Annotated in this window: 59 protein-coding genes and 1 tRNA gene (2 of these 60 only partly in view); 28 read left to right on the forward strand and 32 right to left on the reverse strand. The window is 69.2% G+C overall.

The genetic code is table 11. The annotated features are described in order from the left end of the window. On the forward strand, positions 1 to 573 hold the 3' portion of the coding sequence (locus IPV10_RS05155; protein ID WP_207481124.1) for an isochorismatase family protein. It extends 9 nt beyond the left edge of the window; the window shows 573 of its 582 coding nt (coding positions 10–582); the start codon falls outside the window, past its left edge; it ends in the stop codon at positions 571 to 573. Between the two features lie 14 nt (positions 574 to 587). Further along, positions 588 to 1,121: a DUF1697 domain-containing protein gene (locus IPV10_RS05160; protein ID WP_207481278.1), complete on the forward strand. Its 534-nt coding sequence runs from the start codon at positions 588 to 590 to the stop codon at positions 1,119 to 1,121. Here IPV10_RS05160 and IPV10_RS05165 read toward each other — a convergent pair. Then, on the reverse strand, positions 1,118 to 1,315 hold the full coding sequence (locus IPV10_RS05165; RefSeq protein WP_207481126.1) for a hypothetical protein: 198 nt from the start codon (positions 1,313 to 1,315) through the stop codon (positions 1,118 to 1,120). The genes IPV10_RS05160 and IPV10_RS05165 overlap by 4 nt on opposite strands. Positions 1,316 to 1,340: 25 nt before the next feature. Here IPV10_RS05165 and IPV10_RS05170 point away from each other — a divergent pair, with 25 nt between their 5' ends. Next, positions 1,341 to 1,862 (forward strand): CGNR zinc finger domain-containing protein, encoded by a 522-nt coding sequence (locus IPV10_RS05170; protein ID WP_207481128.1) that lies wholly within the window; start codon positions 1,341 to 1,343, stop codon positions 1,860 to 1,862. Here the strand turns inward: IPV10_RS05170 and IPV10_RS05175 are convergent. Together IPV10_RS05175 and IPV10_RS05180 are read right to left on the reverse strand one after the other, a co-directional pair. Next, positions 1,859 to 2,320, reverse strand: coding sequence for a hypothetical protein (locus tag IPV10_RS05175; RefSeq protein WP_207481130.1), 462 nt, complete (start codon positions 2,318 to 2,320; stop codon positions 1,859 to 1,861). The two genes, IPV10_RS05170 and IPV10_RS05175, sit on opposite strands and share 4 nt — an antisense overlap. A 484-nt stretch (positions 2,321 to 2,804) precedes the next feature. After that, positions 2,805 to 3,461 carry a fasciclin domain-containing protein gene (locus IPV10_RS05180; protein WP_207481132.1) on the reverse strand — a complete coding sequence of 219 codons (657 nt, stop codon included), beginning with the start codon at positions 3,459 to 3,461 and terminating at the stop codon, positions 2,805 to 2,807. Positions 3,462 to 3,631: 170 nt separating this feature from the next. Here IPV10_RS05180 and sigK point away from each other — a divergent pair, with 170 nt between their 5' ends. The 4 genes from sigK to IPV10_RS05200 all read left to right on the forward strand — a co-directional run bounded on the left by sigK (position 3,632) and on the right by IPV10_RS05200 (position 6,742). Further along, positions 3,632 to 4,231, forward strand: coding sequence for an ECF RNA polymerase sigma factor SigK (sigK, locus tag IPV10_RS05185; RefSeq protein WP_207481134.1), 600 nt, complete (start codon positions 3,632 to 3,634; stop codon positions 4,229 to 4,231). After that, a complete protein-coding gene (locus IPV10_RS05190) occupies positions 4,228 to 5,019 on the forward strand; it encodes an anti-sigma factor (RefSeq protein ID WP_207481136.1) in 792 nt (263 codons plus the stop codon). Before sigK ends, IPV10_RS05190 begins: the two co-directional genes overlap by 4 nt. Before the next feature lie 27 nt (positions 5,020 to 5,046). Then, complete coding sequence (locus IPV10_RS05195; protein ID WP_207481137.1) at positions 5,047 to 5,676, forward strand: DNA-directed RNA polymerase subunit beta; 630 nt, start codon at positions 5,047 to 5,049, stop codon at positions 5,674 to 5,676. A gap of 181 nt (positions 5,677 to 5,857) precedes the next feature. Continuing rightward, on the forward strand, positions 5,858 to 6,742 hold the full coding sequence (locus IPV10_RS05200) for an aminodeoxychorismate lyase (RefSeq protein WP_207481139.1): 885 nt from the start codon (positions 5,858 to 5,860) through the stop codon (positions 6,740 to 6,742). Between the two features lie 130 nt (positions 6,743 to 6,872). On the opposite strand, the gene IPV10_RS05205 is transcribed toward IPV10_RS05200, so the two are convergent. The 8 genes from IPV10_RS05205 to IPV10_RS05240 all read right to left on the reverse strand — a co-directional run bounded on the left by IPV10_RS05205 (position 6,873) and on the right by IPV10_RS05240 (position 16,183). Beyond that, positions 6,873 to 7,679 carry a DUF559 domain-containing protein gene (locus IPV10_RS05205; protein ID WP_207481280.1) on the reverse strand — a complete coding sequence of 269 codons (807 nt, stop codon included), beginning with the start codon at positions 7,677 to 7,679 and terminating at the stop codon, positions 6,873 to 6,875. A 268-nt stretch (positions 7,680 to 7,947) separates the two neighbouring features. After that, positions 7,948 to 8,727, reverse strand: a complete 780-nt coding sequence (gene pstB / locus IPV10_RS05210; RefSeq protein WP_207481141.1) for a phosphate ABC transporter ATP-binding protein PstB — start codon at positions 8,725 to 8,727, stop codon at positions 7,948 to 7,950. A 35-nt stretch (positions 8,728 to 8,762) separates the two neighbouring features. After that, positions 8,763 to 9,863 carry a phosphate ABC transporter permease PstA gene (gene pstA / locus IPV10_RS05215; protein WP_207481143.1) on the reverse strand — a complete coding sequence of 367 codons (1,101 nt, stop codon included), beginning with the start codon at positions 9,861 to 9,863 and terminating at the stop codon, positions 8,763 to 8,765. 1 nt (position 9,864) lies between these two features. Continuing rightward, positions 9,865 to 10,833 (reverse strand): phosphate ABC transporter permease subunit PstC, encoded by a 969-nt coding sequence (gene pstC / locus IPV10_RS05220; RefSeq protein ID WP_207481145.1) that lies wholly within the window; start codon positions 10,831 to 10,833, stop codon positions 9,865 to 9,867. A 152-nt stretch (positions 10,834 to 10,985) separates the two neighbouring features. Beyond that, positions 10,986 to 12,086: a phosphate ABC transporter substrate-binding protein PstS gene (gene pstS / locus IPV10_RS05225; RefSeq protein WP_207481147.1), complete on the reverse strand. Its 1,101-nt coding sequence runs from the start codon at positions 12,084 to 12,086 to the stop codon at positions 10,986 to 10,988. Between the two features lie 200 nt (positions 12,087 to 12,286). Next, positions 12,287 to 13,288: an NUDIX domain-containing protein gene (locus tag IPV10_RS05230; RefSeq protein WP_207481149.1), complete on the reverse strand. Its 1,002-nt coding sequence runs from the start codon at positions 13,286 to 13,288 to the stop codon at positions 12,287 to 12,289. Continuing rightward, positions 13,285 to 15,450 (reverse strand): RNA degradosome polyphosphate kinase, encoded by a 2,166-nt coding sequence (locus IPV10_RS05235; RefSeq protein ID WP_207481151.1) that lies wholly within the window; start codon positions 15,448 to 15,450, stop codon positions 13,285 to 13,287. Before IPV10_RS05235 ends, IPV10_RS05230 begins: the two co-directional genes overlap by 4 nt. A gap of 49 nt (positions 15,451 to 15,499) precedes the next feature. Beyond that, positions 15,500 to 16,183 (reverse strand): response regulator transcription factor, encoded by a 684-nt coding sequence (locus IPV10_RS05240; protein WP_207481153.1) that lies wholly within the window; start codon positions 16,181 to 16,183, stop codon positions 15,500 to 15,502. 72 nt (positions 16,184 to 16,255) lie between these two features. On the opposite strand from IPV10_RS05240, the gene IPV10_RS05245 reads away from it, so the two are divergent. The 3 genes from IPV10_RS05245 to IPV10_RS05255 all read left to right on the forward strand — a co-directional run bounded on the left by IPV10_RS05245 (position 16,256) and on the right by IPV10_RS05255 (position 18,432). Further along, positions 16,256 to 16,546: a hypothetical protein gene (locus IPV10_RS05245; protein WP_207481155.1), complete on the forward strand. Its 291-nt coding sequence runs from the start codon at positions 16,256 to 16,258 to the stop codon at positions 16,544 to 16,546. A gap of 148 nt (positions 16,547 to 16,694) precedes the next feature. Further along, the gene (locus tag IPV10_RS05250) at positions 16,695 to 17,294 is read left to right on the forward strand and encodes an FABP family protein (RefSeq protein WP_207481157.1); all 600 of its coding nucleotides are present in this window, start codon (positions 16,695 to 16,697) and stop codon (positions 17,292 to 17,294) included. A gap of 16 nt (positions 17,295 to 17,310) precedes the next feature. Next, on the forward strand, positions 17,311 to 18,432 hold the full coding sequence (locus IPV10_RS05255) for a folate-binding protein YgfZ (RefSeq protein ID WP_207481159.1): 1,122 nt from the start codon (positions 17,311 to 17,313) through the stop codon (positions 18,430 to 18,432). On the opposite strand, the gene IPV10_RS05260 is transcribed toward IPV10_RS05255, so the two are convergent. Continuing rightward, on the reverse strand, positions 18,433 to 19,257 hold the full coding sequence (locus tag IPV10_RS05260; protein ID WP_207481161.1) for a class I SAM-dependent methyltransferase: 825 nt from the start codon (positions 19,255 to 19,257) through the stop codon (positions 18,433 to 18,435). A gap of 57 nt (positions 19,258 to 19,314) precedes the next feature. Here IPV10_RS05260 and IPV10_RS05265 point away from each other — a divergent pair, with 57 nt between their 5' ends. After that, positions 19,315 to 20,064 carry a phosphoglyceromutase gene (locus IPV10_RS05265; RefSeq protein ID WP_207481163.1) on the forward strand — a complete coding sequence of 250 codons (750 nt, stop codon included), beginning with the start codon at positions 19,315 to 19,317 and terminating at the stop codon, positions 20,062 to 20,064. Positions 20,065 to 20,125: 61 nt separating this feature from the next. On the opposite strand, the gene phoU is transcribed toward IPV10_RS05265, so the two are convergent. Then, on the reverse strand, positions 20,126 to 20,836 hold the full coding sequence (gene phoU, locus IPV10_RS05270; protein ID WP_207481165.1) for a phosphate signaling complex protein PhoU: 711 nt from the start codon (positions 20,834 to 20,836) through the stop codon (positions 20,126 to 20,128). A 221-nt stretch (positions 20,837 to 21,057) separates the two neighbouring features. Between phoU and IPV10_RS05275 the strand changes: the two genes are divergently transcribed. Beyond that, entirely contained in the window at positions 21,058 to 22,278 is a 1,221-nt protein-coding gene (locus IPV10_RS05275) for a cell wall metabolism sensor histidine kinase WalK (protein ID WP_207481167.1), read from the forward strand. Then, entirely contained in the window at positions 22,275 to 22,958 is a 684-nt protein-coding gene (locus tag IPV10_RS05280) for a response regulator transcription factor (RefSeq protein ID WP_207481169.1), read from the forward strand. Before IPV10_RS05275 ends, IPV10_RS05280 begins: the two co-directional genes overlap by 4 nt. A gap of 112 nt (positions 22,959 to 23,070) precedes the next feature. Here IPV10_RS05280 and IPV10_RS05285 read toward each other — a convergent pair whose 3' ends face one another. After that, on the reverse strand, positions 23,071 to 23,556 hold the full coding sequence (locus IPV10_RS05285; RefSeq protein ID WP_207481171.1) for a DNA modification methylase: 486 nt from the start codon (positions 23,554 to 23,556) through the stop codon (positions 23,071 to 23,073). A 135-nt stretch (positions 23,557 to 23,691) separates the two neighbouring features. Between IPV10_RS05285 and IPV10_RS05290 the strand changes: the two genes are divergently transcribed. The 5 genes from IPV10_RS05290 to IPV10_RS05310 all read left to right on the forward strand — a co-directional run bounded on the left by IPV10_RS05290 (position 23,692) and on the right by IPV10_RS05310 (position 28,537). Beyond that, positions 23,692 to 24,174, forward strand: coding sequence for a CarD family transcriptional regulator (locus IPV10_RS05290; protein ID WP_045255828.1), 483 nt, complete (start codon positions 23,692 to 23,694; stop codon positions 24,172 to 24,174). 72 nt (positions 24,175 to 24,246) lie between these two features. Continuing rightward, positions 24,247 to 25,434, forward strand: a complete 1,188-nt coding sequence (gene ispD, locus IPV10_RS05295; RefSeq protein WP_207481173.1) for a 2-C-methyl-D-erythritol 4-phosphate cytidylyltransferase — start codon at positions 24,247 to 24,249, stop codon at positions 25,432 to 25,434. A 37-nt stretch (positions 25,435 to 25,471) separates the two neighbouring features. Next, on the forward strand, positions 25,472 to 26,881 hold the full coding sequence (cysS, locus tag IPV10_RS05300; protein ID WP_207481175.1) for a cysteine--tRNA ligase: 1,410 nt from the start codon (positions 25,472 to 25,474) through the stop codon (positions 26,879 to 26,881). Then, complete coding sequence (rlmB, locus tag IPV10_RS05305) at positions 26,874 to 27,881, forward strand: 23S rRNA (guanosine(2251)-2'-O)-methyltransferase RlmB (protein WP_207481177.1); 1,008 nt, start codon at positions 26,874 to 26,876, stop codon at positions 27,879 to 27,881. The genes cysS and rlmB overlap by 8 nt, the downstream gene beginning before the upstream one ends. Positions 27,882 to 27,895: 14 nt before the next feature. Further along, a complete protein-coding gene (locus IPV10_RS05310; protein WP_207481179.1) occupies positions 27,896 to 28,537 on the forward strand; it encodes an NAD(P)-dependent oxidoreductase in 642 nt (213 codons plus the stop codon). 79 nt (positions 28,538 to 28,616) lie between these two features. On the opposite strand, the gene IPV10_RS05315 is transcribed toward IPV10_RS05310, so the two are convergent. Both IPV10_RS05315 and IPV10_RS05320 read right to left on the reverse strand, forming a co-directional pair. Next, positions 28,617 to 29,924, reverse strand: coding sequence for a DUF4032 domain-containing protein (locus tag IPV10_RS05315; protein ID WP_207481181.1), 1,308 nt, complete (start codon positions 29,922 to 29,924; stop codon positions 28,617 to 28,619). 83 nt (positions 29,925 to 30,007) lie between these two features. Beyond that, positions 30,008 to 31,111, reverse strand: a complete 1,104-nt coding sequence (locus IPV10_RS05320) for an ABC transporter ATP-binding protein (protein ID WP_207481190.1) — start codon at positions 31,109 to 31,111, stop codon at positions 30,008 to 30,010. A 207-nt stretch (positions 31,112 to 31,318) separates the two neighbouring features. Here IPV10_RS05320 and IPV10_RS05325 point away from each other — a divergent pair, with 207 nt between their 5' ends. Both IPV10_RS05325 and IPV10_RS05330 read left to right on the forward strand, forming a co-directional pair. Next, positions 31,319 to 32,287 (forward strand): thioredoxin domain-containing protein, encoded by a 969-nt coding sequence (locus IPV10_RS05325; RefSeq protein ID WP_307861064.1) that lies wholly within the window; start codon positions 31,319 to 31,321, stop codon positions 32,285 to 32,287. A 41-nt stretch (positions 32,288 to 32,328) separates the two neighbouring features. Beyond that, positions 32,329 to 32,401: transfer RNA gene (locus IPV10_RS05330), tRNA-Thr, on the forward strand. A 1-nt stretch (position 32,402) separates the two neighbouring features. Here IPV10_RS05330 and IPV10_RS05335 read toward each other — a convergent pair. The 5 genes from IPV10_RS05335 to IPV10_RS05355 all read right to left on the reverse strand — a co-directional run bounded on the left by IPV10_RS05335 (position 32,403) and on the right by IPV10_RS05355 (position 36,784). Next, positions 32,403 to 33,074 (reverse strand): response regulator transcription factor, encoded by a 672-nt coding sequence (locus IPV10_RS05335; RefSeq protein ID WP_207481192.1) that lies wholly within the window; start codon positions 33,072 to 33,074, stop codon positions 32,403 to 32,405. Continuing rightward, positions 33,071 to 33,856: a histidine kinase gene (locus tag IPV10_RS16935; RefSeq protein WP_307861065.1), complete on the reverse strand. Its 786-nt coding sequence runs from the start codon at positions 33,854 to 33,856 to the stop codon at positions 33,071 to 33,073. Before IPV10_RS16935 ends, IPV10_RS05335 begins: the two co-directional genes overlap by 4 nt. A gap of 494 nt (positions 33,857 to 34,350) precedes the next feature. Next, entirely contained in the window at positions 34,351 to 35,160 is an 810-nt protein-coding gene (locus IPV10_RS05345; RefSeq protein WP_207481194.1) for an ABC transporter permease, read from the reverse strand. Then, the gene (locus IPV10_RS05350; protein WP_207481196.1) at positions 35,157 to 36,068 is read right to left on the reverse strand and encodes an ABC transporter ATP-binding protein; all 912 of its coding nucleotides are present in this window, start codon (positions 36,066 to 36,068) and stop codon (positions 35,157 to 35,159) included. The genes IPV10_RS05345 and IPV10_RS05350 overlap by 4 nt, the downstream gene beginning before the upstream one ends. An 89-nt stretch (positions 36,069 to 36,157) precedes the next feature. Next, a complete protein-coding gene (locus tag IPV10_RS05355) occupies positions 36,158 to 36,784 on the reverse strand; it encodes an SOS response-associated peptidase family protein (RefSeq protein ID WP_207481198.1) in 627 nt (208 codons plus the stop codon). A gap of 67 nt (positions 36,785 to 36,851) precedes the next feature. Between IPV10_RS05355 and IPV10_RS05360 the strand changes: the two genes are divergently transcribed. Further along, positions 36,852 to 37,796, forward strand: coding sequence for a DMT family transporter (locus IPV10_RS05360; protein WP_307861066.1), 945 nt, complete (start codon positions 36,852 to 36,854; stop codon positions 37,794 to 37,796). A 3-nt stretch (positions 37,797 to 37,799) separates the two neighbouring features. On the opposite strand, the gene IPV10_RS05365 is transcribed toward IPV10_RS05360, so the two are convergent. Then, positions 37,800 to 38,342: a nitroreductase family protein gene (locus tag IPV10_RS05365; protein ID WP_207481200.1), complete on the reverse strand. Its 543-nt coding sequence runs from the start codon at positions 38,340 to 38,342 to the stop codon at positions 37,800 to 37,802. Further along, positions 38,339 to 38,743 carry a peptide-methionine (R)-S-oxide reductase MsrB gene (gene msrB, locus IPV10_RS05370; protein WP_207481202.1) on the reverse strand — a complete coding sequence of 135 codons (405 nt, stop codon included), beginning with the start codon at positions 38,741 to 38,743 and terminating at the stop codon, positions 38,339 to 38,341. Before msrB ends, IPV10_RS05365 begins: the two co-directional genes overlap by 4 nt. Positions 38,744 to 38,798: 55 nt before the next feature. Between msrB and IPV10_RS05375 the strand changes: the two genes are divergently transcribed. The 4 genes from IPV10_RS05375 to groL all read left to right on the forward strand — a co-directional run bounded on the left by IPV10_RS05375 (position 38,799) and on the right by groL (position 42,449). Then, positions 38,799 to 39,791, forward strand: coding sequence for a DUF2332 domain-containing protein (locus IPV10_RS05375; protein ID WP_207481204.1), 993 nt, complete (start codon positions 38,799 to 38,801; stop codon positions 39,789 to 39,791). A 9-nt stretch (positions 39,792 to 39,800) separates the two neighbouring features. Next, entirely contained in the window at positions 39,801 to 40,058 is a 258-nt protein-coding gene (locus IPV10_RS05380) for a DUF3263 domain-containing protein (RefSeq protein ID WP_207481206.1), read from the forward strand. A 71-nt stretch (positions 40,059 to 40,129) separates the two neighbouring features. Continuing rightward, positions 40,130 to 40,708 carry a LytR C-terminal domain-containing protein gene (locus IPV10_RS05385; protein ID WP_307861067.1) on the forward strand — a complete coding sequence of 193 codons (579 nt, stop codon included), beginning with the start codon at positions 40,130 to 40,132 and terminating at the stop codon, positions 40,706 to 40,708. A gap of 121 nt (positions 40,709 to 40,829) precedes the next feature. Then, positions 40,830 to 42,449, forward strand: a complete 1,620-nt coding sequence (gene groL, locus IPV10_RS05390) for a chaperonin GroEL (protein WP_207481207.1) — start codon at positions 40,830 to 40,832, stop codon at positions 42,447 to 42,449. An 81-nt stretch (positions 42,450 to 42,530) separates the two neighbouring features. Here groL and IPV10_RS05395 read toward each other — a convergent pair whose 3' ends face one another. The 4 genes from IPV10_RS05395 to IPV10_RS05410 form a co-directional block, all read right to left on the reverse strand. Beyond that, a complete protein-coding gene (locus IPV10_RS05395; RefSeq protein ID WP_207481209.1) occupies positions 42,531 to 42,818 on the reverse strand; it encodes a WXG100 family type VII secretion target in 288 nt (95 codons plus the stop codon). A 125-nt stretch (positions 42,819 to 42,943) separates the two neighbouring features. After that, positions 42,944 to 44,644 carry a cell wall metabolism sensor histidine kinase WalK gene (locus tag IPV10_RS05400; protein ID WP_207481211.1) on the reverse strand — a complete coding sequence of 567 codons (1,701 nt, stop codon included), beginning with the start codon at positions 44,642 to 44,644 and terminating at the stop codon, positions 42,944 to 42,946. A gap of 57 nt (positions 44,645 to 44,701) precedes the next feature. Further along, positions 44,702 to 45,388, reverse strand: coding sequence for a response regulator transcription factor (locus IPV10_RS05405; RefSeq protein ID WP_207481212.1), 687 nt, complete (start codon positions 45,386 to 45,388; stop codon positions 44,702 to 44,704). Between the two features lie 57 nt (positions 45,389 to 45,445). Then, a complete protein-coding gene (locus IPV10_RS05410; RefSeq protein WP_207481213.1) occupies positions 45,446 to 45,982 on the reverse strand; it encodes a TetR/AcrR family transcriptional regulator in 537 nt (178 codons plus the stop codon). A 108-nt stretch (positions 45,983 to 46,090) separates the two neighbouring features. On the opposite strand from IPV10_RS05410, the gene IPV10_RS05415 reads away from it, so the two are divergent. After that, positions 46,091 to 47,002: an alpha/beta fold hydrolase gene (locus IPV10_RS05415; protein WP_207481214.1), complete on the forward strand. Its 912-nt coding sequence runs from the start codon at positions 46,091 to 46,093 to the stop codon at positions 47,000 to 47,002. Positions 47,003 to 47,028: 26 nt separating this feature from the next. On the opposite strand, the gene IPV10_RS05420 is transcribed toward IPV10_RS05415, so the two are convergent. From IPV10_RS05420 to IPV10_RS05435, 4 genes are all read right to left on the reverse strand, one after another. Continuing rightward, complete coding sequence (locus IPV10_RS05420; protein WP_207481215.1) at positions 47,029 to 48,699, reverse strand: stealth family protein; 1,671 nt, start codon at positions 48,697 to 48,699, stop codon at positions 47,029 to 47,031. Positions 48,700 to 48,796: 97 nt separating this feature from the next. Then, the gene (locus IPV10_RS05425; protein ID WP_207481216.1) at positions 48,797 to 50,437 is read right to left on the reverse strand and encodes a DNA repair helicase XPB; all 1,641 of its coding nucleotides are present in this window, start codon (positions 50,435 to 50,437) and stop codon (positions 48,797 to 48,799) included. Positions 50,438 to 50,465: 28 nt separating this feature from the next. Then, on the reverse strand, positions 50,466 to 52,169 hold the full coding sequence (locus IPV10_RS05430; protein ID WP_207481217.1) for a helicase-associated domain-containing protein: 1,704 nt from the start codon (positions 52,167 to 52,169) through the stop codon (positions 50,466 to 50,468). 10 nt (positions 52,170 to 52,179) lie between these two features. Continuing rightward, on the reverse strand, positions 52,180 to 52,455 hold the full coding sequence (locus IPV10_RS05435) for a multidrug ABC transporter ATPase (protein ID WP_207481218.1): 276 nt from the start codon (positions 52,453 to 52,455) through the stop codon (positions 52,180 to 52,182). A gap of 95 nt (positions 52,456 to 52,550) precedes the next feature. Here IPV10_RS05435 and IPV10_RS05440 point away from each other — a divergent pair, with 95 nt between their 5' ends. Together IPV10_RS05440 and IPV10_RS05445 are read left to right on the forward strand one after the other, a co-directional pair. Further along, a complete protein-coding gene (locus IPV10_RS05440) occupies positions 52,551 to 52,931 on the forward strand; it encodes a cold-shock protein (RefSeq protein WP_207481219.1) in 381 nt (126 codons plus the stop codon). Next, complete coding sequence (locus tag IPV10_RS05445; RefSeq protein WP_207481220.1) at positions 52,915 to 53,577, forward strand: DUF3027 domain-containing protein; 663 nt, start codon at positions 52,915 to 52,917, stop codon at positions 53,575 to 53,577. Before IPV10_RS05440 ends, IPV10_RS05445 begins: the two co-directional genes overlap by 17 nt. A gap of 167 nt (positions 53,578 to 53,744) precedes the next feature. Here IPV10_RS05445 and serC read toward each other — a convergent pair whose 3' ends face one another. After that, on the reverse strand, positions 53,745 to 54,220 hold the 3' end of the coding sequence (serC, locus tag IPV10_RS05450; protein WP_207481221.1) for a phosphoserine transaminase. 637 nt of this gene lie beyond the right edge of the window; the window shows 476 of its 1,113 coding nt (coding positions 638–1,113); its start codon lies off the right edge, out of view; it ends in the stop codon at positions 53,745 to 53,747.

Below are 54,220 nucleotides of genomic sequence, written 5' to 3' on the forward strand. Positions count from 1 at the left end.
GCGCTTCTCATCGTCGATGTGCAGAACGATTTCACCGAAGGCGGTGCGCTGGCGGTCGAGGGTGGGGATGCGGTGGCGTCCGCGATCACGGCCCACCTCGCCGCGCACGCCGACGACTACCAGGTGATCGTGGCCTCCCGCGACTGGCACGATCCGTCGGGCGACAACGGCGGGCACTTCTCGGATGATCCGGACTACGTCGACACCTGGCCGGTGCACTGCGTCGCGGACAGCGAGGGTGCAGCGTACGATCCGCTGCTGGCGACGGATGCCGTGACCCATCACATCCGCAAGGGTCAGGGAAAACCCGCCTACTCGATGTTCGAGGGGACGACGGAGGACGGTCAGACAGTAGGTGCAGTGCTGACGGAGGCGGGTGTCCTCACCGCCGACATCGTCGGGATCGCGACGGACCACTGCGTCCGGGCCTCGGCGCTGGACGCGATCGCCCACGGCGTGCTGGTGAGGATCCTCACCGACCTCATCGCGGGCGTGGCGCCGGAGTCCAGCGATGCCGCGCTCGCGGAGCTGGCGCATGCCGGTGCTGAACTGGTCGAGAGCTCAGCGGGGTGAGCTCGACGCACTCGGTGCGGTGCGCCCTGCTCCTGCGGGCGGTGAACGTCGGCGGCCGCAACCGTGTGCCCATGGCGGAGCTGCGAAAGCTCCTCGGCGAGCGCACGGATCTCGTCGACATCTCGACCTATATCGCCAGCGGGAACATCGTCTGCACGGCGACGGCTCCCCTGGAGGAGGTGTGCACCCAGGTGCGGACGCTGATCGCCGAGGAGTTCGGCGTCGACAGCCCCGTGATCGCGCGCGCACACGAAGAGCTGCGCAGGGCACTGCGGGCGAATCCGTTCCCGGATGCCGCGCAGGACAGGATGCTGCACGTGATTTTCCTCGAGGGGCCAGCCGCGCCGGGAGCCGTCGACGCGCTGCGTGAGCGGCTCGTCGAGGGCGAGCGCATCGCGCTGTCCGGACGGGAGCTCTGGATCGACTACGACGGGGGCGGAGTGCAGGGCACCAAGCTCACCACGAGCGTGCTGGACAGGGCGCTGGGAGTCGCAGGGACCGCCCGGAACCTGCGCACGGTGCGCAAGCTCGTCGAGCTCACCGCCTAGTTCGTCTCCCTGCTGAGCGCCGCCGGCGGGACGTGCGGGTGGGTCTGCACGTCGACCCTTCGAGCGTCGCATTCGTCGCAGCGGACGTAGAGCACGATGCCGTCGCTCGACGGATGACGGGACTCGACGAGCCAGGCGTGCTCGTGGGCCGAAGCGGTCGGTCGTGTGAGGGGGCGAGTGTGCAGCGAGGTCATGCATTCAGCGTGATGTAATGGTCTTATGCATCTCAACCCTTACGGAGAATATGCGGTCCTGCTCGCGGCATCCCTCGCCAACGAGTGGCCGGAGGACCGGGACGGCATCGAGCAGCGCACCCTCGACCTGGGCATGACGATGGTCTTCCCGCCGGCGCCCGACGATCACGCTCGCGTCCGCGAAGTGATCGACGAGTGGCTGCGCATCGTCGACGAGGCTGACCCGTCCAGGCGGGCGGAGATGCTGAACGCGCAGATGGCCGAGGCGGCTGCGTATCCCCGGCTCACCGACCACGACGGCGAGGGATGGCACCTGCACTACCGCGATGATGTGCAGTCGATGCCGTTCGCGCTCAGGGCGATCCTCAACGTGGGCACGGCCCTGCATCTGGTGACCCGCGGCATGAACCGCCTCGGTCGCTGCGGGGCATCGCCGTGCACGAACGTCGTGGTCGACGTCACCCGCAACGGGAGGCAGCGCTTCTGCTCCGTGCGCTGCGCGAACCGGGCGGCCGTCCGGCGGCACAGGGCCAGAGGCGGGGCCTAAGCGGAGCCGGTGGCCCCAGAGACTCTCGAACGCCAGCTGCCGCCCATCCGCTCGTAGGTGACGATGGCATGGCAGTTGCGGCACCTCACGTCGCATTTCTCGATCTCGGCCGCGATCGTCGCCAGCGGATGCCCGTTGCGAACGAGCCTCATCACGCTGTCGCGTTTCGCCGAGCCGGGTCGATGATCGAAATCGAGTACCCGCAGGTCAGGCTCGCCGCAATCGATGCACGGATGAGAGGTGAAGTACTCGGCGAGGAAAGCGATGCTCGTCTCCTTCTGCGCCTTCGTGCGTGTCCGGATGACCGCGATGTGGTGCTCGCGATTGCGTCGATAGTAGCGGCGGGAGGCCTCGCGGTTGCATTCGCGGCAGGTCTCCTGCCTGCCATCAGAACGGGAGGATTTTTGATTGAACTCAGCCACCGACTTGAGCCGGCCGCACGTCCCGCAGCGTTTCATGCGTCGAGGGTAGCGTCGAGCTCCGACGTTCACATTCTCACGGTGGGCCCCGAGGGGCTCGAACCCTCGACCCGCGGATTAACATGCCACTTCGGCTTTCGCCGCCGCCCACTGGGCGTTCGTGGTCTGGACTGTCCCTTCACCATGGCTCTCGCTTTAGGTGCCACCCGTCCAGTCTCTACACCTTCCGGACTCGCGTCCGGCTTGGCTCGGGATTGCCAACTGTTTACCAGTAAGGGTTCCCCGACTTTGAGTGGTGTCATCCCCGGAGTTTCCCCCGGGGCGCTCCTATTCTGTTGAAGTCCGATGCTCTGCCAACTGAGCTAGAGGCCCGTGTGTGTTGCTGCTATCCAGTGTAGTGCGCGCAGAAAGGGCTGTCGGCGACCCCTGACGCCGACAGCCCTATCCGTTATCCCGCTCGCCTTCCTCCCCCTGAGGTGAGCGAGCATGTGTGTGCCGAGAACCCCCACTCGGCATTACCCGCTTACTGAGCCGGCGGCAGCAGGACCGAGTCGATCAGGTACACGGTCGCGTTGGCCGTCTGCACTCCACCGCAGATGACGTTGGCGTCGTTGACCATCCACTCGTCGCCGCTTCCGGTGACCTCGAGGTCGGCGCCCTGCACGGTGGTGTGGGTGCCGGCGATGTCCTCAGGCGCGATCTGGCCCGGGAGGACGTGGTACGTGAGGATCGAGCTGAGCGTCGCGCTGTCGGTCTTCAGGGCCTCGATCGTGGCGGGGTCGATCTTCGCGAACGCCTCGTCGACGGGTGCGAAGACGGTGAACTCGTCACCGTTCAGCGTGTCGACCAGGTTGACGTCCGGGTTGAGCTGGCCGCTGACGGCCGCCACGAGCGTCTTGAGCAGCGGGTTGCTGGATGCGGCGATGGCGACGGGCTCCTGAGCCATGCCCTCGATGGAACCTGCGCCGTCCGGCACTGCCTCGGCGTACGCCGCGCAGCCGGGGCCGACCAGGTTCGCTGCCGGGTCCATCGTCTCGGGCGCTTCGGACTCCGACGTCTCCGGTGCCGTCGACTCTGCAGGCTCGTCCGTCGTGGTGCCGCCCATCGTGCATGCGGTGAGCAGGAATGCACTCGCCAGAGTCAGGGTGAGTGCTGCTGTGACCTTCTTGGTGCTGAACATGTCGAGCTCCTTGAGAACTGAGCCACGGCCTCTCCGTGGCGTCGAGAGCTGTTCGGAGCACCTGCGGGATCGGATGGGAGAAATCGGAAATCATTCAGATCCAATCCGATCAGGGCGTCTGGATCGAACACGACAGGGACGGCTGCACGCGAATGGGCGGAGGATGCGGCATGCTGGTGGTGATGGTCATCGACGGTATGGACGTGCCTGAAGACGGGGCGGCGCAGGACGCCGTCGCCGATCTCATCGTCCGCGTAGCCTCAGGCGATCAGCGCGCTTTCGCCGAGCTGTACGACTCGCTCTCCTCGCGTGTCTTCGGCCTCATCCTCCGCGTGCTGGTGAACCGCTCCCAGAGCGAAGAGGTGCTGCAGGAGGTCTTTCTGGAGATCTGGCAATCCGCAGCGCGGTTCGCTCCGAACAAGGGACAGGGAAGGGCCTGGGTGATGACCATCGCCCACCGAAGGGCCGTCGACCGTGTGCGAGCATCCCAGTCCAGTGCGGACCGGGATGTGCGCGCAGGGTTGCGGGATCTGGGTGTGGCCCATGACAGCGTGGCCGAGCAGGTTGAGCTCGGAATGGAAGGGGAGAAGGTCGTCGGGGCACTCTCAGGTCTGCCTGAGGTGCAGCGCGAGGCGCTCGTCCTGGCCTATTACGGCGGTTACAGTCAGAACGAGATCGCGGCGCTCGTGGGAGCACCGCTGGGGACGGTAAAGACACGGATGCGAGACGGGTTGACCCGTCTCCGAACGGCGATGGGGGTGACGGCATGAACGAGGAAGAATTCGCAGAGCTCGCGGCAGGTGCCGCCCTGCATGCGCTGTCGCGCGTCGACGAGCGCCGATACCGGGACGCGCTCGCGGCGCACCCGGAGTGGATGCCGATCGTCGAGGCGGATGCCGAGGTGGCCGGCCTGCTCGCCGGTGCCGCTGCGCCGTCGGATCCGCCGGCGCACATCCGCTCCGCTCTCCTCGCTCAGATCGCGGCAACGCCGCAGACCGGCGAGCTCCCCGCAGAAGAGGTCATCGACGCGCAGCCGGCGGAGTACCTGACGACGTCGAAGGCTGACCTCGCCTCGGACGCACCGAGAAGCGGCGGCGGCGTTCGCCGCACTCGCATCCTGTTCGCGCTGGCCGCATGCCTCGCGCTGCTGGTCGGCGTCGGCGTCGGGGCCGTCGCGCTCAACAATCAGCTGAACCGGCCCGCGAGCGTCGTCGCTCTCGAGCAGATCCAGGCGTCCGACGACGCGCAGCGCGCCACGGTGGACCTCGAGACCGGTGGCACCGCCACCGCGCACTGGTCGACGTCTCTCGGCACTGCGGTCCTCGTGGCAGACGGCATTCCCGAGCTCGCTGAGGGGGAGACCTACGAGCTCTGGTTCGTGCGCGGGGAGACGCCGGTCTCGGCGGGAGTCTTCGCGGCAGGAGATGGCGATGCCACCGCGGTGCTCGCCGGCGAGATGCACTCCGGCGACGTGATCGCCGTCACGGTCGAGCAGGAGGGCGGATCGCCCACCGGCCAGCCGACGTCCGACCCGGTGATCGTGATCCCGACCGCCTGAGCCTCGTTCGGCGCGTACCCTGGAGGGATGCCCGAGCAGCACCACCGACCCGTGCGCAGACCGTCCAGCGCCTTCGACAACATCGTCGGCACCCACGACCCGGCGGAGGAGACGCGGGTCGCGCATGCCACGGCATCCGCCCTGCTCGCCCGCGTGCGATCGGATGAGAGCGGCGAGAGCGCCGACCGGCTGGTCGCGTTCACCGCGGAGCACGGGATCGACGAGATCGCCGAGCTGTGGTCGAAGGCACCGTCCCGCACGCTTCCGGGAGCCCTCTGGCGGCTCTACCTGCTGCAGCTCGCGATCCACACCGACCCGCAGACGGCCGCGCTCCTTTACGAACGGGGGCGGGTCGAGCTGCCGTCGGCGGATGCGGTGATCGCCGGTGCGCCGGTACCTGCAGACCCTGACGAGATCGTCGTGCTCATCGACACGATCCTGCGTGGCGCGTTCCGCGGCGACTTCGCGGTGGCACTCGATCGCGCCGCCGCCTTCGCGCGGGTGCAGGCCTCCGGCGCCACGCACACCGCGGACGACTACGAGCGGACCGAGCCGGGTCGGGCGAGCGAGCTCACCAGGCGGGCGCTGCGGCTGAGCAGCTACGCGCAGGACCTCTCAGCGGCCGCCGCACTGTGGCGCACGGGTGCGCTGGCCTGAGCGCCGCTTCGGGCAGGCATCCGGAGACGGGCCCCTGACATGAGAAGACCGGGCCGCAAGAACGCCTCTCGGCGGAAGGCCGCTCAAAGCGGCAAAAATTGGAGCCCGGGGTTATGCGGCCCGGCCGTTCAATTGTAACGCGATACGCCCGTGGCTATTCCCGGCCCCTAGGCTCGGTCTCATGACCCGGCGCTTTGCTCTGATGATCGATCCCCTCGCGTCCGACGAGACGCGCGAAGATTACGCGGACACCTTCACCCAGGTGGATGCCGCGGCACCCGCGCTGAGCGTGGGCGAGCTGAGCACGCAGCGCGGGGACGGCGTCTTCGAATCCATCGGCGTGGTCGGCGGGCACGCGCAGGAGGTCGTGCCGCACCTGGAGCGCCTCGCTCATTCCGCCCGGCTGTGCGACCTCCCCGTTCCCAACCAGGCGCAGTGGCGGCAGGCCGTCGAGCGTGCGGCCGAGCAGTGCGGTTCGGGGGAGTCGGTGATCAAGCTCATCCTCAGCCGCGGTGTCGAGCACGGCCCGACGCCGACCGCCTGGGTGACGGCGGCTCCTGCCGCCGATTTCACGGCCCCGCGGCGCGACGGCATCCGCGTCGTCACCCTCGACCGCGGCTACGACCTGGGTGCTGCCGAGCGGGCTCCCTGGCTGCTGCTCGGCGCGAAGACCCTCTCGTATGCGGTGAACATGGCGGCTCTGCGCGAAGCGCACCGTCGCGGCGCGGACGACGCGATCTTCCTCTCCAGCGACGGCTTCGTGCTCGAGGCGCCCACGGCATCGCTGATCCTGCGCTTCGGCGACCGATTCGTCACGCCGGCGCCGAACGGCGGCATCCTGCACGGCACCACCCAGCTCAGCGTCTACGATCACCTCGCCGCTCGCGGGTTCGAGGCCGGGTACGACCGCATCCCGGCATCCGATCTGACCGGCGCGGATGCCGCCTGGCTGGTCTCCAGCGTCCGCCTCGCAGCTCCCATCACCGCGATCGACGGAGTCGAACTGCCCGTGGACGCCGCGCTCACCGCCGACCTGAACGAGTACCTGCTCTCGCCCCGCGACTGACGCGGCCGGCTGGGGCCCGCCGGCTTCAGGAGGAAACGGGGACGAGACCGCGAGGATCCGGCGTGTCGTGCTCGGACACGCCGTGCCGATCACGGATGATCCCGGCTTTCCACGGCGGACGTCTTGGAAGTCAGGCCGCCGGCAGCAGGTGGGCGCCGCGGGCGATCGCGCCGAGGATCGCGTTCTCCACGACCTGCCAGTTGTGGACGATCATCGCGTACGTGAACCGCAACGTCATGTATCCCGCAGCGGCGGCCGCCGCGTCACGGTAGAGGTCCTTGGCACGCTCCTTCTCCCGCTCGTGGTTCTCACGGCCGTCGGCCTCGATTATCAGGCGATCGCCGACGAGCAGATCGACCTCGCCGACCCCGACGATGTCCACCTGCGTGCGGACGTGGATGCCGAGCCGATGAAGACGCAGACGGACCAGGGACTCGAGCCCGCTGTCGGCGTCGGGTCGGGCGAATCCGAGCAGCCAGCGCATGGAGATCGGCAGATGCCTCCACAGCCAGGCGACGTCGGCGGGGGAGAGCAGCGACTGGCGCAGCGCTGATTCGAGCGCAGCGAAGAACGTGTCTTCGTCTGCGCACTCCGCGATCTGCAGCAGCACGTTGGCGACCGGTGGCAGGATGCCGACACGGACGCGACCGGCATCCCAGTGCAGACGGCAGTTCTCGCAGGCGGAACGGTGCGTCCCGGAATCACCCATCCAGATGTGGTGCTCCTCCGGGACCTCCACGATCCAGAGCCCGAGCGATGCACCGGCTTCGCAGCAGCCGATCGTCCCACCGTGGGACGCGGCGTGCCTCAACCGCTTCGAGGTCTCCGGAAGGCAGTACACACCCTGGCGGGGGCGCAGCACCTCGCGAGCACGGACCGCGCGAGTGAGCTCGGACGCCGTCACACCCTGTCGCTTCAGCTCAGACGTGCGCGCCATCCGCCCGAGAGAACGAAGGGTGGCGTCTGCGCGGACGAACGACATCCTCCGATCGTGGACGGGAGGGCAGTCGCCCGGTGGGCGCTGGTGCCACGGTGCCCACACGCTGGGGATGATCCGCAGCATCCGCCACCCGTGCAGATCCACTCATCCGACCTGCGCAGCATGGGAAAACCCGGACCATCTGCTCGGCGACCGGCGTGTCACACGTCGACACGCCCAGTCGCGATCAGATGATCCGGGTTTCCGAGACGAGAGAGACCGAGAGTTACCCGAAGCGGCCCGAGACGTAGTCCTCGGTCGCCTGCACGCTCGGCGTCGTGAAGATGGTCGAGGTGTCGTCGTACTCGATGAGGTTGCCGGGCTTGCCGGTGCCGGCGATGTTGAAGAACGCCGTCCGGTCCGAGACGCGCGACGCCTGCTGCATGTTGTGCGTGACGATCACGACCGTGTACTCGTTCTTGATCTCGGCGATCAGCTCCTCGATCGCGAAGGTCGAGATCGGGTCGAGGGCCGAGCAGGGCTCGTCCATCAGGATCACGTCGGGGGAGACGGCGATCGCGCGCGCGATGCAGAGGCGCTGCTGCTGGCCGCCGGAGAGGCCGGAGCCCGGCTTGTCGAGGCGGTCCTTCACCTCGTTCCAGAGGTTCGCGCCGCGGAGCGACTGCTCGACCAGGGCGTCCTGGTCGCTCTTGGCCATCCGCGAGTTGTTGAGCTTGACGCCCGCGAGCACGTTCTCCTTGATGGACATCGTGGGGAACGGGTTCGGACGCTGGAAGACCATGCCGACCTGACGGCGGACCAGCACGGGGTCGACGTTCGGGCCGTACAGGTTGTTGCCGTCGATGAGGACCTCACCCTCGACGCGAGCGCCGGGGATCACCTCGTGCATGCGGTTGAGGGTGCGCAGGAAGGTCGACTTGCCGCATCCGGACGGGCCGATGAAGGCGGTGACGGTGTTGGGCTTGATGTCGATGCTGACGCCCTCGACGGCGAGGAAGTCGCCGTAGTAGACGTTGAGGTCGTTGACTTCGATGCTCTTGGACACGAGAGATCCTTCTTCTTCAGTCGGGTTGATCCGGCTCAGCGGCCGTTAGTCTTCGGGGCGAACACCTTGGCGATGACGCGCGCCAGCAGGTTCAGCACCATCACGATCAGGATGAGCGTGAGGGCGGAGGCCCAGGCGCGATCGAGATATGCCTCGACCGGGATGCCGGGGTACTTCGCCTGCATGTAGGAGAACACGGGGAGGGTGGCCATCTGCCCGCTGAACATGTTCAGGTTCATGCCCTGCACGATGCCGACGGTGAGCAGCAGCGGGGCCGTCTCGCCGATGACACGCGAGATCGCCAGCATGATGCTCGTCGTGATGCCCGCGATGGCGGTCGGGAGGACGACCTTGATGATGGTCAGCCACTTCGGCACCCCGAGGGCGTACGCGGCCTCTCGGAGCTCGTTCGGCACGATCCTCAGCAGTTCCTCTGAGCCGCGGACGACGACCGGGATCATCAGCACCGACAGCGCCAGGGAGCCCATGATTCCCATGCGGGTTCCGGGTCCGACGATCAGCGCGAACACCGAGTAGATGAACAGACCGGCGACGATCGACGGGATGCCGGTCATGACGTCGACGAGGAAGGTGATCCCGCGGGCGATCCTGCGGCCCTCGCCGTATTCGACCAGGTAGATCGAGGTCATCAGGCCGATCGGGACGGAGATCACGGTAGCGCCGAGCGTGATCAGCAGCGTGCCCCAGACGGCGTGCACGGCGCCGCCGCCCTCGCCGACGATGTTGCGCATCGAGAAGCTGAAGAACTCTCCGTCGAAGCGGGCCAGGCCGTTGATGAGGACCGTGTAGAGCAGCGAGACGAGAGGAAGCAGCGCGACGACGAAGGCGCCGGAGACGAGCGCCGTCATCAGGCGGTCGATCGCGTGGCGCCGGCTCTCGATCAACGAGGACATCACGACGATGAGCGCCATGTAGAAGATCAGCCCGACGACGAGCGTGAGCGCGATGTTGAAGTCGGCAGGATCCCCGCCGCTGTTGGCGAAGGCGAAGATCGTCGCGGAGATCGCGAACGACACGAGCAGAAGCGCCCACGGCGCCCACTTGGGCAGGTGGCCGGCGGTGGTGGTGTGCGTGGCCGGCGCGATCGCGACGGGGGGAGTGGCTGTGGCGGTCATGTCAGTTGGCTCCCGAGAACTCGGCGCGGCGCGAGACGATCCAGCGGGCCACGAAGTTGACCGCGAAGGTCACGACGAAGAGGATCAGGCCGGCCGCGATGAGCGTGTTGACGCCCTCGTCGTGGGCCTCGGGGAACCGCAGCGCGATGATCGCGGGGATCGTCGTGGGGTTCTCAGGGTTCAGCAGGTTGAAGGTGACGATCCCGAGCGGCGACAGCACGAGCGTCACGGCCATGGTCTCGCCGAGAGCGCGGCCGAGACCGAGCATCGCACCGGAGACCATGCCGCTCCTGGCGAAGGGGAGGACAGCCATGCGGACCATCTCCCAGCGCGTCGCGCCCAGCGCGAGCGCGGCCTCCTCGTGAAGCTTCGGGGTCTGCAGGAACACCTCACGGCAGATGGCCGTCATGATCGGCAGGATCATGACGGCGAGCACCAGTGCAGCGGTGAGGATGGTCTTGCCCGTGCCTGAAGGGGTGCCGCCGAAGAGCGGGAACCAGCCCATGTTCGTGTTGAGCCACTTGTAGAAGGGCACGAGCATCGGGGCGAAGGTGAGTGCGCCCCACAGGCCGAAGACCACGGAGGGCACGGCCGCGAGAAGGTCGATCACGTAGCCGAGGAGCCCGGCGAGCTTGCGCGGGGCGTAGTGCGAGATGAACAGCGCGATGCCGATCGCGATCGGGGCGGCGATGATCAGCGCGATGAAGCTCGACCACAGGGTTCCGAACACGAACGGCCACACCCAGGACAGGAACGACTCGCCCTCGAGGATGTGGTTGCCGGAGGTGTCAGGAGCGAACGCCGGGATCGCCTGGACGATCAGGAAGAGGGCGACGGCGGCGAGCGTGACGAGGATGATCATGCCCGCCCCGAGCGCGGTGCCGGAGAAGATGCGATCACCCGGCCGGCGCACGGCCGTGCGGGGCCTGGAGGAACGGGCGGTATCGGGGCCCGTTGAGGTGGTGGTCATCTGAGCGGCTCCACGTTGCTGGTTGAGAGGCGGCGTGCTGTGAGGCGTACGGGGGTCTTCATGCGGGTGCCCCCGCGGTTCCGGTCGAGATCCTGTCGACCGGAACCGCGGGGGCGACGGTGTCGGAGCTCAGCGTTCGGCTGAGCGTCCGGTCACTCCGTGACGATCGCGTCGATCGCGGCAGTGATCTGCTCGCGCAGGCTGTCCGAGATCGGCGCGCTGCCTGCGGTCTCAGCCGCGACGTCCTGGCCCTCGGCCGAGGCGATGAACTCGAAGTACGCCTTGACGACGGACGCGATCTCGGCGTCTTCGTACTCGACGCAGCCGATGAGGTAGGAGACGAGCGCGATCGGGTACGAGCCGGCGGGCGCGGCCGCGGGGTCGACGTCGAACGCGAGGTCGTGGGCCGAGCGGCCCTCCTCGAGCGGCGAGGCCTCGACGAGAGCAGCGGCTGCCTCGGCGGAGTAGGCGACGTACTCGCCCTCGACCTCGACTGCGACCTGTCCGAGCTCGGAGGTGCGGGAGGCATCGGCGAAGCCGATGTAGCCGGCGCCGTTGGTGATGGCATCGACGACGCCCGACGTGCCGTCTCCGGCCTCACCGGTCGCCAGCGGCCATTCGTCTCCGGCCTCGTAGGTCCAGACGTCCGGGGCGACGGCGCTGAGGTACTTGGTGAAGGTCTCCTGCGTGCCGGACGCGTCGGCGCGGTGCACCGGGACGATCGCCAGGTCGGGGAGCTCGACGCCCTCGTTGAGTGCGGCGATCGCCGGGTCGTTCCAGTTGGTGATGCCGCCTGCGAAGATGCCGGCGATCGTCTTGCCGTCGAGGTTCAGCGCGTCGATGCCCTCGAGGTTGAACGCGACGGCGACCGGCGAGATGTAGACGGGGATCTCGACGATCTCGTCCGACGCGCAGGAGCCGAAGCCGCCTGCGGCGAGCTCCTCGGCGTTGAACGCACGGTCGGAGCCGATGAAGTTCGAGGAGCCGGCGATGAAGTTCTCGCGGCCGGTGCCGGAGCCCGTCGCCGTGTAGTTCACGGTGGTCTCGGGGTTCGCGGTCTGGAACGCGGCGACCCAGGCCTGCTGGGCTGCTTCCTGCGAGGAGGCGCCGGTCGCGCCGATCGTGCCGGAGAGTGCGGATGCCGAGGGAGCCTCGGTGGAGTCGGTGGGGCCTTCGTTCGCGGCACAGCCGGCGAGAGCGAGAGCGGCCACGGCGCCGACGGCGCCGATACGTGCGATTCGGGAGATCTTCACTGTGGATCCTTCGATCTTGGTTGGGTGGGGCCCGGTGCAGGGCACACAGTGACGCTAGGTGCGGCGGTTAACGAGACTCTCCCGAGCAGGTGAACGGCAGGTGAACGACCGGCGACTCTCTGGGGCACGCACAGCGGATGCCCAGCTACCGCGGTGACCCGGACGATCGCCGCGGCCGTGGCGTGGGAGGCGAGTCGGGCTCAGTCCTTCGGGACGTGGGTCTCGATCGCGATGATCCCGGAGCCGGGGTTGGAGGTCGAGAGGTGGACGACCGAGAAGGCGGCGGGTTCCAGATCGGAGGCGCTGCCGACGTAGGAGCCGTGCACGGTGGCGGTGGCCAGGACGATCTCCGACAGAAGCGCCGGCAGGACAGGGCTGTGGCTGCAGAGCACGGCCGGCTTGCCCGCGCGCACGCGACGCCCGACCACCGAGCGGAGGTCGGCGGTGCCGCTCTCCCAGGCTTCCTGGCCGATCTGGTCGGTGATGACGGGCTTTCGTCCGAGCGCCCACGCGAGCGGCTCGATCGTCTCGATGCAGCGGACGGCGTCGCTGGTGATGATCTTGCGGACGCCGAACGCCCGAAGCGGCCCGACGATGGACTTCGCCTGCCTCCGTCCGCGCTCGGTCAGCGGGCGCGCGGCATCCGCGCCGTCCCACTCCGATCGCGCGAGCGCCTTGCCATGCCGCAGCGCGACGATCGGGAAGGTGCGCAGCACGCCGTCCTCGACCAGGTTCGCGAAGAAGTCGAGGATCTCCTGATCCACCGGGTAGCTCAGCCGCGACCTGGCCTTCTTGACGCTGACCCACTCGATCGCGGCGATCTCGCGGTTGGGTACGAAGGTCGACGCGCGGATCGCGTCGTCGGTCGCCTCGGCCGCCCAGTAGTGCACGACCTTCTGCTTGTTCGACGGCAGGTGATAGCGGCTCACGCCGACGGGCACGCCGAGGCGGACGCTGATGCCGGTCTCCTCATGCACCTCGCGGACGGCTGTCTCTGCGAGCATCTCGCCGGGGTCGACCTTGCCCTTGGGGAGCGTGACGTCGCGGTACTTGGTGCGGTGGATCAGCAGGATCCGCAGCTTGCCCTCGACGATGCGCCAGACGACGGCGCCGGCCGCGTACACGGCCTTGTCCGTCCATTTCGAACGCGCGGCCGCGTCATCTCGCTTCGCCCGCTCGGGAACGGTCTTCGATGCAGTCATCGAACCGCCCGCGCCCGGCGCCGCCGTTGGATCAGCCCCATCGTCATATCCTGCAGGTCGATCAGCGGCTTGCCGTCGGCATCCTCGGCGTGGCGTTCCCACGTCCCCTCCGCGCCCAGGTGCCACGACGTGGTGCCTGGGTCCATCGCGAGGTCGAAGAAGGCGAGCAGCTCGCTCAGATGGGCGGGCTCGGTGACGCGGACCAGCGCCTCGACGCGGCGGTCGAGGTTGCGGTGCATCATGTCGGCGCTGCCGATGTACACCTGGGGGTCGCCGCCGTTGTGGAAGGCGAAGATCCGGGAGTGCTCCAGGTAGCGGCCGAGGATGCTCCGGACGGTGATGTTGTCGCTGATGCCGTCGAGATCCGTGCGGAGGCTGCAGATGCCCCGCACCCAGACGTCGACGGTCACACCTGCGGCGCTCGCACGGTACAGCGCGTCGATGACCTCCTCGTCGACCATCGAGTTCACCTTGATGCGGATGCCTGCAGGCTTGCCCGCCTCGGCGTTCTTGCGCTCGTGGTCGATCTGGCGGATGAGCCCCTTGCGCAGATGCAGGGGAGCCACGAGAAGGCGCTTGAACTTCTTCTCGATCGCGTAGCCGCTGAGCTCGTTGAACAGGCGGGTGAGGTCCTTGCCCACCTGGGCGTCGGCCGTGAACAGGCCGAAGTCCTCGTAGATCCGGCTGGTCTTCGGGTTGTAGTTGCCCGTCCCGATGTGGGAGTAGTGCCGCAGCATCCCCTCCTCCTCGCGGATGACGAGGGCGAGCTTGCAGTGCGTCTTGAGGCCGACCAGGCCGTAGACGACGTGGACGCCCGCCTTCTCGAGCTTGCGCGCCCAGACGATGTTGTTCGCCTCGTCGAAGCGCGCCTTCACCTCGACGAGCGCGAGGACCTGCTTGCCGGACTCGGCGGCGTCGATCAGCGCCTGCACGATCGGGCTGTCACCCGAGGTGCGGTAAAGCGTCTGCTTGATCGCGAGCACGTGCGGGTCGCGCGCCGCCTGCTCGAGGAACGCGACGACGCTGGTCGTGAACGACTCGTACGGGTGGTGCACGAGCACGTCGGACTTGCGGATCGCCTTGAAGATGTCGGCGCGGGTGCTGGAGCCGGTGGGCTGGAAGGCCACGGCAGTGGTCGGCACGTGCGGCGGGTAGCGCAGGTCGGGCCGGTCGATCCGGGACAGGTCGAAGAGACCGCGCAGGTCGAGCGGGCCGGGGAGGCGATAGACCTCCTGGTCGGTGATGTCGAGCTCGCGGACCAGCAGGTCCATCGTGACGTCGTCCATGTCGTCGGTGATCTCGAGCCGGATCGGCGGGCCGAACCGGCGGCGCAGCAGCTCCGCCTCCAGCGCCTGGATCAGGTTCTCGCTCTCGTCCTCCTCGATCTCCACGTCCTCGTTGCGGGTGAGTCGGAACGCGTGGTGGTCGAGCACCTCCATCCCGGGGAAGAGGTCGCCGAGGTGATTCGCGATGAGCTCCTCGAGACGCAGGAACCGCTTGATCTCGCCCGACCCCGGCACCTCGACGAAGCGTGGGAGCATGGGCGGCACCTTGAGCCGCGCGAATTCCTGACGCCCGGTGCGAGCGTTGCGGATGCGGATCGCGAGGTTCAGGGAGAGCCCGGAGATGTACGGGAACGGATGCGCGGGGTCCACGGCCAGCGGCATCAGCACCGGGAACACCTGCAGCTGGAAGTACTCGGACAGCGTCGCCCGCTCGCCGTCCGTGAGCTCCGACCATTCGGTGATCTCGACGCCGGCGTCCGCGAGCGCCGGGCGTACGAGCTGCGTCCACGCGTCGGCGTGACGCAGCTGCAGGTCGTGGGCACCGCGGGAGATGTCCGCCAGGGCATCCACGGGGGAGCGCCCGATGTTGGTCGGCACCGCGAGGCCGGTCATGATGCGGCGCTTGAGCCCGGCGACTCGCACCATGAAGAACTCGTCGAGGTTGCTGGCGAAGATGGCCAGGAAGTTCGCCCGTTCGAGTTCTGGCAGCGACGGGTCCTCCGCGAGTTCCAGCACGCGCTGGTTGAAGGCGAGCCAGCTCAGCTCCCTGTCCAGGTAGCGGTGGTCTGGCAGCTGGGCGTCAGGGGCCTCGACGGAGTCGAAGTCGTCGTCTTCGGCGTCGCCGAGTCCTGCGTCGGCGAGTGCGGGATCGATCATGGGTACATCTAAGCACCGTGAGGTGTCGCGCGTGTGAACGGAGCTCGCGTCACCGCGTCGCGGCGACCGCCTCGTCGTCGTACACGTTGAACCGGTAGCCGACGTTGCGCACCGTGCCGATGATCTGCTCCTGGTCGCCCAGCTTGGCGCGCAGTCTCCGCACGTGAACGTCGACCGTCCTGGTGCCTCCGAAGTAGTCGTAGCCCCACACCTCGCTGAGCAGCTGCTCACGGGTGAACACGCGCGACGGGTGGGTCGCGAGGAAGTGCAGCAGCTGGAACTCCTTGTAGGTGAGATCCAGCGGCTTGCCGTGCAGCTTCGCCGAGTACGACTGCTCGTCGATCGTGATGCCGGAGGCCTGCACCCTGGAGGGCTCGGCGATCTCGTCGCGGCGCGCGATGGCCAGTCGCACCCTGGCGTCCGCCTCCGCGGGGCCGGCGGTCGCGAGCAGCACGTCGTCGATGCCCCAGTCGCCGGACAGTGCGCTCATGCCGCCTTCCGTGACGACCAGCAGCAGCGGAGCGTCCTGTCCGGTGGCGCGCAGCAGACGGCACAGCGACTTCGCCCCGACCAGGTCATGGCGGCCGTCGACGAGCACGATGTCGTACTCGGGGGCGTTCACGAGCTGGGCCGGCTCTGCGGGAATCTGGCGGACGCGGTGGCTGAGAAGCTCCAGGGCGGGCAGAACGTGCTCCGAGACCGGAGCGTTCGTCAGGACCAGCAGCTGGGCCACGCGCATTCCTTCCCGGCGAGGATCGACGCCGTGCCGCAATGATACCGGCACGGGATACGCAACAATGGAGTCATGTCGGAACCAGCACTCGCACCCCGCAACGCCGCGATCGGCGTCATGGTCGTGTGGGCGGCGGCGTTCATCGCTTCCGTCGCCGTGGGCGTCTTCGTGCCCGAGGAGTGGCGCGTCTCCTGGCTTCTCGTGGCATTCGGCGGGATCGTGCTGCTCTCGTTCGCCGTGCAGCTCTGGTACGGCCGCACCCAGGGCTTCATCTTCCGGGTGGCGGGAAGCGTGACGGGTGCGCTGCTGCTGATGGGCATCATCTCGGTCGGATTCGGCCTCGCGGCGCTCGCTCCCGCCTGAGCCTCCCCGCGACGGGGTAATGTGGGGGACATGGATCTCGTCGCGCTCGAATTCTTCTTCATCGGCCTCCTCGGCCTCGCGAGCCTTGCGATCGCGTTCGTCTCGGTCGTGGTGCTGCGCAACCTCTTCCGCGGCCAGCGCTGAGCACATGCTCGAACTCCCGACCGATCTTCCCGCAGACCTGGCACCGCTCGCCTGGCTGATCGGCGTCTGGGAGGGAACCGGGGTCATCGACTACCCGGTCGGCGACGGCCACTTCCAGGGCGAGTTCACGCACCGCGTCAGCTTCAGCCATGACGGCGGCCCCTTCCTCAACTACGCGGCGACGGCGACCTTCATCGGCGACGACTCGGCGTCGGTCCCGCTCGTGGCCGAGACCGGTTTCTGGCGGCTCATCCGCCCGCTCACCCCGGCGGACTCGGGGCCGGCGCTTCTGCCGCCGATCGCGGATCCGGTGCCGCGGACCGTCGACGAGGTCGAGGAGCTCCGGACGGAGTCCGGCGGCTTCCCGCTCGGCGTCTCGGTCGCGCACTCGGACGGCATGCTGGAGCTCTACCTCGGCGAGGTCAACGGCCCGCGCATCGACATCGCCTCCGATGCGATCGTCCGCGGCGCGGGATCCAAGGAGTACAACGCGGCGTCGCGCATGTACGGACTCGTCGACGGGCATCTGCTGTGGGCATGGGACATCGCCGCGTTCGGCACACCGCTGCGCTCGCACGCATCGGCGCGGCTTGCCCGCGTCTGAGAGACGGGAAGCTGAGATGACAGGTTTCGAGAGCATCGACGGAGCGGTCGCCGGCAGCGCCGGGATCGATCATTTCGGTGACGCCTTCCGCGAGCAGCGTCGGCTCGCGACAGGAGACGCCATCGCGCCGCTGGGCGACAGGACCGTGATCGAGGTCGGAGGCCCGGAGCGTCTCGGCTGGCTGGACTCGATCACCTCGCAGGCCGTGGGCCGGCTCGCGCCGGGGGAGAGCACGGAGCTGCTGGTCCTCGACCCGCAGGGGCACGTGGAGCACGCGGCCGGCGTGATCGAGGACGGCGAGTCGACGTGGCTGATCGCGGATGCGGCCGACGCCGAGCCGCTCGCGGCGTGGCTGACGCGCATGAGGTTCCGCACGCAGGCCACGGTGACCGTGCGCCCTGAGCTCGTGCTGATCGGGTTCGTGGACGGCGGCTCCGCGGCGCAGACCGCCCGCGCCGCGGCAGCCGCTCCTCACGGCGTCCCGCTCGTCTGGGCCGATCCATGGCAGCGCGTGAGCGCCGGAGGCCACCAGTACGCCGAGGTCGATGAGCACCCGGGCGCCACCCTCGCGTGGCGCGTCGCGATCGTGACGCCGGATGCCGCAGACGCGCTCGCCGAGGACCTCGCAGCGGATGCCCTGGCAGGGCTGCTGGCTGCGGAGGCGCTCCGCGTGGCCGCGTGGCGACCTCGCTGGGCAGCCGAGGTCGACGAGCGATCGCTGCCGCACGAGTCCGACTGGATCCGCACCGCGGTGCACCTGAGCAAGGGCTGCTATCGCGGGCAGGAGACGGTCGCCAAGGTGCACAACCTCGGGCATCCGCCTCGCCGCCTCGCCGCCCTCCACCTCGACGGCAGCGATGCCGTGCTGCCGTCGCCCGGAGCGCCCGTGTTCGCGGGCGACGACGAGGTGGGGCACATCACCTCCGTGGCACGTCATCACGAAGACGGCCCGATCGCCCTGGCGATCCTCTCCCGCAGAGCGGCGGCCGGCGACCTCGTCGTCCGTGCGGACGGCACCGACATCGCGGCCTCCCAGCAGGTGATCGTGCCGGCCGACGCCGGGGCCACCGCCGACATCCCGCGCCTCACCCGGCTCTCGCGCCGGCCGACGGCGCAGGATCCGCGCGACGTCGGCTGATCAGGGGAGCGGGGCGACGGCTGCCCAGGGGAGCGTGAGCTCGCCCAGCCGCCAGCGCGTGCGACCGCCGAGTACCGGCCAGCCCTGATCACGCAGCGCCGCGACCGCGGCGAGGAAGCGCTGCGTGGCGCCGAACGTCGACAGCGGAGCAGCCCTGTCCCATTCCCGGTCGAGCCCGGCGAGGAGCTCGTGCACGCGCTCGCCCGGCACGTTGCGGTGGATCAGCGCCTTCGGCAGCCGCTCGGCGACGATGCTCGGACGCTCGAGTTCCGCCAGGCGGAGCGAGACCGTGAACCGCGCGGGCGTGCCGTTCTGCCGCACGTCCACCCAGCTGGCGACGCGCCCGATCTCGTCGCAGGTTCCCTCCACCAGCAGCCCGCCATCGGCGAGACGCGACGCCATCGCGTGCCAGGCGGCGGGCACGTCCGTCTCGTCGTACTGCCTGAGGACGTTCATCGCCCGGATCACGGCCGCCCGCCGGCCTCCCGGCACGGGTGTCTCGAAGCCGCCGCGGGCGAAGGAGACCCGCAGGTCCGGCGCGAACGGCGTCCGCCCGGTCCTGACCTCGGCGAGCTGCTCGTCGGCGGCGGCCACCCTGGCGGGGTCGATCTCGAGGCCGAGGATCTCGGCATCGGGGCGCACGCGCCGCAGCCGGGTCGCCAGCTCGAACGCGGTGACGCCGCTGGCGCCGTAGCCGAGGTCGACCACGAGCGGGTCGGCGGCGCGGCGGAATGCGTCCGACGCGGCGATCCAGCGGTCGTTGCGTCGCAGCCGGTTCGTCCCGGTGGTGCCGCGGGTCGGCCTGCCGAGGGGAGATGACGCCATGCGTCAATCCTCCCAGGGTCGGCGGTGCGTATCGGTCGCCGTCGATAAACTGGCCTCATGACTGCGACGCGCACCCTGATCCTGCTCCGCCACGGCCGGAGCGAGTGGAACGAACTGAACCTGTTCACCGGATGGGTGGACGTCCGCCTGAACGCGCAGGGCGAGCGTGAGGCCCGCCGCGGTGGCGAGCTTCTCGCCGAGGCCGGCATCCTGCCCGACGTCCTGCACACCTCGCTGCTGAGCCGCGCCATCCAGACCGCGAACATCGCGCTGGACGCCGCCGACCGCCTGTGGATCCCGGTGACCCGCTCCTGGCGCCTGAACGAGCGCCACTACGGCGAGCTGCAGGGCAAGGACAAGGCCGAGACGCTCGAGCAGTTCGGCCCCGAGCAGTTCCAGCTGTGGCGTCGCTCCTTCGACGTGCCGCCGCCTCCCCTCGACGACGCCAGCGAGTTCAGCCAGGTCGGCGACCCCCGCTACATCGGCATCGACGGCGAGGTGCCCCGCACGGAGTCGCTGAAGCTCGTGATCGACCGCCTCCTGCCGTACTGGGAGAGCGCGATCGTCCCCGACCTCGAGGCCGGCAAGACGGTGCTCGTCACTGCGCACGGCAACTCGCTGCGAGGCCTCGTGAAGCACCTCGACGGCATCAGCGACGAGGACATCGCCGAGCTGAACATCCCCACCGGCATCCCGCTCGTCTACGAGCTCGACGAGAACAACGTCCCCACGGGTCCCGGTCGCTACCTCGACCCCGAGGCTGCGGCCGCAGGAGCCGCGGCGGTGGCTGCGCAGGGCAAGAAGTAGGCGGATACGACGGAGGCCGGATGCTGTTCAGCATCCGGCCTCCGTCGTGTCAGACGATGTCTCAGGCGTGCCCGTGCTCCTGCTGGCTGAGCTCCTGCTGCTCGACGGCGAGGGCGATGTCCTCCTCCTCGACGTGCCAGTCGCCGGTCGCGAGGTAGACGACCTTCTTCGCGACGGCGACGGCGTGATCGGCGAAGCGCTCGTGGTACCGGCTGGCGAGCGTCGCGTCGACGGTCGCGGTGGCCTCGCCCTTCCAGTTGTCGCTGAGAACCTTCTCGAAGACGCTCGCGTGCAGCTCGTCGATGTCGTCGTCGGTGTTGCGGATCGCGTCGGCGAAGCGCAGGTCCTGCGTCTTGAGCAGCTGGGAGAGCGTGCGCGAGATCTCGACGTCCAGCTCGCCCATCTTGGTGAACGTGCCCTTGAGTCCCTTCGGGACGGCGCGCTCGGGGAAGCGCAGGCGGGCGAGCTGAGCGATGTGCTCCGACATGTCGCCCATCCGCTCGAGCGACGCGCTGACGCGCAGCGCGGTGACGACGATCCGCAGGTCGCGCGCGACCGGCTGCTGACGGGCGAGGATCTCGATGGCCTGCTCGTCGAGGGCGACGGCGAGCCCGTCGATCTTCGCGTCGTCTGCGATGACCTCCTCGGCGAGTGCGACGTCGCTCGTGGCGAAGGCACGGGTCGCCTTGTCGATCGAGACGGTCACGAGATCCGCGATCTCGACGAGACGGGACTGAAGGTCCTCGAGGGACTGGTGGAAGACTTCGCGCATGATGGGGCGCAACCTTTCATTCGGGTCTCGGCTGTGTTGTCAGCGCGAGACGGCGGGCCGTCCGCGGAAGAGGCGAGCGCCGCGCTCCCGCACAGGCCCGAAGCGATTGTGTGCCCCGAAGGTTAACGAACGGTGCCCGTCACGTGAATAGTACTTCTCGCCTTGCCGCCGTCGCGCGAGAACCCGCCGAAGCTCAGGTGAACGCACTCTACGCTGGTGTCATGACCCTGCCGCAGATCGCGCTGTTCGCGCTGGCCGTCGGGATGCTGATAGGCGTCGGCATGTCGCTGCTCGTGGCCTGGGCGTACCGTGCGAGGGCGCGCGTCGTCGAGGAGACGTCGAACGTCGTCCCCGACGGCGTGGCCGATGTCCTCGCCAGCATGGACGACACCGCGTGCGTGGTGGATGCGTCCGGTCTCGTGCTCGCGGCGTCGAAGTCGGCCGCGCGGTTCGGGATCTCCGTCGGCTCCCCGCTCGAGAACCCGGAGCTGCGTCAGCTGATCCGCAGCGTGCGCGCCTCGGGGGCCTCGGCGACCGAGTCGCTGCGCATCACCCGCGGGGGTCTGAGTCTCGACCCTCGGCTGGTGTCCGCCCGTGCGAGCGCGATCAGCCCGCGGATGTCGCTGCTGATCGTCCGGGACGTCACCGAGCAGGAGCGCCTCGACCAGATGCGTCGCGACTTCGTCGCCAACACGAGCCACGAGCTGAAGACGCCGGTGGGGGCCGTCACGCTGCTCGCCGAGGCGATCGAATCGGCGGCGGATGACCCGGCCCAGGTCAGGATCTTCGCGGCGCGCATCTCGGCCGAGGCATCGAGACTCGGCCAGCTCACCGGCCGCATCATGAGCCTCTCGCGGCTCCAGGCCGAGGACGCGCTCTCCGATGTGCGGCCGGTGGCGATCGACGAGGTCATCGCGGCATCGATCGAGGGGCATGTCGTGCAGGCCGATTCCGCCGGCGTCGAACTCGCGCGCGGCGGCGACCGTGGCGTCTGGGTGCACGGCGACCCGCAGATCCTCATCGAGGCGTTCGGAAACCTCATCGCCAATGCGATCGTGTACTCGCCGAAGGGCTCGCGGGTCGGTGTCGGCGTGCGTGCGGACGGCGACGTCGTCGAGATCGCGGTCTCGGATCAGGGCATCGGCATCGCCGAGAGCGATCGCGAGCGGATCTTCGAGCGGTTCTACCGCGCCGATGAAGCCCGTTCGAGGCGAACAGGCGGAACAGGCCTCGGCCTGTCGATCGTCAAACACGCCACACAGCGCCACGGCGGCGAGGTCCGGCTGTGGTCCCGCCCAGGGAGGGGATCCACCTTCACCATCAGGCTTCCGCGGATCGACCCTCCCGTGAGGGACGACGACAAGAAGAGCAAGAAGAAACGCGAGCGCAAGGCGGCCAGGGCCGCGGCATCCGCTCGCGCGCGAAATGGAGACAGAGCATGACCCGCATCCTCCTCGTCGAAGACGAGCCCGACCTCGCTGACCCGCTGGCGTATCTGCTGCGCCGTGAAGGGTACGAGGTGGAGATCGCCGAAGACGGCCCCGGCGCGCTCACCGCCTTCCGCGACCGCGGAGCCGACATCGTCCTGCTCGACCTGATGCTGCCGGGCATGCCCGGCACCGAGGTCTGCCGGCAGATCCGGTCGACGTCGGCCGTGCCGATCATCATGCTCACGGCGAAGGACTCCGAGGTGGACATCGTCGTGGGGCTCGAGCTCGGGGCCGACGACTACATCACGAAGCCGTACTCCTCGCGCGAGCTGCTGGCCCGCATGCGGGCGGTGCTTCGGCGCGTCGTGCAGGCCGACAGCGAGCTCGACGAGCGGGTCCTCGACGGCGGGCGGGTGTCGCTCGACATCGACAGGCACACGGTGTCCGTCGCCGGGGAGCAGATCAACATGCCGCTGAAGGAGTTCGAGCTCCTCGAGGTGCTGATGCGCAACTCCGGCCGCGTCCTGACCCGCGGTCAGCTCATCGACCGGGTCTGGGGCAGCGACTACTTCGGCGACACCAAGACGCTCGACGTGCACATCAAACGCATTCGCTCGCGGATCGAGGAGAACCCGGGCGAACCGGTCATGCTCGTCACGGTCCGCGGTCTCGGTTACCGCTTCGAAGGCTGATCGTCCGACGGCTCGGGAACCGGGCGGACGAGAGGAGGCCGGTCACCCCGCGGGGCGACCGGCCTCCTCTGTCGTATGGACCGGCGTCAGTGCGCCGTCGCGCAATGAGCGGCTACTGAGCTTCCTGATCGCCGTCCGGCACGAGGTCGGCGTAGTAGGGGAGCGAGCCGTCGAGGACGGGGACCTCGGTCTTCGTGCCGGTGCCGTCGCCCGACTGGAAGTGGATCTCGACAGTGGCACCGGGCAGGGTGTCGAGGTCGACGAGGCGCAGCGGCTCCTCATCCGCGCCGAGGCTCACGACGCCGCCGGCGGGGACGGTCACCGCGAACGGCTCGTTGCCGGCCAGGGTGATGGTGAGGGTCTCGCGCTCGTCCGTCGGGTTCACGACCGCGACGACGAGGTTGCCGACCGAGCCGTCATCGGTGGCGACGACCAGGGCATTGCGGATGTCGAGCGGCCCGCTCTCAGAGGAGACGTTCACCCCGTCGGAGGCGGAGTATTCGATCGTCGTCGCCTGCGGAGAGATGAACGTGCAGCCGGTGGCGCCGAGGACGACGACGGCGCTGATGGCGGCAGACGCAACAAGGCGCGATTTCACGGGTCCTCCTGAGGTCCGGCGGGATATCCGCATCCATTCTATGGGTAAGCGGGCGCCGACTTCGGGACGCCGGGGCGCGAACCTTAGCGCATATCCCCTGTGGTATCCTTGAGGTTGCCGAAAGGACACGTTTTTATGCTTTTTGAGGTTGGCGAAACAGTCGTCTATCCGCACCATGGCGCTGCGACCATCATCGAGGTCAAGGAGCGCATAATCAAGGGTGAGGCGAAGAAGTATCTGAAGCTCAACGTCACCCAGGGTGATCTGATCATCGAGGTTCCTGCAGAGAACGTCGACCTGGTCGGCGTCCGCGACGTGATCGGCAAGGAGGGCCTCGACCATGTGTTCGAGGTGCTGCGCGCCCCGTTCACCGAGGAGCCCACGAACTGGTCGCGCCGGTACAAGGCGAACCTCGAGAAGCTCGCCTCCGGTGACGTCATCAAGGTGAGCGAGGTCGTCCGCGACCTGTGGCGTCGGGACCAGGACCGCGGCCTGTCCGCGGGTGAGAAGCGGATGCTGGCGAAGGCTCGCCAGATCCTCATCTCCGAGCTCGCGCTCGCCGAGAAGATCGACGAGGACAAGGCGGGCGCGCTGCTCGACGAGGTCCTCGCCTCCTGAGTGCCCCTGAGTGCTTCGAGAAGGGCGGATGCTTCGGCATCCGCCCTTTTCTCATGCCGGTAACGTGAGAGCGTGAGCATCCTCCCCGTTCCGGACACGGCGATCATCGTCGTCGCCGCAGGCTCAGGCACCAGACTGGATGCCGGAGCACCCAAGGCATTCGTCGGCATCGACGCCCGGCCGATCCTGCGCCATGCTCTCGACGGCGTCTTCGCCGCCCGGCCGGCTCAGGTGATCGTCGTCGCGCCCGCCGGTCACGAGGGGGATGCCGAGACCGAGCTGCGAGCCGCAGCCGGTGAGCGCGCCGACCTCGGTCGCGTGGTCACCGGAGGCCTGACCAGGCAGCAATCGGTCGCGGCCGGGCTTGCCGCGCTGTGGGGGGATGTCACGACCGTCCTCGTGCACGATGCCGCCCGTGCGCTCACACCGCCCGCGCTCATCGACGCCGTCGCCGATGCGGTCACCGGCGACGCCGGGGTGATCCCCGCGCTGCCGGTGGTGGACACGCTGAAGCGCATCGACGGCGGCGCCGTCACCGGAGCTGTCGACCGGTCGGAGCTCGCAGCCGCGCAGACCCCGCAGGGCTTTCCGAGAGCGCTCCTCGAATCCGCCTACGCCGAGGCCCTCGCGTCCGGCTCCGAGTACACCGACGACGCCGCGCTGTTCGCCGCGGCCGGGCACCCCGTCCGCCGCATCGACGGATCGGAGCGCGGGTTCAAGATCACCACGCCGGCCGATCTGGAGCGCGCGCGTCAACTCCTCGCGCCCGCTCGCGTCGGCGTGCCCATCCCTCGGGTCGGCATCGGCACCGACGTGCACGCGTTCGGCGGCGAGGGGACGCTCTGGCTCGCCGGGCTCGAATGGCCGGGGGAGCATCCGCTCTCCGGCCACTCCGACGGCGACGCCGTGGCGCATGCGATCGTGGACGCCCTGCTCGGCGCCGCCGGGCTCGGCGACATCGGCGAGCACTTCGGCACTGCGCATCCGGAATACGCCGGGGCGCATGCCGAGGTCTTCCTGGCGCGGACCCGCGAGCTGCTGGCGGAGGCCGGCTTCACGATAGGCAACGTGTCGGCGCAGTTCCAGGCGAACCGTCCGCGGTTCAGCGCCCGTCGTGCCGAGGCCGAGCGCGTGCTGTCCGCGGCGCTCGGAGGCGCCCCGGTGTCGGTGACCGCCACGACGACCGATGGACTCGGCTTCCCCGGTCGCGGCGAGGGCGTCTCCGTGACTGCGGTGGCGATCGTCATACCGGCGACGTGACGGCTGACGCTCAGCCGTCCCCGAGTAGTCTTGAGCGGTGACACTCCGCCTGTATGACACCCGCGCACAGCAGCTGCGCGACTTCGTGCCTCTCGACCCCGAGAACATCACGATGTACGTGTGCGGACCCACCGTCCAGTCCGGCCCCCACATCGGGCATGTCCGGGCCGCTCTCAGCTTCGACCTGCTCCGCCGCTGGCTGGCGCACCGCTACGGCCGCGTGACCTTCGTGCGCAACGTCACCGACATCGACGACAAGGTGCTCGCGAACGCGACCGCCACCCAGCCGTGGTGGGCGCTCGCCTACCGGATGGAGCAGGAGTTCACCGCCGCATATGCCGGCGCCGGCATCCTTCCTCCGACGTATGAGCCGCGGGCCACGGCATCCGTGCCGCAGATGCAGGAGATCATCGCCGTCCTCATCGAGCGCGGCCATGCCTACCCCGCGCCGGACGGATCCGGTGACGTGTACTTCGACGTGCGCTCGTGGTCGTCGTACGGCGAGCTCACCAACCAGTCGATCGACGCCATGGAGGCGGCCGAGGACGCGGATCCGCGTGGAAAGCGCAACCCGCAGGACTTCGCGCTCTGGAAGGGCGCCAAGGCCGGCGAGCCGGCGGATGCCACCTGGATGTCGCCCTGGGGCGCCGGTCGTCCGGGCTGGCACATCGAGTGCTCCGCCATGGCGAAACGCTACCTCGGCTCCGAGTTCGACATCCACGGCGGCGGTCTCGACCTGCGGTTCCCGCACCACGAGAACGAGCTCGCGCAGTCGACCGCCGCGGGCGACGGATTCGCGCGCTACTGGGTGCACAACGGCCTGGTCACCGTCGGCAGTCAGAAGATGTCGAAGTCGCTCGGCAACTTCACCCTCGCGGCCGACGTCCTCGCCGCGCACGACCCGCTGGTCGTCCGCTACGCGCTCGCAGCCGCGCACTACCGCTCGAGCCTCGACCTCACCGACTCCTCCTGGGCCGAGGCGGAGGCGGCGCTCGGGCGCATCCGCACGTTCCTCGAGCGCGGTCAGCGCCTGGCGAACCCGGGAATGGCGCAGTGGAAAGAGGGCCTGCCGACCGAGTTCTTCGAGGCCATGGACGACGACCTCGCCGTTCCCCGCGCGCTCGCGGCGATCCACAGCAGCATCCGCTCCGGCAACGCCCTCCTCGATGCGGGCACGCACGATGAAGCGAAGCAGGACGTGATGGACGTCATCCAGATGACGAGCATCCTCGGCATCTACCCGCACGCGCCCGAATGGCGCACGACTGACACGGGCGCGACGGCATCCGCCCTCGACGCCCTCGTGCAGACGATGATCACCCAGCGCGCACAGGCGCGCGCCGACAAGGACTGGGCGGCGGCCGACCGCATCCGCGATGCGATCGCCGCCGCAGGAATCACGCTGGAGGACTCTCCAGCCGGAACTCATTGGAGTATCGATGGCTAAGCCAGGCAACCCCTCAGCGGGCAAGGGCAAGAAGAAGGGGCCCAGCAAGGGCACCGGCGGACTCGGACGCAAGGCGCTCGAGGGGCGCGGACCGACCCCGAAGGCGGAGGACCGTGCCTGGCACCCGGCCGGCAAGCGCAAGGCCGCGGCCGAGCGCTATGCGGCGTCCGGTGGCAAGGGCAGGCCCGGACAGCGCCAGTCGTCCGGCGGCAACCCGAACCGCTCGGCACGCGTGAAGGACAACACCACCGAGACCGAGGTCGTGACCGGCCGCAACTCGGTGCTCGAGGCGCTCCGCGCGAAGATCCCGGCGTCGGCGTTCTACATCGCCCAGCGCGTCGAGATGGACGACCGCACGAAGGAGATGCTGTCTATCGCGACGCACCGCGGCATCCCGGTGCTCGAGGTCACGCGACAGGAGCTCGACCGGATGGCGGGCTTCGACGGGGTGCATCAGGGCGTCGCGATCAAGGTGCCGCCGTACGAGTACGCACACCCGCAGGACCTCCTCGAGCAGGTCATCGACCGTGGCCAGGTGCCGCTGTTCGTCGCGCTCGACGGCATCACCGACCCGCGCAACCTGGGCGCGATCATCCGCTCCGCCGCCGCGTTCGGCGGTCACGGACTGATCCTGCCGCAGCGCCGCTCGGCCGGCGTGAACTCCGCGGCGTGGAAGACGAGCGCCGGCGCCGCCGCGCGCATGCCCGTCGCCCTCGCCACGAACCTCACCACGCAGCTCAAGGAGTTCAAGAAGCAGGGCGTCTTCGTGCTCGGCCTGGACGGCGACGGCGACGTCGCGCTGCCGGACCTGCAGCTCGCCGACCGTCCTGTCGTCATCGTCGTCGGCTCCGAGGGCAAGGGGCTCTCTCGGCTCGTCGCGGAGACGTGCGATCAGATCGTCTCGATCCCGATCTCGGCGGCCACCGAGTCGCTGAACGCCGGCATCGCGACGTCCGTCGCGCTCTACCAGGTCTCCACCATCCGCAACGCCCAGAAGTAGGAAGAGGATCCCTCATGGCCCGCATCGTCGTCCTCGGAGGAACCGGATACGCCGGTCGTCACATCGTCTCCGAGGCGGTGAGCCGCGGGCATGACGTCGTCGCCGTCTCGCGCTCCGCTCCTGCGGACCCGGTCGACGGTGCCGCCTACGTGCAGGGGTCGGCGCTCGACGTCGACTCCCTCGCCGGCGCGGTCGACGGCGCGGACGCCGTGGTCTTCGCGCTCTCGCCTCGGGGCGACATGGCGGATGCGCAGATCGACGCGCTCCGCGGGGTCGCGGCGCACCTCACCGGGACGGCCACCCGCCTCGGCGTCATCGGCGGCGCGATGGGCAGCCTGTCGGCACCCGGCGGGCCCCGCCTGTGGGACCTCGGGGTCCCCGAGGAGTACCGGCACGAGGCGCAGGTCGGCATGGACACGCTGGAGCTCCTGCAGCAGGCGGATGCCGGCCTCGACTGGTTCCTCGTGCACCCGCCGCAGGAGTTCGGCTCCTGGGTGGAGGGCGAGCGCACCGGCAGCTACCGCGACGGCGGCGACGTCGTCGTGCGCGACGAGAGCGGCAAGTCGTACATCTCGGGCGCCGACTTCGCCGTGGCGTTCGTCGACGAGATCGAGCAGGGCAACCACCGTCGCGAGCGGTTCACCGTCGGCTACTGACCTGGTTCGGCCCGCGAGACTTCACGAATGTCACGTTTCCGCCCGGATTTCGTGACATTCGTGAAGTCTCGCGAGCTGGTCAGACCAGGTCGCGCCAGTCGATGTTCTCGCTCTCGTCGTCGGCGATCGGCATCACGCCGGTGATCACGGGCAGGCTCATCGTCTCGGTGGGCGGGCCCATGATCGTGGCCTCGTCGCGCCGGTGGCGCAGAACCTCGTTGATGTAGCTGGTGAGCACTTCGGCGAGCGGCACCGAGCGCCCTTCCGCCTGCGACAGGTACCACCGGTGCTCGAGCACCTGATGGAAGACCTCGGCCGGCTCGAGCTTGGCGCGCAGCTCGTAGGGGATCGCGCGCACGACCGGCTCGAACACCCTGGTCAGCCACTCGTGGGCGTACATCTCCTCGTCGGCCCACTGCTTCGTCGAGCGCGCACGGAACTCGTCGAGGTCGTTCAGCAGCCGCCTCGCCTGGTTCTCCTCGACGTCGAGGCCGGTGAGGCGGATGAGGCGGCGCTGGTGGTGGCCCGCATCGACGACCTTGGGCTGGATCTCCACGACTGTGCCGTCGGATGTCGTCGACATCGACATCTCGTCGATGTCGAAGCCGAGCGCGTTCAGGCGCTCGACGCGCTCGGTGATGCGCCACGTCTCGGCGGCGGAGAAGGACTCCTGCGCCGTGAGCTCGGCCCACAGCGACCGGTACGACGAGACGATGCCGTCGGCGATGGCGATGGCGTCGACCCCGCGCTCCAGGCGCCCGCCCGCCGCGAGATCCATGATCTCGCCGGCGATGTTCGTGCGCGCGAGGTCGAGGTCGTAGCCGCGCTGGCCGCGTGTCAGGCCCTCCTCGTGCAGCTCGCCGGTCTCGGCATCCACCAGGTAGGCCGCGAACGCGCCGGCATCGCGGCGGAAGAGCGTGTTGGAGAGCGACACGTCGCCCCAGTAGAAGCCGACGTTGTGCAGGCGCACGAGCAGGAGGGCGAGGGCGTCGACGAGTCGTGTCGCGGTGTCGGGACGGAGCACACGGGTGAACAGCGCGCGGTAGGGCATCGAGAATCGCAGATGCGCGGTCACGAGAGCGGCAGGAAGCTGCTCTCCGTCGGCATCCGCTCGTCCTGCGATCACGGCGACGCGGTCGACGCACGGGACATCGAGCCGGGCGAGGTTGCCGAGCATGTCGTATTCCCGCTGCGCCATCTCGGCCGTGGTCTCCTTGACAGCGACCACCCGGCCGGAGAGGTCGGCGAAGCGCACCAGGTGACGGGAGAGGCCCTTCGGCAGCGACACGATGTGCTCTGACGGCCATTTCGCCAGTGTCGTCGACCAGGGGAGCGTGAGCAGTCCGGGGTCGACCTTGCTGGCGGTGATCCGCAGTGCATCCTGCATGGTGCTCCAGTGGTGAGGGGGTCGGGAAAGCAGAAGCGGCGCGGGTGACCGAAGTCAGCCCGCGCCGCGTCTGGTGGATCCGATCAGGCGGAGACGACCGGCTTGTCGTTCAGGCGCTCGCCCGACTCGATGTCGAACGCGTGCACGTGGCCCGCGTTCGCGGCGAGGGTGACGGTCTCGCCCGCGTTCGGGTGGTTGCGGCCGTCGACGCGCGCGACCAGGTCGGCGCGCTTGCCGTTGATCTCGGTGTGGCCGTACAGGTAGCCGTCGGCGCCGAGCTCCTCGACCAGGTCGACGACGACCGAGAGGCCCTTGCCGTCGGCGGGGCCGACGGTGATGTCCTCAGGGCGCACGCCCACGGTGACCTGCGAGCCGTGTGCACGGCCGACGGTGTCGCGGTCGAGCGGGACGATCTCGGTGCCGAACTTCACGCCGCCCTCTGCGAGGTCGGCCGAGAACAGGTTCATGGCCGGGGAGCCGATGAAGCCTGCGACGAAGACGTTGTTCGGCTTCTCGTACAGGTCGCGCGGCGAGCCGACCTGCTGGAGCAGGCCGTCCTTGAGGACGGCGATGCGGTCACCCATGGTGAGCGCCTCGGTCTGGTCGTGCGTGACGTAGACGGTGGTGACGCCGAGACGACGCTGCAGCGACGCGATCTGCGTACGGGTCTGGACGCGGAGCTTGGCGTCGAGGTTCGACAGCGGCTCGTCCATGAGGAACACCTGCGGCTGACGGACGATCGCACGGCCCATGGCGACACGCTGACGCTGACCGCCCGAGAGCGCCTTCGGCTTGCGGGTCAGGTACTCCTCGAGGTCGAGGAGCTTGGCGGCCTCGAGCACGCGGGTCGCGCGCTCTTCCTTGCCGACGCCGGCGATCTTGAGCGCGAAGCCCATGTTCTCGGCGACTGTCATGTGCGGGTACAGCGCGTAGTTCTGGAAGACCATCGCGATGTCGCGGTCCTTCGGCGGCACGTCGGTGACGTCGCGGTCGCCGATGAGGATGCGGCCGGCGTTGACCTCTTCGAGTCCGGCGAGCATGCGGAGGGAGGTCGACTTGCCGCAGCCGGAGGGACCGACCAGGACGAGGAACTCGCCGTCAGCGACCTCGAGGTTGAGCTTGTCGACGGCCGGGCGGGTTCCGCCGGGGTAGAGGCGGGTGGCCTCGTCGAAAGTCACAGATGCCATTGCTTTTCTCCTTCACCGGCAGGTACGTGCCGGACGATCCGTAGTGATAGAGCGGCGGAGCGATCCACCGTGACCCGCCATCGGGTCGGGTTCAGTATGACAGAAACACCGGCACCTGGGTATTTCTCAGCCTGGCTGGTTAACATCGAAGTCGGCCGCGTATCGCGGCGATCGTCGCCAGGCGGCGGTCGGGGCCACCCTGCCCCCGTGAGACTGTCAAGAGGAACGATGTCGAGCGACGAGACGCCGAACGTCCCCACCACTCGCAATTCGCGCGAGGCCGTGCGGGAGAAGGCACAGCAGGTGCACGCCCAGCAGTCCAGGGCCCGCCTGATGCGACGGATCATCATCGGCGCGGTCGCCGTCGTCGCCATCGGCGCCATCGGCACTGCCGTGACCATGGCTGTGTCCGCGCAGGTGTCGAAGCCGCAGCTCACGCCGGGCGGCATGGACGAGGACGGCATCCGGATCACCGACATCAGCGCCGTCGCCTCCTCGGAGGAGACCCTCGAGACGCCGGCACCGACTCCGTCCGAGGCCGGATCGTCCGAGACGCCTACCCCGGAGCCGACCGCGACCGGGAGCAGCGTCGACATCCACGTGTACGTCGATTACCTGTCGCCCGACGCCGGCGAGTTCGAGCGCGCGAACGCGCGCCTGCTCGCGAACTGGATCACGGAGGGTGCGGCGACCGTGACCTATCACCCGGTCGCGCTGCTCACCGCGAGCTCGAACGGCACCAAGTACTCCCTGCGCGCGGCGGCGGCCGCCGCCTGTGTGGCGACCCACTCGCCCGAGCAGTTCTACGCCTTCAACCACGATCTGCTCGACGACCAGCCCGAGGTGAACACTGACGGGTTCTCCGATGTGGAGCTGGCCGACATCGCCGGCGCCGTCGGCGTCGACCACGTGAAGAGCGTCCGCTCCTGCATCGAGGATCAGGACTTCCTGAACTGGGCGAAGGATGCCACCTCGCGCGCCCTCGAGGGGCCGCTCGTGGGATCCGAGGACCTCGTGCTCACCTCTGCGCCGATGATCGTCATCAACGGCGTGGCGTACGTCGGCGCCCTGGACGACCCGGCCGAGCTCTCGCAGTTCGTGTTCACGGTCGCCAACGACGCGTACTACGCCGAGGAGACGCAGACTCCGACTCCGACTCCGACCCCCGCGCCGTAGGTTCGGACTCCGTCGCCACCATCGCTAAGCTGGTGGCATCCGCCGACTTGGCGCAATTGGTAGCGCACCATACTTGTAATATGGGGGTTACGGGTTCGAGTCCCGTAGTCGGCTCTCAGACCAGCGGATCTCCGGCGACACCCAGTCGGTGGGCCAGGATCACGGCGTGGATCCGGTCCCGCACATCGAGCTTGGCGAGCACCCGGCCCACGTGGGTCTTCACGGTGGACTCGCTGACGTAGAGCGATTCGCCGATCTCGATGTTGGACATCCCCCGGGCCATGGCGAGGAAGACGTCGCGCTCCCGTTCGGTGAGCGCGGCGAGCCGCCCGCCCTCGTCGGCCGCCGGCGTGCCGAGCCGAGGGGACACGTGCTGCAGCAGCGTGCGGGTCACCCGCGGTGACAGCACGGCATCCCCTCGATGCACCGCGCGCAGGGCCGCGAGCATCTCCTGGCGATGCGCGTCCTTGAGCAGGAAGCCGCTCGCGCCGGCGCGGATCGCGCCGAAGGCGTACTCGTCCAGGTCGAACGTCGTCAGCACCAGCACCCTCGTCTGCGGATGCCGCTGCACGATCGACTGCGTCGCCGCGATGCCGTCGAGCCCGGGCATCCGGATGTCCATGAGCACGACGTCGGGGCTGCAGCGTGCAGTCTCTTCGATCGCGGCCCGGCCGCCGGAGGCCTCGCCGACCACCTCGATGTCCTCCTCCGCCTCGAGCACCATGCGGAAGCCGACGCGGATCAGCTCCTGATCGTCGACGAGGAGAACCCCGATCTTCCCGGTCACCTCTGCATCCCCTCCGGTGCGGCCGGAAGCTCCGCGCGCACCCTCCAGTATCCGCTTCCGGCGGGCCCGTACTCGATTCCGCCGCCGGCGTGCGCGGCTCGCTCGGCGAGCCCGCGCAATCCGAACCCCGATGTGCCCGACAGCGCTGCGGCGCCGTCGTTGACGATCTCGAGCGCGACGGTCGCCGGCGTGAAGGCGACGTGCACCGAGACCGAGGTCGCGTTCGGCGCATGGCGCATCGCGTTCGTGACGGATTCCTGCACGATCCTCGAGATCGCGTGAACGGTGGCCGAGGGCAGCTCAGGGGCGGCGCCCGAGAGAGTCAGCGACACCGGGTAGCCGGCGCGCTGCGCGTTCTCGACGGTCTCCTGCGGCGAGGGCGCGGTCACCGCCGTGAGCGGGGCGTCCGCGTCGTCGTCGCGCAGCACGCCCAGCATCGCACGCATCTCGGAGAGGGCGGACCTGCCGGTGGCCGCTGCGGCTGCGGATGCGGCGCGGGCACGCTTCGCGTCGGGCGTCGCCGCGGCGCCCTCGGACAGCGCGACGATCACCGTCAGCGAGTGCGAGACGATGTCGTGCATCTCGCGTGCGATGCGCGCACGTTCGGCGGCCGCGGCGAGCTGCGAGTGCTGGTCGCGCTCGACGAGCAGCTGACGCGAGCGGTCGATCACGGCGGCGAGATAGCGCTTGCGGTTGCCGACGTTCGTGCCGAGCAGCGTGCCGATCAGCCCGAGGACGGTCGTGCTGAGGGCGGCGTCGATGCCGCCCTGGAGGGAGCGCACCGGTCTGCATGAGCACGAGGGCGAGACCGAGCACCGAGACCGCGCCGATCGCGTAGCCCGTCCAGGCGGCCCTGGAGGATCCGTACACGGCGAGCGAATAGCAGCTGACGAGGATCAGCACCATCCCGGGCATCCCCAGGGAGACGAACAGGACCTCAGCGGCGAAGGCCGCGATGAAAGGGACGACGGGAGCCCGGCGGCGGAGCATGGTGGCGGCGCACGCCAACACCACGAGCACCGGAGCGCCTATCGCGAGCACGAGGCCGAACGGCGCCGGCAGTTCGGGGTCGGGCGCCCTGCCGATGAGGGAGACGGCCAGGCAGGTGAGAGCGATGGCCAGGTCGGCGATGACGGGATGCCGTGCCCAGAACCGCCGGAGCACGCCCGGCGCACGCGGCAGCCGCAGCTCCTCGTCCTCTCGGATCGAGCCGCTGCGGCCGCCGACGGCCATCACGAGGCCGACTCCACCGGGCCCGCCGGCCACCGGGTGATCCTCACGCGTCGCGAGTGCGCAGCACGGCCCAGGCGGCGAGCATCCCGCCGAGCACCCATCCGGCGAGGGTCAGGTACGCGATCGGCCCGTCGAGCGTCGCGCCCTCCGGGACGATCGCGCTCTGCGCGGCGGCCACGGGAAGGTACGCGGCGGCATCCAGCACCCACTTCCATCCCTCGCCGGCGAAGGCGAAGAAGTTCGCCACGATCGGCAGCACGAACAGCACGCCCACAGTGGCGGCGATGGCGCCGGCGCCGGACCGCAGCACGAAGCCGAATGCGACGCCGATGAGCGCGAACACGGCCATCGCGAGCGACGAGACGAGGATCGGCAGCAGCGACGCAGACGGCTCGGACCAGTCGATGCTCTGATCGCGGGGAGCCACGATCGCCGAGACCGCGACGGCCGCGGCCGAGAAGATGACCAGTGACGACACGAAGAGGGTCAGCGCCACGACCACCGCCTTCGCAGCCAGCACGGAACCGCGTCTGGGGTCGGCGGCGAGAGTGGAGCGGATCATGCCGGTGGAGTACTCGCCGGTGACCGAGATCGCGCCGAGGATGCCCGCGAGGAGCATCGTGAACTGGATCGGCATCACGACGGCCTGGATCGGGTCGAATCCCGGCATGTCGACGGCCTGTGCGATGAGCGCGGCGATGCCGACGGTCATCAGCGCCGTGATGCCGATCGACCACCAGGTCGAACGCAGGGTGGCGAGCTTGATCCACTCGCCGCGCACGGCGCGCGCGAACGTCAGCCGGCGGCCGGTGTCGACATGCTGAGGCGTGAGTGCGGGGGCCTGGACGGTCATGAGATCTCCTTGGTCCGGTACTCCACGGAGTCGCCGGTGAGCGCGAGGTAGGCGTCTTCGAGCGATCCGGTCGTGGGGGTCAGCTCGTGCAGGGGGATTCCGTGCGAGGCGGCGAGGTCGCCGATGCGGGAAGCCGGCAGGCCCACGATGTCGAGGAGGTCGGGGGCTGCGCTCACGATCTCGACCGACGGCCCGCCGACGGCGGCGGCGAGATCGGCGGGTCGCGGCGTGCGCACGCGCACCGTGTTGGTCGTCCACGCGCGCACCAGCTGCTCGAGCGGGGCATCGGCCAGCACCTGCCCGCGGCCCATGACGATCACGTGATCCGCTGTCTGCGCCATCTCGCTCATGAGGTGGCTGGAGAGCAGGACGGTGCGCCCTTCGGACGCCGCGTGACGCACGAACTGCCGCACCCAGCGCACGCCCTCGGGGTCGAGCCCGTTCACCGGCTCGTCGAGGATCAGCGTGTGCGGGTCGCCCAGGAGCGCCGAGGCGATGCCGAGGCGCTGGCCCATGCCGAGCGAGAACTTGCCCGCGCGCTTGCGGGCTACGGATCCGATGCCGGCCAGGTCGATGACCTCGTCGACGCGTGAGGAGGCGATGCCGTGGGTCGCGGCCATCGCCCTCAGGTGATCGCGAGCGCTCCGGCCCGAGTGCACGGCCTTGGCATCCAGCAGCACGCCCACCTCGGTGAGCGGTGCCCGGAGCTTCCGGTATTCGCGTCCGGCGACGCTCACGCTGCCCGATGTCGGCCGGTCGAGCCCGACGATCATCCGCATGGTCGTGGACTTGCCCGCGCCGTTGGGTCCGAGGAACCCGGTGACGGCGCCGGGCTTCACCGTGAAGGACACGTCCTGCACGGCCGTCTTGTCTCCGAACCTCTTCGTGAGGCCTTCTGCTGTGATCATGGGAACCACGCTACGAGCCGATCGGCGTCCGCCGCGTCCTCCTCAAGTACCGTCCTCGACCCCCGGGGTCCTCCTACGGACGGACCCGCTCAGCGCTTCGGCCGGGCGTGCACCCTCTCGGCCAGCTCGTCGGACGCCACGATCGCCTGGTCGATCACGTCTCGTTCGGGCGCTGCGGTCAGCCAGTCGTGGCTGAAGGAGGCGGGGATCAGCAGCGGCATCCGATCGTGCAGCTTCACCAGGTGCGAGGGCGCCGGACGCATCACGATGGAGTAGCACGTGTACCACTCGCCGTCCGGCGTGCGGCCGCGCTGAGTGACGGCGGCCATCCCGAACAGGGTGCCGTCGCCGATCAGGAACTCGTTCCACCTGCGCTCCGGCTTCTGCATCTCGTACCAGCTCGTCGCGGGGACGATCGCGCGGCCCTTCAGCCCGCCAGGACGATCCTGCAGCCGCTCGGAGCGGGTGTTGATCGAGGGGAACTTCGACGGCTCGCCGTTGATGAGGAATCCCCACCACCCGGGCTCCAGCACCGGTGACGACTCGGGTCGGACCACGATCGGGTTGAGGTTGCGCATGTTCCGCCCGGTCGGACGGAGAGTCTCGCCGGCGTTCTCCGCCGCCCAGGTGCGAAGGCCCTCCAGCACCGCCTCGTCGGCGGCCGCTAGGAGCTCCGAGTCGGTGAACCGGGGATCCAGACCATAGCTCGCGCACATGCCGCCAGCGTAGTCCCGGCCGCCGACACGGCATCGGCCAGCCCGCGCCCTCGGGTAGGGTCGACTGGTGAACTCGCCCCGCCGGATCCCCGCCCCCGTCGCGCTGGGAGGGGCGGTCGCGATCGGCGTCATGACGGCTGTCCAGGCCAGGGTGAACGGCGTGCTCGGAGTGAAGGTCGACAACGGCATCGTCGCCGGCTTCATCTCGTTCGTGGTGGGACTCCTCGTGCTGATCGTGGTGATCCCGTGCATCCCCTCGGCCCGCCGAGGTGTCGCGCGCCTGTGGACCGGCATCCGCACGAGACGCGTCCCTTTCTGGATGCTCCTCGGCGGCGCCTGCGGGGCTCTCACGGTCTCCACCCAGGGGATCACCGCCGGCGTCCTCGGCGTCTCGCTCTTCACGGTCGGCGTCGTGGCGGGGCAGACCCTGCACGGACTCGTCCTCGACCGCATCGGCTTCGGCCCCGCGGGCGTCGTCGCCGTCACGACCGGGCGCGTGCTCGGCGGACTCCTCGCGCTCGCCGCCGTGGGCATCTCGCTCTCCGGCGACGTGCTCGACACGGTGCCGCTGTGGATGCTGCTGCTGCCGTTCGCGACCGGCGTCGGCATCGCCTGGCAGGCCGCGGCCAATGGCAGACTCGCGCAGCGCGTGCAGTCGCCGATCGCCGCCACGCTGATGAGCTTCGTCGCCGGGACGGTCGCACTGACGCTCGCCGCAGGCATCAGCATCGCGGTCCGCGGCATGCCCGACCCGCCGCCTGCGGAGCCGTGGCTGTACGTCGGCGGCTTCCTCGGCTTCGCCTACATCCTGCTCGGCGCCTTCATCGTCGCCCACACCGGCGTCCTGCTGATGGGGCTAGGGTCGGTGCTCGGCCAGCTCGCGGCATCCGTCGTGATCGATCTGATCTGGCCGGCTGCGGCGGGGCCGGCGCTGTGGCAGCTCCTCGCCATGGTGGTCGTCGCGGTGGCATCCGTGGCTGTCGCCGTGCCCTGGCGACGCCGGACGCGCTGACCGCTACTTCTTCTTCGGCATCCGGGTGACGAGCCTGCGCGCATCGACGGGCTTACGGCGTCCCGGCTTCTTCCCCGCGGGCTTCCCCCCGACGTACAGCCAGCCGAGCAGCTCCTCGTTCTTGCCGATGCCGTGCGCCTTCGCGACGGCCTTCGATCGCGTGTAGTGCCCCGTGCGCCAGATCACGCCCCACCCCGCCTCGTCCAGCAGCAGGCTGAGCACGTGCGCGACTCCGGAGGCCACGGCCTCCTGCTCCCAGCGCGGCACCTTGTCGCTCTTGCGATAGCTGGCGACGACGGCGATGAGCAGCGGAGCGCGCAGCGGCTTCGTCGAGGGGGACTTGTCGCCCTCGGCCTTCGCGATCGCAGCGCCGAGCACCTCGCGGTCGGCGCCCCGCATCTCGATCAGGCGCCACGGCTGCAGCGACGAGTGATCGGCGACGCGCCCCGCGGCGGCCACCAGGTGCAGAAGCTCCTCCCTGGCCGGGGCCTCGTCCGTCACCTTCGACCAGGACTGCCGCGCGCGGACGGCTTCGAGCGCGTTCACGAGGCGTCCGGCGTGAAGTTCAGGGCGACCGAGTTCATGCAGTACCGGTCGCCGGTGGGCGTGCCGAAGCCGTCGGGGAACACATGCCCGAGGTGCGAGCCGCAGTTCGCGCACCGCACCTCCGTCCGCACCATGCCGAGCGTCGTGTCGTCGATCAGCTCGACCGCGTCGGGGCGGACCGATTCGTAGAAGCTCGGCCACCCGCAGCCCGAATCGAACTTCGTGCCGCTCTTGAAGAGCTCGGCATCGCACGCGCCGCACGTGTACAGGCCCGAGCGCTTCTCGTCGAGGAGCTCGCCGGTCCAGGCGCGCTCGGTCGCGGCCTGCCGCAGCACTGCGTACTGCTCCTCGCCGAGCTCGCCGCGCCACTCTTCTTCGCTCTTGTCCACTTTGTAGGCCATGGCTCCATTCTCTCGCGTCGCGCGACTGCTCGGGCGCCCACGACAGAATGGAAGGATGACGGATGCCGTGCAGCAGCGCTACGCCCGCTTCGCCAGGGAGGAGGCGCCCGGCCGGAGCGACCTGTACGCCGAGTGGGCCGCCGGTGTCGCAGCGGACGGCGCGCTCCAGGACGTGCTCGCGCGGATCCCGGAGAACCGGCGTCAGCCGCCGCTGGTGTTCGCGGTGACCAGGATGCTGGGTGCGGAGCTCACCGGCTACCCGCAGTGGCGCTCGTTCGTGCTGGCGCACGCCGACGAGGTGGTCGCCGAGAGCGCGCGGCGGAGGCTGCAGACCAACGAGCCGCTCCGCCTCGCGCCGCTGCTGCCGGTGCTGGCGGAGATCGACGGGCCCATCGCCCTGCTCGAGGTCGGGGCATCCGCGGGGCTCTGCCTCTACCCCGATCGCTATTCGTACCGCTACGTCGACGGCTCGGGGGCGGAGCGCACCTCGCTGGACCCGTCCGCCGGCCCGTCGACGGTGACATTGGTCAGCCGGGTCGACGGACCGCTGCCCCCACTGCGGATGCCGGAGGTGGTCTGGCGTGCGGGCATCGACCTCGCACCGCTCGATGCCGCAGACGAACGCGACCGTCGCTGGCTGCAGGGCCTCATCTGGCCGGGGGAGGAGGGGCGCCAGGAGCGCGTCGCCGCGGCGCTCGACATCGCGGCATCCGATCCGCCGCTGCTGGTGGAAGGAGACGCTCGCGAGCATCTGGGCGCTCTCGCCGCGCTCGCGCCGGCCGGCGCGACGCTCGTGGTGACCACGCCAGGCGTCCTCGTGCACATTCCCCGTCAGGAGCGCCTCGCGCTCGTCGACGCGATCGGCGAGTCGCACGCACGATGGATCACGATCGACCCGCCCGCGCTGCTCGACGGGTGGAAGCCGCCGGTGGACGCCGCGACCTGGCCGGGATTCGTGGTCGCGCTGGACGGCGCGGTGCGCGCCGCCGCCGACCCGCTCGGCCGCTGGTGGGAGTGGCGCGCGACCGAAGGGTCGCTCACCGCTTAGCCTGAAACCATGCTGGGAGAGCTCACCGAGCGCGATCGCGCCATCCTCGCGCTGGAGACCGCCTGGCCGCGGCACAGCGGGGCGAAGGAGGAGGTCATCCGCGCGCAGCTGGGAATGAGCGCGGCACGGTACTACCAGCTCCTCGGCCGGCTGATCGACTCGGACATCGCACTCGAGTACGACCCGATGCTCGTGGGCCGGCTCCGGCGCATCAGGGATTCGAGGGCGATGAGGCGCGCGGCGCGCACCCCAGGGTTCGTCGGCTGACGCGGAACTCATGCGGCCGACAGGCACTGTCGCCGCACGGATCCACAGGCGGGTGCCACTAGCATCGAGGGGTGTCCAAGCCGATCCGTGACCGATTCGACGACGTCCCCCGCTCCGCAGGACGCGTGGGTGCGCACCGCGCCGAGGCGCCGCGGATGAACGGCTGGGTCGTCCTGCTGTGGTCGTTCGTCGCAGCGCTCGTGCTCATCATCGGCGGCATCTTCGGCTCGCTCGTCGTGATGGAGCGGATCACGCTCTTCCCCGAGGCGGCGCCCACCGCCGTCCCCACCCCTGTGGAGACCGGCGTCGTGGACATGAGCTACTCCGTGATGATCCTCAACGCGACACCCGACGAGGGCCTCGACGATCAGTTCCGGGAGGAGCTGATCGCCCAGGGCTGGGCGGCGGACATCGTGTACGCGAGCGACAGCAGCAGCCAGGACTTCGCCACGACGACCGTGTTCTACGTCGCCGACGACGACGAGCTCGCGGCCATCGGGCTCGCGGGGCTCCTCGACGGTGCGAAGGTCGAGCAGAGCGACGCCTATGCCGACCTGAACAACACGGAGGGCAAGCAGCTCACCGTCGTGATCGGCCTCGACCGCTCCGAAGCCGGTGCGCCGGCGCCCGAGGACACCCCCGCACCCTGACTGCGGCGCGCGCACTCCCCGCGGCTTGCACTCGAAGGGGTCGAGTGCCAGAATGGCGTTAGCACTCTCTCAGTCTGAGTGCTAAACCCAACGTCTACGTCCAGGAGGGACGACAAAACTCATGGCAAAGATCATCGCTTTCGATGAGGAGGCCCGCCGCGGCCTCGAGCGTGGCCTCAACATCCTCGCCGACGCCGTCAAGGTGACGCTCGGCCCGCGCGGTCGCAACGTCGTGCTCGAGAAGAAGTGGGGCGCCCCCACGATCACGAACGACGGCGTGTCCATCGCCAAGGAGATCGAGCTGGACGACCCGTACGAGAAGATCGGCGCGGAGCTCGTCAAGGAGGTCGCCAAGAAGACCGACGACGTCGCCGGTGACGGAACCACCACCGCCACGGTCCTCGCACAGGCTCTGGTCCGCGAGGGCCTGCGCAACGTCGCAGCCGGCGCCGACCCGATCTCGCTCAAGCGCGGCATCGAGAAGGCCGTCGCCGCGATCACCGAGGAGCTCCTCGCCAGCGCGAAGGAGATCGACTCCAAGGAGCAGATCGCCGCGACCGCTTCCATCTCCGCTGCCGACCCCGCGATCGGCGAGCTCATCGCCGAGGCGATCGACAAGGTCGGCAAGGAGGGTGTCGTCACCGTCGAGGAGTCGCAGACCTTCGGCACCGAGCTCGAGCTCACCGAGGGCATGCGCTTCGACAAGGGCTACCTGAACCCGTACTTCGTGACGGACCCTGAGCGCCAGGAGGCCGTCTTCGAAGACGCCTACATCCTCATCGCGAACCAGAAGGTCTCCAACATCAAGGACCTCCTGCCCATCGTCGACAAGGTGATCCAGGACGGCAAGGAGCTCGTCATCATCGCCGAGGACGTCGAGGGCGAGGCTCTCGCGACGCTCGTGCTGAACAAGCTCAAGGGCATCTTCAAGTCGGTCGCCGTCAAGGCTCCCGGCTTCGGCGACCGCCGCAAGGCGCAGCTGCAGGACATCGCGATCCTCACCGGCGGACAGGTCATCACCGAAGAGGTCGGCCTCAAGCTGGAGAACGCCACGCTCGACCTGCTCGGCCGTGCACGCAAGGTCATCGTCACCAAGGACGAGACCACGATCGTCGAGGGTGCGGGCGAGGCCGACCAGATCGAGGGTCGCGTCACGCAGATCCGTCGCGAGATCGAGAACACCGACAGCGACTACGACCGCGAGAAGCTCCAGGAGCGCCTCGCCAAGCTCGCAGGTGGCGTCGCCGTCATCAAGGCGGGTGCGGCCACCGAGGTCGAGCTCAAGGAGCGCAAGCACCGCATCGAGGACGCCGTCCGCAACGCGAAGGCAGCCGTCGAGGAGGGCATCGTCCCCGGTGGTGGCGTCGCGCTGATCCAGGCGGGCACGAAGGCGCTCGACGCTCTCGAGCTCACGGGTGACGAGGCGACCGGTGCGAGCATCGTCCGCGTCGCCATCGAGGCTCCGCTGAAGCAGATCGCCCTGAACGCCGGTCTCGAGCCGGGTGTCGTCGCGAACAAGGTCTCCGAGCTTCCCTCGGGTTACGGCCTGAACGCGGCCACGGGCGAGTACGTCGACATGTTCGCCGCCGGCATCATCGACCCGGCCAAGGTCACGCGCTCCGCTCTGCAGAACGCCGCATCGATCGCCGGTCTGTTCCTGACGACCGAGGTCGTCGTCGCAGACAAGCCCGAGAAGGCGTCCGCTCCCATGGGCGACCCGTCGGGTGGCATGGACTTCTGAGTCCAGCCCGACTGACAGAGAAGCCCCGGCCTCACGGCCGGGGCTTCTCTGCGTCCCGGGGGGCGGCGGAACGCTCGGGTGTCAGCGGAACAGGCTCGCCGAGTACTGGTCGGCGTCGGCGTACTGCGTCGCCGCAGAGCCGAGGGCGGTGCCGATCGACTCGAGCACCTGCTCGACGTGCAGCTGTGCGCCGCGCCACTGCTCGGCGCACCCCTGGAACGCGTTGGACGCGGTGCCGACCCAGGACGACTGCAGCTGAGACAGCTGAGCCATCAGGGTCGTCGACTCGCTCTGCAAGCGCTCCATGGTGGCGCGGGCGGAACCGTGCGCCGCGTGGACGGCCTCGGTGTCGACGGTGAAGACGGACATTGGGAACTCCTCTCGATGGGGTTCCGACGCTATGCGCGGCCGCGCCGCGGCATCCGTCCGGTCCGCAGAGATGCTCGCCCCCCGTGCGGAACGCGCTCAGTCCGTGCGCGGTGCAGGGGGAGTGGTCACAGCTCCAGCGGGTCGAGCGGCTGCGTGTCCCCGAGCAGGTGCGCCGGAGTCGCCCGCGATGGCGCCAGCGGCAGGGTCACCGTGAAGGTCGCACCGCCGCCTGGGGTCTCCGAGACCGCGACGGTGCCGTGCAGCGCCTTCACGATGGAGGCGACGATCGCGAGGCCGAGGCCGGAGCCTCCGGTCTCCCGTGCGCGTGAGGTGTCCGCACGCCAGAACCGCTCGAAGATCTGCTCGCGAATCTGCGAAGGGATGCCCTCGCCGTGGTCGACGACCGCGATGCTCGCGGTGCCGCGAATCCGGTCGGCATCCACGACGATCTCGATCGGGCTCTCCTCCGGAGAGAACCGGCGGGCGTTTCCGAGCAGGTTCGTGACGACCTGGCGGACCTTGTTCTCCTCCCCGAGAACGATCGGAGGGGTGCGCACGGGGATGTCCGTCGCCTCGGTGAAGTCGATCGCAGGCACCTGCTCCACCGCCGTGCGCGGTCGGCGGCGAAGACGGGCCAGGGTCGCCCTGGACAGACCGCGCCCGGTCGGCGCCTGCGGGGCCACGACGGGCGTGCTGCGTGTCGTCACGTCGATCAGCGGAGCATCCGCGGTCCTGTCGATGACGGTCACGGTGCGGGCCGGCGCCGCCGCTCGCACGTCCAGTGCCGCGTCCCGCGCGATGGGCCGGAGGTCCAGCGCCTCGATCTGCGGCTCGCGCTCCTCGTCGAGACGCGCGAGGGCGAGGAGGTCCTCGACGAGCACGCCCATCCGGATCGCCTCCTTCTCGATGCGCTCCATCGCCCTCGCGGTGTCCTCCTCGCCCTTGATGGCGCCCATGCGGTACAGCTCGGCATAGCCGCGCACGCTCACCAGCGGAGTGCGCAGCTCGTGGCTGGCGTCTCCGATGAAGCGGCGCATGTGCTGCACGGTGCGGTCGCGCTGAGCGAGCGAGTGGTCCACCCGGTCGAGCATGGTGTTGATCGCGGAGTTCAGGCGACCGACCTCCGTGCTGGGCTCGAGGTCGGTGAGGCGCTGGCTGAAGTTGCCCTTGGCGATGGCCATCGCGGTGGACTCCACCTGGCCGAGCCGTCGGAAGGTGAGGGTCACCAGCCCCCTGGTGAGCAGCGCGGCGATCACGATCGTGATCAGCGCGATCGTGATGTAGATCCCGAAGTACTGGCCGATGATCCGGTCGGCGGCGGCGAGGGGCAGTGCCACCAGCTGGATGCGCACGGCGCCGCCGTCTCTCGGAACGACCGCGACGGCCGCGCTGAAGTGGGCGCCCTCCGAGTTCTCGAGGGGGAGGACCGCATCCTCGTTGGCGTTCGCCTCCTGCAGGGAGTACTCCGACGGGAACAGCTGCGAGGCGCTGCCGGCGATGCCGCCGGCTGTGGCGCCGAGGGTGCCCTCGCCGTCGTGCACGTCGTAGATCGCGAAGTAGAAGTCGCGGGGGGAGTCGGTCTGCGTGTAGACGGTCTCCCCGCCCGACGTCGACACCTCGAAGTACCTGTCGGCGAGGTCGGTGGACACCAGCGCGGGCAGCTGCGCGTTGATGTTCTCCACCAGCGAGTTCCGCAGGATCGGCACGGTGCCCAGACCCGCGATCAGCAGGCCGAGCGCGAGCACCGCCACGGTGACGCCCGTGACCTTCGCACGCAGGCTGATCCCGCGCCACCAGCCTGTGACCGCGTCAGGCTTGTGCGCCATGCGGTCCTCCTCTGCCGGCGATCACGGATGCGGGTCCGCGGTGGACGCGGCCTGCGCCTACTTGCCGACCTTCAGCATGTAGCCGAAGCCGCGCTTGGTCTGGATCAGCGACTCCTCGGTGTGCGGGTCGATCTTGCGGCGGAGGTACGAGATGTAGCTCTCCACGATGCCGGCGTCGCCGTTGAAGTCGTACTCCCAGACGTGGTCGAGGATCTGCGCCTTCGACAGCACCCGGTTCGGGTTCAGCATGAGGTAGCGCAGCAGCTTGAACTCGGTCGGGCTGAGCTCGATCGACTCGCTGCCCACCTGGACGTCGTGCGTGTCCTGGTCCATCGAGAGCTCGCCGGCCCTGATGATCGACTCCTCGTCGGCCTGCATGGTGCGGCGCAGGATGGCCTGCGCGCGCGCGACGATCTCGTCGAGGCTGAAGGGCTTCGTGACGTAGTCGTCGCCACCTGCGTTGAGCCCCTCGATCTTGTCCTCTGTGCCGTCCTTCGCCGTCAGGAAAAGGATCGGCGCGGTGAACCCGGCGCCGCGCAGGCGCTTGGTCACGCTGAACCCGTTCATGTCAGGCAGCATGACGTCGAGGATGATGAGGTCCGGCTCCTCCTCGAGGACTGCGGAGATCGTGGCGGCGCCGTTGGCGACCGTCTTCACCTGGAATCCGGCGAAGCTGAGACCCGTGGAGAGCAGGTCGCGGATGTTCGGCTCGTCGTCGACGACCAGGATGCGCGCAGCAGTCATGACCCCATTATGGTGACTTCGGTGATGCGAAGGCTGATTATCGGCCGGAGCGGCGATTCAGGAGGCCAGAGCGGCGTCGATCGCCCGCGCGACGACGGAGTCGATCGGCGCGCCGGGGTCGACGGTGAGCCGGTGCAGCAGCAGCCCGTCTCCGGTGGCCATCAGGAACGTCGCGTTGTGCGCGGCATCCTCGCCACCCAGGCGGGACAGGATGCCGCGCACCCACGCCTCCATGCCGATGCGCTGCTCCCGCAGCGGGCGGACGGCGTCGTCATCCGCCTCCAGGAACAGCGCGTACCGCGCCCTGGTCCGCGCCGCCAGCGGCCCCGACTGCAGCTCGATCATGTGGGTGAGGGCGCCGACGAAGTCGTCCCGCGTGCCGATCTCGGGGATGCCCGCGTCGCCGATCTCCTGCCGCGCGATCCACTCGGCGACCCCGGCCACGAGCGCAGCCCTGGTGCGGAAATGGTTCGACGTGGATCCGGGCGGCAGGTCGGCCGCGGCATCCACTCTTCCGTGCGTCAGGGCACGGATCCCCTCTGTGCCGACGAGGGTCATGGCGGCGTCCAGGGCGCGCCGACGGGTCTTGCTCATCCCTCCAGCCTAGGTAACTATGTTTCTAGTGACAATCCACTATGAAAATAGTAATCTGCGATGAGGGCCGATTCGACCCGGAGAATGCACCGACTGGGAGGTTTCGTCATGGACACGCCGGCATCCGCGCAGGAATCCGTCGCACACGAATGGTCGCCCCCGCTCCCCGAGGCCGACGGCTTCGAGCACGCGATGGTCGACGCACCGGGACTGCGCACGCATGTCGCGTCGATCGGGGAGGGCGACCCCGTCGTGATGCTGCACTGCTTCCCGGGGAACTGGTGGCAGTGGCGCGCCATCGCGCCGGCGATCGCAGCCAGGGGCTATCGGGTGATCTGCCCGGACCTGCGCGGCTCGGGCTGGACGGAGGCGGCGGACCCGCGGTTCGGCCCGGACTCGCAGCGCGACGACGTCATCGCCCTGCTCGACGTTCTCGGGATCGGGCGGGCGCATTTCGTCTGCCACGACATGGGCGCGATCTCGGGGATGCAGATCTCCTATCTGCAGCCGGAGCGGGTGCGCACGATCGTCCAGCTCGCGGTGCCGCCCGGCTTCATGGAGTTCACTCCGAAGGTGATGCCCGCGTTCGCGCACATGCCGAAGCTGCTCATGCATCGCCCTGGCCGGTCGCTGCGCTACCTGTTCAGCCCTCGCTACATGTCGAAGCGGATGCCGGCGGAGACCGTGGAGGCGTACCTGCGCCCGCACCAGCGCCCCGAGGTCGAACAGGCAGTGCGGGCGCTGTACCGGGGCCTGGTGATCCCCGTCTCGTTCCGGCTGATGAGCGGGGTCTACAAGAGGATGCGGCTGCATCCGCCCACCCTCGTCGTCTTCGGCCGCGACGACGGGCCGTTCGCGGAGTCGACCGCCCGCCACATCTCCCGCAAGCACGCCGAACACGCCGACCGCTTCGAGCTCGCGTTCGTCGACGATGCGGCGCACTTCATCACCGACGATGCGCCCGACGACGTGATCCGCCTCGTGCTCGACTGGTTCCGGCGCGAGGGCGGCGAGGCGTGATCGGGCCGCCAGGCGCGAGATCGAGGCTAGAGCTCGAACGAGCTCGCTATCGAGAACCGTCTTTCGAGAAAGTCGGTGAGCAGCGTCGAGACCTGCTCCTGGCCGGCCGCATCCACATCCGTGTCGTTCAGACAGACCACGTCGAGTCGTCCCTGGTACGAGAACCATTCGAGCCTGAGCGCAGCCCTGGGGCCGGCGATGTCGACGTAGTCGTACGCGATATCACCGACCACCGCCCGCTGCAGCGCGAATGCGTGGAAGTGGTACAGGGAAGACGCGATCGAATGGTCCTCGGCGGCGCGGAACTTCGATGATGCGACCGAGCGGAAAAGATCCGGATGCTCGGCTTCCATGTCCTGCAGCACACTGCGCAGCTGCGGGTGAGGGGTGTGCTTGAACTTGTTCGTCACGGTTCTCCCATGGTGGAGGATCATGAACTCGCGTCCGTTCTTCGCCGCCGAGAGCACGGGGAGATCCCGGGGCGATGCATCGTCGATGTCGAGGGGTGCCCGTGAAGGGAAGAACTTCGACAGTCCACTGCTTGTGAAGAACAGCTCCGGGCTCACCGGACGCATGAAGAACACGTCGTCGTTCATGTACACGTACCGTTCGCTGAGCCCGGGAATGTGGTGGAGCTGAGACTCGATCGCGTGCGAATTGAACACCGGCAGCACGCTCGCATCCGAGAAGATCTCACGATGATCGACCATGGTGATCCTCGGATGCTCGGCGTTCAGCCAGTCGGGCACCTGCCGGTCGGTGACGATGTAGATGTGATCCACCCAGTTGGCATACGCCTCGACGGAACGCAGCGAGTACTTCAGTTCGTCCCGGTTGGCGTAGCGCGAAGGATTCAGCGCGGTGTCGTTCACCTCTTCATCGTCGATGCGCCCTGAGGCGCGTCTCTTCCGCGTCTGCCACTGCGGATCATCATCGTTGACCCACGTGTAGACGACATCGATGGGCTCCGTCACGTGATACAGGTGCGGTCCTGGCCAATCGAGGGCGTGATCGCCGCCGACCGCCCGGATCCATGCCTGCGGAGTCAGGTATTCCACGAACGGTCCGCGCCGTGACGATCGTCGACGCACCGTTCCGGCGACGTGCGTCGATCCGTCGGCACGGGCCTCGCCCTCTCGCGTCCGCACCCACGGCTCGATCGCCACGCTCTCCCTCGGCGTGGACATCAGGTGCCCGCTCGGTCCGACGATGCGCCGCGAGACGACGATGCGGAACACGCCACTCGGTCGACGACGTGACGCTGCCGCAGTGAGCGCTCGGTGTCTCGCGTCCTCGATGCGAACCGACCACCCGTCTGCAGCTCGCAGCTGCGCCAGCGCATCCAGCGTCGAGTGAAGCTCGTCCTGCCTGATCACCAGAATCGGGTCGAAGGGCACGAGGTTCGGAAGGCGCACGTACTCGACTCCCGCAGCGCGGAGAGCATCCCCGACCTGCGACACGTTCTGCGAGACCGAGCGGATCGCGTCATAGCCTCGCTCCATCACCGTGACCGGACCGCCTGCGGACCTCAGCGTTCGTGAGGCGGCACCGGCAGCGCTCAGATGCGCGCGCAGCGCGCGCTGCCTGCGCTGCCAGGCGTGCTCTTCGCGACGGAACCGTTTGAGCCAGATCACCAGATCGACGGGAAGCCTGTTGGCTGCCCATCGGATGAAAGCCGGCAGAGTGTCGTTCGCCATGATTCGACTGTGCGAGACGGCGCCAGGAAGTCCACTGGGTTGACAACTTCGGCGAGACTGCCGCCGGCTGCTCCTTCGAGCGCGGAGCCCGCCCTGATCAGGCCGCGATCGCGTCCGCGTCCATGATCGTGTAGCTGTATCCCTGCTCGGCGAGGAACCGCTGACGGTTCTGCGCGTAGTCCTGGTCGATCGTGTCGCGGGCGACGAGCGTGTAGAAGCTCGCGGTGTGGCCGGACTGCTTGGGCCGCAGAAGCCGGCCGAGGCGCTGCGCCTCCTCCTGGCGGGAGCCGAACGACCCGGAGACCTGGATCGCGACGGATGCCTCGGGCAGGTCGATCGAGAAGTTCGCCACCTTCGACACCACGAGCAGCTGGATCTCGCCGTTCCGGAACCGCCGGTAGAGGTCCTCGCGCTCGTCGACGGGCGTCGCCCCGGTGATCTGAGGGGCGTCCAGCGCCTCGGAGAGGGTGTCGAGCTGGTCGAGGTACTGGCCGATCACGAGGATCTGCTCGTCGGGGTGCTTCGCGATCAGCTCGCGGACGGCGGTGATCTTGGCCGGAGCCGAGGCCGCCAGGCGGTAGCGCTCGTCGTCGGTCGCCGCCGCGTACTCGAGCCGGTCGCTCGGCGGCAGGTCGACGCGCACCTCGTAGCAGACGGCGGGGGAGATGAAACCCTGCGCCTCGATCTGCTTCCACGGGGCGTCGAACCTCTTGGGCCCGATCAGGCTGAAGACGTCGCCCTCGCGGCCGTCCTCGCGCACGAGCGTCGCGGTGAGGCCGATGCGGCGGCGCGCCTGCAGGTCGGCGGTGAGCTTGAAGACGGGAGCGGGCAGCAGGTGCACCTCGTCGTACACGATCAGCCCCCAGTCGAGGGCGTCGAGCAGGGCAAGGTGCGCGTACTGGCCTTTCCGCTTCGCCGTGAGGATCTGGTACGTGGCGATCGTGACCGGCTTGACCTCCTTGGCCTGGCCGGAGTACTCGCCGATCTCCTCGGGGGTGAGGCTCGTGCGCTTGAGCAGCTCGTCGCGCCACTGGCGGGCGGAGACGGTGTTGGTGACCAGGATGAGCGTGGTCGTCTTGGTCGCGGCCATCGCCCCGGCGCCGACGATCGTCTTCCCGGCACCGCACGGGAGCACGACGACACCTGAGCCGTCCTTCGAGAAGGCGTCGACGGCATCCTGCTGGTACGGGCGGATGTGCCAGCCGTCCTCCGCCAGATCGATCTCGTGCGGCGTGCCAGGTGTGTAGCCGGCGAGATCCTCGGCAGGCCAGCCGATCTTCAGCAGCTCCTGCTTGATCTGTCCGCGCGCCCAGGCGTCGACGACGAAGATGTCCGGGGAGGGGTGCCCGATCAGCAGCGGCTGGATGCGCTTGTTGTTCGCGACCTGCGTGAGCACGGCGGGGTCGGAGGACCGAAGGATCAGCGTGCCCTCGTCGTCGCGCTCGATGACCAGCCGGCCGTACCGGTTCACCGTCTCGCGCAGGTCGACGGCGACCGACGGCGGCACGGGGAAGCGCGACCAGCGGTCGAGGGTCTCCAGCATGTCCTCGGCGGAATGACCGGCGGCGCGCGCGTTCCACAGGCCGAGGCGGGTGATCCGATAGGTGTGGATGTGCTCGGGTGCGCGTTCCAGCTCGGCGAAGATCGCCAGTTCGTGGCGGGCGCTCTCGGCGTCGGCGTGGGCGACCTCGAGGAGCACGGTGCGATCGCTCTGGACGATCAGGGGTCCGTCAGACATAGCTGTCCAGTTTACCGGGCTGTCCGGTTCACGGGGCGACGATGGATGCGGCGCGGATGCTGGACACCGGCAGGGTGCGCTCGACGTCGGCTGCGCGATCTCTCCCGCGCAGGCGACCGCCGCCGAGCCCCGTGGCCTCGAGGAGCAGCTCCCTGGTCGAGCCGTCCGGCATCCCGACGGTCACCCGGAGCACGGCCCTCGCCCGCACGGCGGCTTCGAGCTCGCGATCCAGCCACGCGGCATCCGCATCGGGCCCCTGATGCGCACGCAGCGCGGTGATGAGTCTCGTATGGTCCGGGGGAGGGGCGGGTGCGGGCTCCGCGAGCGGATGCCGGTCGCCGGTGATGACCGCGCCGTCCTCGTCGACGAGGGTGGCGGGATAGCGGGCATCTGTGAGGGCCCAGTACACCGTGTCCCGTCCGACCCGGGTGCTGAGCGAGCCGACGTGCTTCGCCAGCGCCAGCGGTCGCAGCCCCTGGTCGACGGCCAACGCCTCGATGAGGTGATGGTCTGCGCTCTCGATCCGCGTCCGCCCGGTCTCGGCATCGGTCGAGACGCGCACCAGGCCGTGCCGCTGTGCGGTCTGCGAGACGAGGTACCTGAGCGGCTGGGGGATGCCGGTCAGGGAGAGCGTCTCGAGGAAGTCCAGGATCGACGTCTCGGTCTCGCCGACGACGAGACCGTGGGCGATCGACTCGGAGGTGAAGCGGTACGACGACGCCTGCGCGGCCGACTCGCGTGCGGCGACCGTGCGCAGGCGGACGTCGAGGGCCGGAGCGAGAGGGCCGGGAGCGATCGCGGTCAGGTCGTTCTGCAGGAAGATCCGGTCGACCTCGACCGGCAGCAGTTCCGTGAGCGCCGTCGCGTCGACGGCCTCACCGCGGCGGACGGGGCCCGACCAGGCCGGCTCGGTGTCGTCGTCCGCGGTCAGCCCGAGGAGCCTCGCGTGCTCCATGAGAGCGCTGCTGCGATCGGCCCATGCCGGATCCCACGGGTGCGCGAGCGGCCAGGAGTCGACCGGCGTCCATCCGGCGCCTCGGCGCACCCCGCGCGGGAGCGCGTCACGGAACCCGGTGACCAGCACTCGCCATCTCTCGGCGACGGAGGCGCGCAGCCAGTCCTCGGCTCGGGTGGTGGTGCGGAGCCTGCGCTCCTCAACCACGGCCAGCCGGGCTGCGAGGGCGATGGCGATCAGCGGATCGACGGAATCCGTCGGCATGCCGGCCTCGACCAGCTGCCGCTTCTCACCCGCGCTGATGTTGCCGCCGGCGAGCAGCGAGAACGGCCTCTCCCTGGCGAGCAGCAGCAGATCGGCGATGGCCGACACCGTCGTGAACGCCCGCTCGGCGGCGTGCGCTGCCGCGACATCCCCGGACTCGGCGGGCGTGAGCTCGTCCGCCTGCTCGGGCAGGGGGCGCCCGGTGACGATCGCAGCGACCGGAGGCCACGGGGCGCCGTCCGGGCGCAGCAGGCCGAGGGCGGTGAGCGTCGCCCGCTCCGGTCCGTCGTCGACCGCACCCGACGCCGCTCGCAGCAGAGCTGAGGCTTCGGCGCCCGTCAGAGTCTGCACGGCCTTCGTCACGGAGGCCGCGTCCAGCAGCGCCTCCGCGGAGTCGAAGAAGTCCTGCCACGTCGCATCCGCCCGAACGCCCCGCGCCGCGAACAGCGCCGCCAGATCCGCATCGCTCGCCGCGGCGAGCCATTCGGCCAGCGGTCGGGCGTGCGTGCTCATGCGAGAGTCCTCAGGGCCGCGATGCCGCGCGACCCTTCCGGATGAAGCTCATCGCCAGGAGCGAGATGATCAGCACGAATGCGAGCGGGAGGCCCCAGTACGGGATGCCCGCGATGACCGGCCATGCGCCGTGACCGAAGGCTTCCTGATCCATGCCGACGGCCGTGCCGATGATGATCGCGAAGAAGCAGGCGATGGATGCTGCGGCGATGCCCAGCGCGGTGAACGCGAGGATCCGGTCCACTCGGCGGACGGGAACCTCCGGCTCCGGACTGTGCGTGCTCATCCGTCACAGCCTAGCCGCTCGGCGACCGGTAGGCTGGTGACGGCCGCTCCCACGCGCGCCGTCCAGCTCCACACCGATTCAGCGAGGTTTCTCCCATGCCCACCGGCAAGGTCAGGTTCTACGACGAAGACAAGGGTTTCGGCTTCATCGCCACAGATGACGGCCAGGACGTCTTCCTGCATGCCTCGGCGCTGCCCGCGGGCACCGCCGTGAAGGCCGGAGCCCGCGTGGAGTTCGGCGTCGCAGACGGCAAGCGCGGTCTGCAGGCGCTCTCGGTGCGCGTGCTCGAAGCTCCGCCGAGCCTGGCGAAGGCGAAGCGCAAGCCCGCTGACGACATGGCGATCATCGTCGAAGACCTCGTCAAGCTCCTCGACGGCATCGGCGGCGATCTCCGCCGCGGCCGTTATCCCTCCTCCGGACACGGCCGCAAGATCGCGGCCGTCCTGCGCAAGGTAGCCGATGACCTCGAAGCCTGAGGCCGATCAGCGGCTTCTCGACGCCCACGATCTCGCGCTGGCCGCACTGCGCGAGATCACTCCGGCGTCGACCATCGGACCGGCCGCCGGCTACCTCCTCGAGGACGACGGCTCCGTCTCGCTCCGGTTCGCGAACCGGCTCCCCGGCTATCCCAACTGGTACTGGACCGTCACGGTCGCCCGCGTCGAAGACGAGGAGCCGACGGTGCTGGAGGTCGAGCTGCTTCCCGGCGACGGGGCGCTCCTCGCCCCGGAGTGGGTGCCGTGGACCGAGCGGCTCGCCGAGTACCGCGCGCACCAGGTCGAGCTCGCCGAGCAGGCGGCCGCGGCTGCCGCCGATGCGGATGAGGTCGACGAGTTCGTGGCAGGCGAGGACGACGACCTGGACGACGAGGACGACGAGCTCGATGATGACGAGCTCACCGAGACGCGGGTGCTGCACGCAGGGGATCTCGACGGCGTCGACATCGACGAGCTCGACGACTCTGCGAGTTCCGACGACGACTCTGACGCTGACGAAGAGTCAGAGGATGATGCGGACGACTCCGACGATTCCGATGACGAGGACGACTCGGACGACGATTCCGCTGACGAGGACGACTCGGACGACGACTCCGATGACGAGGACGACTCCGAAGAGGAGTGACGCGGCGTGACTGCGCTGCGGCGCGGCATCCGCTCGTGCTGCGGGCTCCGCGTGTTCGCGCTGCCGGAGTCCGACTCGCGCTGCTGTTCCCCTGTCGCGCTGCAGAAGTCACAGCAGCGCGACACGGGATGGACAGCGCGACACGGGATCAGCGCCGCGCGCGGCCGTTACGAGCCGGAGTTCTCCAGGACGTGGTCGATCGCGCGGGTGAGCTGACGCACGTCGTCCGGCTCGATCGACACGAACGTCGCGACGCGCAGCTGGTTGCGGCCGAGCTTGCGGTACGGCTCGGTGTCCACGATTCCGTTCGCGCGCAGGGTCTTCGCGATCCCCGCCGCGTCGATGCTGTCGTCGAAGTCGATCGTGACGACGACGGGGGAGCGGTGCGCCGCGTCCGTGACGAACGGTGTCGCGACCGCTGACGCCGTGGCCCAGTCGTACAGCACGCCGGAGGACTCCGCGGTGCGAGCGGCGGCCCACTCCAGGCCGCCGTTGCCGAGGATCCAGCTCAGCTGGCTGTCCAGCAGATGCAGCGTCGTGAGTGCGGGCGTGTTCAGCGTCTGATTCAGGCGCGAGTTGTCCACGGCGTTCTTCAGGCTGAGGAACTCCGGGATGTATCGCCCGGACGCAGCGATCCGCTCGA

The organism is Microbacterium sp. SD291, assembly GCF_017355365.1.
GTDB lineage: Bacteria > Actinomycetota > Actinomycetes > Actinomycetales > Microbacteriaceae > Microbacterium.

Bases quoted from the DNA above. Each gene is read 5' to 3' on its own strand.
- IPV10_RS05165 (WP_207481126.1), bottom strand. From the start codon at position 1,315: ATGACCTCGCTGCACACTCGCCCCCTCACACGACCGACCGCTTCGGCC.
- IPV10_RS05170 (WP_207481128.1), top strand. From the start codon at position 1,341: ATGCATCTCAACCCTTACGGAGAATATGCGGTCCTGCTCGCGGCATCC.
- IPV10_RS05175 (WP_207481130.1), bottom strand. From the start codon at position 2,320: ATGAAACGCTGCGGGACGTGCGGCCGGCTCAAGTCGGTGGCTGAGTTC.
- IPV10_RS05180 (WP_207481132.1), bottom strand. From the start codon at position 3,461: ATGTTCAGCACCAAGAAGGTCACAGCAGCACTCACCCTGACTCTGGCG.
- sigK (WP_207481134.1), top strand. From the start codon at position 3,632: ATGCTGGTGGTGATGGTCATCGACGGTATGGACGTGCCTGAAGACGGG.
- IPV10_RS05190 (WP_207481136.1), top strand. From the start codon at position 4,228: ATGAACGAGGAAGAATTCGCAGAGCTCGCGGCAGGTGCCGCCCTGCAT.
- IPV10_RS05195 (WP_207481137.1), top strand. From the start codon at position 5,047: ATGCCCGAGCAGCACCACCGACCCGTGCGCAGACCGTCCAGCGCCTTC.
- IPV10_RS05200 (WP_207481139.1), top strand. From the start codon at position 5,858: ATGACCCGGCGCTTTGCTCTGATGATCGATCCCCTCGCGTCCGACGAG.
- IPV10_RS05205 (WP_207481280.1), bottom strand. From the start codon at position 7,679: ATGGCGCGCACGTCTGAGCTGAAGCGACAGGGTGTGACGGCGTCCGAG.
- pstA (WP_207481143.1), bottom strand. From the start codon at position 9,863: ATGACCGCCACAGCCACTCCCCCCGTCGCGATCGCGCCGGCCACGCAC.
- pstC (WP_207481145.1), bottom strand. From the start codon at position 10,833: ATGACCACCACCTCAACGGGCCCCGATACCGCCCGTTCCTCCAGGCCC.
- IPV10_RS05230 (WP_207481149.1), bottom strand. From the start codon at position 13,288: ATGACTGCATCGAAGACCGTTCCCGAGCGGGCGAAGCGAGATGACGCG.
- IPV10_RS05235 (WP_207481151.1), bottom strand. From the start codon at position 15,450: ATGATCGATCCCGCACTCGCCGACGCAGGACTCGGCGACGCCGAAGAC.
- IPV10_RS05245 (WP_207481155.1), top strand. From the start codon at position 16,256: ATGTCGGAACCAGCACTCGCACCCCGCAACGCCGCGATCGGCGTCATG.
- IPV10_RS05250 (WP_207481157.1), top strand. From the start codon at position 16,695: ATGCTCGAACTCCCGACCGATCTTCCCGCAGACCTGGCACCGCTCGCC.
- IPV10_RS05255 (WP_207481159.1), top strand. From the start codon at position 17,311: ATGACAGGTTTCGAGAGCATCGACGGAGCGGTCGCCGGCAGCGCCGGG.
- IPV10_RS05260 (WP_207481161.1), bottom strand. From the start codon at position 19,257: ATGGCGTCATCTCCCCTCGGCAGGCCGACCCGCGGCACCACCGGGACG.
- IPV10_RS05265 (WP_207481163.1), top strand. From the start codon at position 19,315: ATGACTGCGACGCGCACCCTGATCCTGCTCCGCCACGGCCGGAGCGAG.
- phoU (WP_207481165.1), bottom strand. From the start codon at position 20,836: ATGCGCGAAGTCTTCCACCAGTCCCTCGAGGACCTTCAGTCCCGTCTC.
- IPV10_RS05275 (WP_207481167.1), top strand. From the start codon at position 21,058: ATGACCCTGCCGCAGATCGCGCTGTTCGCGCTGGCCGTCGGGATGCTG.
- IPV10_RS05280 (WP_207481169.1), top strand. From the start codon at position 22,275: ATGACCCGCATCCTCCTCGTCGAAGACGAGCCCGACCTCGCTGACCCG.
- IPV10_RS05290 (WP_045255828.1), top strand. From the start codon at position 23,692: ATGCTTTTTGAGGTTGGCGAAACAGTCGTCTATCCGCACCATGGCGCT.
- rlmB (WP_207481177.1), top strand. From the start codon at position 26,874: ATGGCTAAGCCAGGCAACCCCTCAGCGGGCAAGGGCAAGAAGAAGGGG.
- IPV10_RS05310 (WP_207481179.1), top strand. From the start codon at position 27,896: ATGGCCCGCATCGTCGTCCTCGGAGGAACCGGATACGCCGGTCGTCAC.
- IPV10_RS05315 (WP_207481181.1), bottom strand. From the start codon at position 29,924: ATGCAGGATGCACTGCGGATCACCGCCAGCAAGGTCGACCCCGGACTG.
- IPV10_RS05320 (WP_207481190.1), bottom strand. From the start codon at position 31,111: ATGGCATCTGTGACTTTCGACGAGGCCACCCGCCTCTACCCCGGCGGA.
- IPV10_RS05345 (WP_207481194.1), bottom strand. From the start codon at position 35,160: ATGACCGTCCAGGCCCCCGCACTCACGCCTCAGCATGTCGACACCGGC.
- IPV10_RS05350 (WP_207481196.1), bottom strand. From the start codon at position 36,068: ATGATCACAGCAGAAGGCCTCACGAAGAGGTTCGGAGACAAGACGGCC.
- IPV10_RS05355 (WP_207481198.1), bottom strand. From the start codon at position 36,784: ATGTGCGCGAGCTATGGTCTGGATCCCCGGTTCACCGACTCGGAGCTC.
- msrB (WP_207481202.1), bottom strand. From the start codon at position 38,743: ATGGCCTACAAAGTGGACAAGAGCGAAGAAGAGTGGCGCGGCGAGCTC.
- IPV10_RS05375 (WP_207481204.1), top strand. From the start codon at position 38,799: ATGACGGATGCCGTGCAGCAGCGCTACGCCCGCTTCGCCAGGGAGGAG.
- IPV10_RS05380 (WP_207481206.1), top strand. From the start codon at position 39,801: ATGCTGGGAGAGCTCACCGAGCGCGATCGCGCCATCCTCGCGCTGGAG.
- groL (WP_207481207.1), top strand. From the start codon at position 40,830: ATGGCAAAGATCATCGCTTTCGATGAGGAGGCCCGCCGCGGCCTCGAG.
- IPV10_RS05395 (WP_207481209.1), bottom strand. From the start codon at position 42,818: ATGTCCGTCTTCACCGTCGACACCGAGGCCGTCCACGCGGCGCACGGT.
- IPV10_RS05400 (WP_207481211.1), bottom strand. From the start codon at position 44,644: ATGGCGCACAAGCCTGACGCGGTCACAGGCTGGTGGCGCGGGATCAGC.
- IPV10_RS05405 (WP_207481212.1), bottom strand. From the start codon at position 45,388: ATGACTGCTGCGCGCATCCTGGTCGTCGACGACGAGCCGAACATCCGC.
- IPV10_RS05410 (WP_207481213.1), bottom strand. From the start codon at position 45,982: ATGAGCAAGACCCGTCGGCGCGCCCTGGACGCCGCCATGACCCTCGTC.
- IPV10_RS05415 (WP_207481214.1), top strand. From the start codon at position 46,091: ATGGACACGCCGGCATCCGCGCAGGAATCCGTCGCACACGAATGGTCG.
- IPV10_RS05420 (WP_207481215.1), bottom strand. From the start codon at position 48,699: ATGGCGAACGACACTCTGCCGGCTTTCATCCGATGGGCAGCCAACAGG.
- IPV10_RS05425 (WP_207481216.1), bottom strand. From the start codon at position 50,437: ATGTCTGACGGACCCCTGATCGTCCAGAGCGATCGCACCGTGCTCCTC.
- IPV10_RS05430 (WP_207481217.1), bottom strand. From the start codon at position 52,169: ATGAGCACGCACGCCCGACCGCTGGCCGAATGGCTCGCCGCGGCGAGC.
- IPV10_RS05435 (WP_207481218.1), bottom strand. From the start codon at position 52,455: ATGAGCACGCACAGTCCGGAGCCGGAGGTTCCCGTCCGCCGAGTGGAC.
- IPV10_RS05440 (WP_207481219.1), top strand. From the start codon at position 52,551: ATGCCCACCGGCAAGGTCAGGTTCTACGACGAAGACAAGGGTTTCGGC.
- IPV10_RS05445 (WP_207481220.1), top strand. From the start codon at position 52,915: ATGACCTCGAAGCCTGAGGCCGATCAGCGGCTTCTCGACGCCCACGAT.